At 46.0% G+C, this 57,671-nt stretch carries 42 protein-coding genes, 5 tRNA genes and 1 riboswitch (1 of these 48 running past the window's edge); of the genes, 16 read left to right on the top strand and 31 right to left on the bottom strand.

Translation table 11 applies throughout. The features are described 5' to 3' along the window. Together DXD02_RS09710 and DXD02_RS09705 are read left to right on the top strand one after the other, a co-directional pair. Positions 1-465: the 3' portion of a 4Fe-4S binding protein gene (locus tag DXD02_RS09710; RefSeq protein ID WP_117510203.1), read on the top strand. The gene continues 426 nt to the left of window position 1, outside the view; 465 of the gene's 891 nt are visible here — the last part of the coding sequence; the start codon falls outside the window, past its left edge; its stop codon occupies positions 463-465. A 30-nt stretch (positions 466-495) separates the two neighbouring features. Beyond that, positions 496-1,443, top strand: coding sequence for a TlpA disulfide reductase family protein (locus DXD02_RS09705; protein WP_117510204.1), 948 nt, complete (start codon positions 496-498; stop codon positions 1,441-1,443). Positions 1,444-1,949: 506 nt separating this feature from the next. Here the strand turns inward: DXD02_RS09705 and DXD02_RS09695 are convergent. From DXD02_RS09695 to DXD02_RS09680, 4 genes are read right to left on the bottom strand one after another with little or no spacing between them, the layout of a single operon-like run. Continuing rightward, a complete protein-coding gene (locus DXD02_RS09695; RefSeq protein WP_118666777.1) occupies positions 1,950-4,112 on the bottom strand; it encodes an ATP-binding protein in 2,163 nt (720 codons plus the stop codon). Continuing rightward, complete coding sequence (locus tag DXD02_RS09690) at positions 4,096-4,911, bottom strand: substrate-binding periplasmic protein (protein ID WP_118666776.1); 816 nt, start codon at positions 4,909-4,911, stop codon at positions 4,096-4,098. The genes DXD02_RS09695 and DXD02_RS09690 overlap by 17 nt, the downstream gene beginning before the upstream one ends. Positions 4,912-4,970: 59 nt before the next feature. Then, a complete protein-coding gene (locus tag DXD02_RS09685; RefSeq protein WP_243108243.1) occupies positions 4,971-7,265 on the bottom strand; it encodes an ATP-binding protein in 2,295 nt (764 codons plus the stop codon). A 2-nt stretch (positions 7,266-7,267) separates the two neighbouring features. Continuing rightward, positions 7,268-9,112 (bottom strand): ABC transporter substrate-binding protein, encoded by a 1,845-nt coding sequence (locus DXD02_RS09680; protein ID WP_118594529.1) that lies wholly within the window; start codon positions 9,110-9,112, stop codon positions 7,268-7,270. Positions 9,113-9,211: 99 nt separating this feature from the next. Further along, a riboswitch (cyclic di-GMP riboswitch) is annotated at positions 9,212-9,287 on the bottom strand. 446 nt (positions 9,288-9,733) lie between these two features. On the opposite strand from DXD02_RS09680, the gene DXD02_RS16385 reads away from it, so the two are divergent. Next, positions 9,734-9,940: a helix-turn-helix domain-containing protein gene (locus DXD02_RS16385; protein ID WP_117510210.1), complete on the top strand. Its 207-nt coding sequence runs from the start codon at positions 9,734-9,736 to the stop codon at positions 9,938-9,940. A gap of 23 nt (positions 9,941-9,963) precedes the next feature. Here the strand turns inward: DXD02_RS16385 and DXD02_RS09665 are convergent, their stop codons facing one another. The 5 genes from DXD02_RS09665 to DXD02_RS09645 all read right to left on the bottom strand — a co-directional run bounded on the left by DXD02_RS09665 (position 9,964) and on the right by DXD02_RS09645 (position 21,292). After that, positions 9,964-12,378: a glycoside hydrolase family 3 N-terminal domain-containing protein gene (locus tag DXD02_RS09665; protein WP_118666774.1), complete on the bottom strand. Its 2,415-nt coding sequence runs from the start codon at positions 12,376-12,378 to the stop codon at positions 9,964-9,966. Beyond that, positions 12,379-14,802, bottom strand: coding sequence for a glycoside hydrolase family 3 protein (locus DXD02_RS09660; RefSeq protein ID WP_118666802.1), 2,424 nt, complete (start codon positions 14,800-14,802; stop codon positions 12,379-12,381). It lies immediately after the preceding gene. Positions 14,803-14,851: 49 nt separating this feature from the next. Then, positions 14,852-17,200, bottom strand: a complete 2,349-nt coding sequence (locus tag DXD02_RS09655; protein WP_117802450.1) for a GH36-type glycosyl hydrolase domain-containing protein — start codon at positions 17,198-17,200, stop codon at positions 14,852-14,854. 115 nt (positions 17,201-17,315) lie between these two features. Further along, a complete protein-coding gene (locus tag DXD02_RS09650) occupies positions 17,316-18,749 on the bottom strand; it encodes an MFS transporter (RefSeq protein ID WP_243001893.1) in 1,434 nt (477 codons plus the stop codon). 92 nt (positions 18,750-18,841) lie between these two features. After that, positions 18,842-21,292, bottom strand: coding sequence for a beta-galactosidase (locus tag DXD02_RS09645; RefSeq protein WP_118666773.1), 2,451 nt, complete (start codon positions 21,290-21,292; stop codon positions 18,842-18,844). A gap of 220 nt (positions 21,293-21,512) precedes the next feature. On the opposite strand from DXD02_RS09645, the gene DXD02_RS09640 reads away from it, so the two are divergent. The 7 genes from DXD02_RS09640 to DXD02_RS16380 all read left to right on the top strand — a co-directional run bounded on the left by DXD02_RS09640 (position 21,513) and on the right by DXD02_RS16380 (position 28,842). Next, on the top strand, positions 21,513-22,712 hold the full coding sequence (locus DXD02_RS09640) for a helix-turn-helix domain-containing protein (RefSeq protein WP_118666772.1): 1,200 nt from the start codon (positions 21,513-21,515) through the stop codon (positions 22,710-22,712). Between the two features lie 446 nt (positions 22,713-23,158). Continuing rightward, positions 23,159-23,917 carry a formate/nitrite transporter family protein gene (locus tag DXD02_RS09630; protein WP_055228581.1) on the top strand — a complete coding sequence of 253 codons (759 nt, stop codon included), beginning with the start codon at positions 23,159-23,161 and terminating at the stop codon, positions 23,915-23,917. Continuing rightward, entirely contained in the window at positions 23,914-26,016 is a 2,103-nt protein-coding gene (locus DXD02_RS09625) for a DNA topoisomerase (protein WP_118666771.1), read from the top strand. The genes DXD02_RS09630 and DXD02_RS09625 overlap by 4 nt, the downstream gene beginning before the upstream one ends. A gap of 48 nt (positions 26,017-26,064) precedes the next feature. Next, entirely contained in the window at positions 26,065-26,730 is a 666-nt protein-coding gene (locus tag DXD02_RS09620) for an acyltransferase (RefSeq protein WP_055228579.1), read from the top strand. A gap of 225 nt (positions 26,731-26,955) precedes the next feature. Next, positions 26,956-27,648 carry an iron-sulfur cluster assembly scaffold protein gene (locus DXD02_RS09615; protein WP_022463018.1) on the top strand — a complete coding sequence of 231 codons (693 nt, stop codon included), beginning with the start codon at positions 26,956-26,958 and terminating at the stop codon, positions 27,646-27,648. Between the two features lie 25 nt (positions 27,649-27,673). Beyond that, entirely contained in the window at positions 27,674-28,684 is a 1,011-nt protein-coding gene (locus DXD02_RS09610) for a GGGtGRT protein (protein WP_022463017.1), read from the top strand. A 65-nt stretch (positions 28,685-28,749) separates the two neighbouring features. Next, complete coding sequence (locus DXD02_RS16380; protein ID WP_416388070.1) at positions 28,750-28,842, top strand: DUF6783 domain-containing protein; 93 nt, start codon at positions 28,750-28,752, stop codon at positions 28,840-28,842. A 66-nt stretch (positions 28,843-28,908) separates the two neighbouring features. Here the strand turns inward: DXD02_RS16380 and asd are convergent, their stop codons facing one another. The 7 genes from asd to DXD02_RS09575 form a co-directional block, all read right to left on the bottom strand. Next, positions 28,909-29,994, bottom strand: a complete 1,086-nt coding sequence (gene asd, locus DXD02_RS09605) for an aspartate-semialdehyde dehydrogenase (protein ID WP_022463016.1) — start codon at positions 29,992-29,994, stop codon at positions 28,909-28,911. A gap of 87 nt (positions 29,995-30,081) precedes the next feature. Further along, the gene (gene argH, locus DXD02_RS09600) at positions 30,082-31,461 is read right to left on the bottom strand and encodes an argininosuccinate lyase (protein WP_055228597.1); all 1,380 of its coding nucleotides are present in this window, start codon (positions 31,459-31,461) and stop codon (positions 30,082-30,084) included. Between the two features lie 192 nt (positions 31,462-31,653). Further along, positions 31,654-32,547, bottom strand: coding sequence for a recombinase family protein (locus DXD02_RS09595; protein ID WP_055228577.1), 894 nt, complete (start codon positions 32,545-32,547; stop codon positions 31,654-31,656). 71 nt (positions 32,548-32,618) lie between these two features. After that, on the bottom strand, positions 32,619-33,557 hold the full coding sequence (locus tag DXD02_RS09590; RefSeq protein WP_117510217.1) for a DNA/RNA non-specific endonuclease: 939 nt from the start codon (positions 33,555-33,557) through the stop codon (positions 32,619-32,621). Next, on the bottom strand, positions 33,554-33,850 hold the full coding sequence (locus DXD02_RS09585) for a hypothetical protein (RefSeq protein ID WP_022463012.1): 297 nt from the start codon (positions 33,848-33,850) through the stop codon (positions 33,554-33,556). The genes DXD02_RS09590 and DXD02_RS09585 overlap by 4 nt, the downstream gene beginning before the upstream one ends. Before the next feature lie 16 nt (positions 33,851-33,866). Next, on the bottom strand, positions 33,867-34,712 hold the full coding sequence (locus tag DXD02_RS09580) for an ABC transporter permease (RefSeq protein WP_022463011.1): 846 nt from the start codon (positions 34,710-34,712) through the stop codon (positions 33,867-33,869). Next, positions 34,705-35,475 (bottom strand): ABC transporter ATP-binding protein, encoded by a 771-nt coding sequence (locus tag DXD02_RS09575; protein WP_117761584.1) that lies wholly within the window; start codon positions 35,473-35,475, stop codon positions 34,705-34,707. Before DXD02_RS09575 ends, DXD02_RS09580 begins: the two co-directional genes overlap by 8 nt. 110 nt (positions 35,476-35,585) lie before the next feature. Between DXD02_RS09575 and DXD02_RS09570 the strand changes: the two genes are divergently transcribed. After that, entirely contained in the window at positions 35,586-36,233 is a 648-nt protein-coding gene (locus DXD02_RS09570) for an epoxyqueuosine reductase QueH (RefSeq protein ID WP_117761585.1), read from the top strand. Between the two features lie 192 nt (positions 36,234-36,425). On the opposite strand, the gene DXD02_RS09560 is transcribed toward DXD02_RS09570, so the two are convergent. Further along, a tRNA-Thr gene (locus DXD02_RS09560) sits at positions 36,426-36,498 on the bottom strand. A gap of 311 nt (positions 36,499-36,809) precedes the next feature. Here DXD02_RS09560 and DXD02_RS09555 point away from each other — a divergent pair. After that, positions 36,810-38,210, top strand: coding sequence for a citrate/2-methylcitrate synthase (locus DXD02_RS09555; RefSeq protein WP_118660491.1), 1,401 nt, complete (start codon positions 36,810-36,812; stop codon positions 38,208-38,210). 125 nt (positions 38,211-38,335) lie between these two features. On the opposite strand, the gene DXD02_RS09550 is transcribed toward DXD02_RS09555, so the two are convergent. From DXD02_RS09550 to DXD02_RS09540, 3 genes are all read right to left on the bottom strand, one after another. Further along, the gene (locus tag DXD02_RS09550) at positions 38,336-40,591 is read right to left on the bottom strand and encodes a DNA gyrase/topoisomerase IV subunit A (RefSeq protein ID WP_117761589.1); all 2,256 of its coding nucleotides are present in this window, start codon (positions 40,589-40,591) and stop codon (positions 38,336-38,338) included. Between the two features lie 18 nt (positions 40,592-40,609). Then, positions 40,610-42,535 carry a DNA gyrase/topoisomerase IV subunit B gene (locus DXD02_RS09545; protein WP_117805360.1) on the bottom strand — a complete coding sequence of 642 codons (1,926 nt, stop codon included), beginning with the start codon at positions 42,533-42,535 and terminating at the stop codon, positions 40,610-40,612. 121 nt (positions 42,536-42,656) lie between these two features. Then, complete coding sequence (locus DXD02_RS09540) at positions 42,657-43,319, bottom strand: HAD family hydrolase (protein ID WP_117805359.1); 663 nt, start codon at positions 43,317-43,319, stop codon at positions 42,657-42,659. A 206-nt stretch (positions 43,320-43,525) separates the two neighbouring features. Here DXD02_RS09540 and DXD02_RS09535 point away from each other — a divergent pair. The 4 genes from DXD02_RS09535 (at position 43,526) to DXD02_RS09520 (ending at position 43,970) form a co-directional block, all read left to right on the top strand. Next, positions 43,526-43,597, top strand: a tRNA-Glu gene (locus DXD02_RS09535). Between the two features lie 52 nt (positions 43,598-43,649). Next, positions 43,650-43,721 (top strand) — tRNA-Glu (locus DXD02_RS09530). 52 nt (positions 43,722-43,773) lie between these two features. Next, positions 43,774-43,845, top strand: a tRNA-Glu gene (locus tag DXD02_RS09525). A gap of 53 nt (positions 43,846-43,898) precedes the next feature. After that, positions 43,899-43,970, top strand: a tRNA-Glu gene (locus tag DXD02_RS09520). A 118-nt stretch (positions 43,971-44,088) separates the two neighbouring features. On the opposite strand, the gene pepT is transcribed toward DXD02_RS09520, so the two are convergent. The 11 genes from pepT to DXD02_RS09465 form a co-directional block, all read right to left on the bottom strand. Further along, on the bottom strand, positions 44,089-45,306 hold the full coding sequence (gene pepT, locus DXD02_RS09515; RefSeq protein WP_117510225.1) for a peptidase T: 1,218 nt from the start codon (positions 45,304-45,306) through the stop codon (positions 44,089-44,091). Between the two features lie 16 nt (positions 45,307-45,322). Next, on the bottom strand, positions 45,323-45,634 hold the full coding sequence (locus tag DXD02_RS09510) for a metal-sensing transcriptional repressor (RefSeq protein WP_022463104.1): 312 nt from the start codon (positions 45,632-45,634) through the stop codon (positions 45,323-45,325). Between the two features lie 79 nt (positions 45,635-45,713). Further along, positions 45,714-46,472 (bottom strand): arginase family protein, encoded by a 759-nt coding sequence (locus DXD02_RS09505; RefSeq protein ID WP_117510226.1) that lies wholly within the window; start codon positions 46,470-46,472, stop codon positions 45,714-45,716. Between the two features lie 17 nt (positions 46,473-46,489). Further along, on the bottom strand, positions 46,490-47,365 hold the full coding sequence (locus DXD02_RS09500) for an ABC transporter permease (protein ID WP_055217680.1): 876 nt from the start codon (positions 47,363-47,365) through the stop codon (positions 46,490-46,492). A 14-nt stretch (positions 47,366-47,379) separates the two neighbouring features. Continuing rightward, positions 47,380-48,345: an ABC transporter ATP-binding protein gene (locus tag DXD02_RS09495; protein WP_117510237.1), complete on the bottom strand. Its 966-nt coding sequence runs from the start codon at positions 48,343-48,345 to the stop codon at positions 47,380-47,382. Continuing rightward, positions 48,332-50,878 carry a hypothetical protein gene (locus tag DXD02_RS09490; protein WP_117510227.1) on the bottom strand — a complete coding sequence of 849 codons (2,547 nt, stop codon included), beginning with the start codon at positions 50,876-50,878 and terminating at the stop codon, positions 48,332-48,334. Before DXD02_RS09490 ends, DXD02_RS09495 begins: the two co-directional genes overlap by 14 nt. After that, on the bottom strand, positions 50,875-52,008 hold the full coding sequence (locus tag DXD02_RS09485; protein ID WP_055228565.1) for a sensor histidine kinase: 1,134 nt from the start codon (positions 52,006-52,008) through the stop codon (positions 50,875-50,877). The genes DXD02_RS09490 and DXD02_RS09485 overlap by 4 nt, the downstream gene beginning before the upstream one ends. Next, on the bottom strand, positions 51,998-52,696 hold the full coding sequence (locus DXD02_RS09480) for a response regulator transcription factor (RefSeq protein WP_022462401.1): 699 nt from the start codon (positions 52,694-52,696) through the stop codon (positions 51,998-52,000). Before DXD02_RS09480 ends, DXD02_RS09485 begins: the two co-directional genes overlap by 11 nt. A gap of 149 nt (positions 52,697-52,845) precedes the next feature. Continuing rightward, positions 52,846-54,174 (bottom strand): MATE family efflux transporter, encoded by a 1,329-nt coding sequence (locus DXD02_RS09475; protein WP_117510228.1) that lies wholly within the window; start codon positions 54,172-54,174, stop codon positions 52,846-52,848. 210 nt (positions 54,175-54,384) lie between these two features. Next, the gene (locus DXD02_RS09470; RefSeq protein ID WP_118666769.1) at positions 54,385-56,715 is read right to left on the bottom strand and encodes an ABC transporter permease; all 2,331 of its coding nucleotides are present in this window, start codon (positions 56,713-56,715) and stop codon (positions 54,385-54,387) included. 14 nt (positions 56,716-56,729) lie between these two features. Then, a complete protein-coding gene (locus DXD02_RS09465) occupies positions 56,730-57,428 on the bottom strand; it encodes an ABC transporter ATP-binding protein (RefSeq protein ID WP_055217670.1) in 699 nt (232 codons plus the stop codon). Between the last annotated feature and the right edge of the window lie 243 nt (positions 57,429-57,671).

Here is a 57,671-nt window from a genome sequence, read left to right as displayed (position 1 = left end):
CTACTTCCGGCATTTGTAACCAATTCACTTGGTATGGGAGATCCTTTCTTCTGCAAATACATTTGCCCACAAGGCGTACTTGAAGGCGCAATTCCACTGTCACTTGCCAACTCAGGAATCCGTGCCGCACTCGGACATTTATTTACATTTAAGTTCACAGTCCTTGCGCTTTTCATCATCCTGAGCATCTTGTTTTACCGTCCATTTTGTAAATGGATCTGCCCGCTGGGTGCTATTTACTCACTGTTTAACAAGGTATCTTTTCTTAAGATTCAGGTTGATCATGAGAAATGTGTTGGCTGCCAGAAATGTAGTCGTGTCTGTAAGATGGATGTCAATGTAGTAGACACACCAAACCATCCGGAGTGTATCCGATGCGGAGAATGTATGAAAGCCTGCCCGACTGATGCAATCTGCTATCATTACGGATTTTCAACTAAGAAACAGGCTGAAAATAAAAACTAATAAAACGTAATTTAAAGGAGATTTAAAATCATGAAAAACAAAACACTTAGAACAAACTCAATGAAATTAAAAAAGGTAATTGCTGCATCCCTTGCCATTTCTGTACTTTTTGCGTTTACAGGCTGCGGAAATTCCTCCTCAACAGACAATACAAACACAAAACAGGAATCTTCTTCCACAACAGAAACGGGCAGCGCAGACGAGCTGAACAAAAAACGGGATGACCTTTACCAGCAGGAAAACCAGCTTTTTGCTGATCACAAAGATGCATGGGACAAAGCCTTTGGTCTTATGAACAAGAACGCTGCCGGTGATGACAAGAGCGGAAACTATGCTGATACCCTCGCAAGCACAGTGGAATCTAACAAAGACTCTTTCTCTAAAGAAGAATATGAAACTCTGTGCAAAGACATCGAGACAATCCGCGGAATTGAAGAAGAAATTGCCAAGCTTGAGAAAGAGATTGCTGCATCCGATTCCTCTGACAGCTCTTCCTCCAAATCAAACGAATCCACAGCTGTATTCAAAGGTTTCAAAGGAAAAGATCTGGATGGAAACGATGTAGATGACAGTCTTTTCGCTAAAAATAAAGTTACAGTTGTAAATTTCTGGTTCAGTGGATGCAAGCCATGTGTCGGAGAGCTCTCTAAGCTGAATGAATTAAATGAGAAACTCAAAGAAATGGGTGGCGAAGTTGTTGGTATCAACATGGATACTTTAGACAACAATGAAGCCGGAATCAAAGAGGCAAAAGAAATCCTGAAAGCTCAGGGCGCTTCCTACAAGAACCTGACTTTCGATTCTAATTCAACAGTTGGAAACTATGCTGGAAAAGGAAACATCATGGCATTTCCTACAACCGTTCTTGTAGATAAAGACGGAAATATCGTTGGGGAACCTTTCATGGGTGGCATTGACGATCAGTCAAACTACGATCAGCTGATGAAGCAGATTCAGTCCGTACTGGACCAGAAATAATTACATAAATATCCTAGTTAGGGGGCAGTTACTGTTTGCAGTAACTGCTCCCTAACATTCAGCAGAATTTCACTGCACTGCTCGATGCTCCTGAAATCAGTTCTGACTTACTTCCGGCAAAACGGGAACCTGTTTCAGTCACAAGAGATAAATAAGATTTCACTGAACATCTCACTTATTCTCTTCCAAATCTTCCCAAGGTTTCAGACCCATTTCCTCCCAGGTGACACCATACGGTGCACCTCCGGAGGTGTAACCGGCAATAAAGAAAAATCTGTCATCTTGCAAGATTTCTTCTTTAGCCAGATTATCACTTGTTTCTTTTTTCCGTCTTGCTCGCCTCTGCTGCTTCTTTTGTATCGCAACAGCTGCTTTTTCTTCTGGAGTTTTCTTATGTTTGCCATAAGTGTTTCCAGTGTAATTCCATTCTGAATGTCTCTCAGGATACGTTCTTCATAACTCTTTTGACGCTTTTCTACAATTTTATAACTTTCTTATAATATCTTTTATTTCACCAATTTATGAATTACTTTTATCAGTAATTCCACATCAACTGGCTTAGCAACATGTTCATCCATCCCTGCTGCTTTTGCTTTTATTCTGTCCTCCGTGAACGCATTTGCTGTCATTGCAATGATCGGTACCTCCTTTGCATCCTCTCTGTCCAGAGACCTGATCATCTTTGTGGCTTCATAACCATTCATTACAGGCATCATAATGTCCATAAGAATGACATCAAATTCACCAGGTTCACTTTTTCTGAACAGCTCAACCGCTTCCTGCCCATTCCACGCTTTAATCACGTCCGCGCCCTCATTCTGAAGCATAAATTCAGCGATTTCCATATTCAGCTCATTATCTTCCGCCAGAAGAATATGCAATCCCTTTATAGATTTTTCGGATACCTCCTTCTGTTCTTCACGTTTATCCGCATCCGGATCTATTTTAAATGGAACCCGGATCACAAATGTCGTCCCTACGCCTTTTTCACTTTCAAAAGTAATGGTTCCACCCATTTTCTCGACCAGCTTCCTTGCAATGGCCATTCCCAGTCCGGTTCCGACAAACTTTGTGCGGCTTCCTGTATGTTCCTGTGCAAATGGTTCAAAAATATGTTTCTGGAACTCCTCAGTCATTCCGATTCCTGTATCCCGGCAGATAAATTCCATTGTCGTCATTCCTGGCTGTTCGGATGGGATTTCCATGCAGCTAAGATAAATATGTCCATTTTCTCTGTTATATTTCACTGCATTGGACAGGATATTCATCATCACACGTTTTACATACCCCGGACTTCCAATAAGATCACGGTGTATGATTTCTTTTTTCTCCCATACAATCCGGATATTCTGTTCTGCAGCAATCTGTTCAATTACAACAAGCACTTCCTCAGAGATTTTGCTCAGATTAAATGGACTCTCTTCCAGAACAACTTCACCCGACTCCAGCTTACTCATGTCCAGAACATCATTTACCAGTTCCAGCAACAGATTGGATGCCGCTTTAACCTTTGTTCTGTATTCCTTCTGCTTCTCCATATCATCTGCATAATGGTCTGCCATATTGATCAAACCGTAGATTCCATTAATCGGAGTCCTGATATCGTGGCTCATACGATGAAGGAACTCTGTTTTTGCCTCATTGGCGGCTTCTGCCTTTTTTGCTGCTGTCAGAAGTTCTGCTTTATATTTTTCATCTTTTTCAAATTCTTGTTTCCGGTGCGCCAGATTGGTTCTGTATGTCCAGAACCAGAATATGCCGAACATCAGAAAATAAAGAAAAATAACACCTATAACACTTAATGGAAGATTACGAAACACTTCCGTATCCGGAAGATATGCGTAGATATAATAATCACGCTGTTTCAGCATGATTCCATAACATCCAATTCCTTCCTTCCTAAAATGATAGATATGCTGACTGTCTGTATGCTTTTTCATTGCCTGAACAACTTCGTTGTCGGCTGTATTCTGTCCCAACAGGCTCTCATTATTGCTGGCAACAACGATTCCGTCGTCTGCAACGATAATCGTTCCATCTTTCTGGATACTATAACCATTTAAAAGCCCCTGTATCGTCAGCGTATAGTTTCTGGCAAATTCAGGAGATGTGTAATAATAGATTGCAACGATACCCGGTGCATCTTTTCTGGCGCAGGCTGCAATGTCAATAAAGGATCCATCTTCCCTGGTAAACCGTTCCGAATAGCTTCTTTCTTCATATCCGGCAAAATCCATGATAATTTCTTTTTGCAGATACTCCGTAATCTCATTAGCCAGAGACTCATCCGTGCTGTATTCACAGTCCGTCTTTCCTTCTGCATCCAGTACAATGATACCATCCACCCATAGAGTCTGCAGGTTTTCCTTCAGGAAATCCCGGCTTAGCTGACCGCCGTTTTCTATTTCCATATCGATATTCGTACTCATCTGTCTGGCACTTTCAATCGCACGGAGAAGACTTTTGGATTCCGAAGATTCATTATAATGGGTGTAGGTGGAACACTGCACTTTGACATAATTTACAATCTCTACCATTCTTTTCTCTGCTTCCGCTTTCTCCGCATGAAAGAAATAAAACAGAGAAACTACAGCCACACAGATTCCAATCAGACCACCGAATAGCTGGATTCGTTTTTCTTTTTTCTTTCTCTTAATATCCAAGATCATCCACCTCCAGATACTTCTGGGGATCATCCAGATATTTTTCAATAATTTTCAGGGATGTGCCATCCTGGCGCATTTCTTCCAGTGTCTGATCCATCTGCTCACAGATTCCCCTGTCATCCTCTTTTGCAAAAGCAACTCCTATCCCCACAACCATCAAAGGTTCTTCAAGGATGCGGAAGCTTGTATCATAATCCTTCATATACTGGACAATAGATTCCTCATGTGCGGCGACTGCATCTACATATCCTTTCCCAAGAAATGTATAGATCAGCTCCCTGTGTCCCAGACTGATCAGATTGCCCAGCTTGGGGATTCTCTGATCCGTCCGGTTCAGAAAGATGCCTTCCGGTTTGGTTGTGGACTGAACAGCCAAGTTCTTACCCTCCAGATCACTCAGTTTATAGATATCACTATTCTCATTTACAGCAACCACCTGACGGCTTGCTATATATGGTCCCGCCCAGCGGTAATCGTCAAGGCGTCCTTCCATGGAAAAGCAGCCCATGATACAGTCAATCTCTCCGCTCTCCACCAGTTCTTTTTTCTTCTCCCAGTTGATCTGGACAACCTCCACCTGATATCCCATTCTTTTGAAAGCTTCCGCAGCCAGTTCTACATCGATTCCCGTCGGTACACCATCCTCATTCAGATAATTGTATGGTGGATAGCTGTCGCTGCCGAGGGTAATAACAGGCTTTTCGGTTTTTTCTTTCGTGTTATCTGTGTTTTTACACCCTGCCAGGGTGACTGCTAAAATTCCCGCAAGCAGAATGCCTGCAATCATTCTTTTTCCTTTCATTTTCTGTCCATCCCTAACTATCCTTTTTGATTCTTCTATGTCCGGTTACTTTCCATTCGTCACTGTACAGTGACCTGTGGTTCGGTACCCCCCCCGCCTGATTTTATACTTCTTATCGTCTTTTCCAGCACCTTCATCTCAACCGGTTTTGAAACATGTGCATTCATGCCAGCCGCAAGGGAATGCTGAATGTCTTCTGAGAATGCATTGGCAGTCATGGCAATAATCGGAATCGTTTTTGCCAGTTTATGGGAACTTTTGCGGATTGCCTTCGTTGCCTCATAACCATTCATAACAGGCATCTGCACATCCATCAGGATCATGTCATAATCACCTGGAGCAGACTGCTCAAATGCTTTCAAAATCTCTTCGCCATTTTCACAGATGGTACATTCCGCACCTTCAATCTTTAACAGTTCCGTCAGGATCTCTGCGTTCAGCTCATTATCCTCTGCACACAGGAATCTCATTCCTTGAAGGATATTACCATCCTGCTCATCTGTTTCTTCTTGTGCCGCCAGAGCAACCGTTCTATCCTCTGCAATTTTCAGATCCAAGAGAACCTCAAAACAGCTTCCCTGTCCCAATTCACTCTCCACATCAATGGTACCTCCCATTGCCTCAACCAGATTCTTAGTAATCGCCATTCCAAGTCCTGTTCCCTGTATTTTATTTGTAAGGGAACTTTCCGCACGGGTAAACGCATCAAAAATTGTATCCTTGAAATCTGCCGACATTCCCATACCATTATCGCTAACTAAGAAACGGTACTTTGCATAGACAGATGACTTTGTCTCACATTCTTCTACAAAGAACTGAATTTTCCCACCTTCCTGGGTATACTTCACTGCATTGGAAAGCAGGTTGCTGAAAATCTGCATCAGGTGAACCTGATCCCCATTCACCCACTCATGCTGAATATTTTCTTTTATGATTGTAAGGGTCTGCTGCTTGTCATATATTTGAGTATGAAATATAGTGTTAAGTTCCTGTACAAGATCCAGAATAGAAAAGTCAGAATATTTGAAGACTGTTTTTCCCGCCTCAATCTTGCTCATATCCAGAACGTCATTGATAATTCCCAACAGATGCTGCGATGAAATATCTATTTTATCTGCATACTCTATAACTTTTACTTTATTACCTGCATCATGTCTGATCAAAGATGTGATACCAATGATTGCATTCATAGGAGTACGAATATCATGTGACATATTAGACAGGAAATCCGTTTTCGCCTTATTTGCATTTTCAGCTGTCTGTAAAGCCTCTGTTGCAACGTTCTTTGCCTTTTTCAGTTTTTGATTGACTACTTCCATTTCCTTCATTGTTTGTAAATGAAGTTCATTATTTCTTTTTTCATATTCTGCTTTTTGATCTGCAAGACTAAGTCTGGAAATACTGTAGAATAATCCGGCAAAAAGTAAAAGTATAAAACCTGCCATGAGTATTGTTGTAAACAACACCGTTTTCTGGTAATCCATCAGCACATTGTCCACAACTCCCTTGGCCACAATGCACACCAAAATGGTGTTGTTGCTTTCTATCGGGCAATACCCCAGATAATAGGGGTTCTGTTTTCCCAAAAGTGCAACTCCGAATTCTCTGTTATCAAACTTCTTTTTGAACAAATCAGCCTCTTCTTCTGTAATAGCCTGTTCCCCTTTTAAATGTTTTAACAAAGAATAATTACGCAGGTATTTATCTCCACTCTGGTTCGTATACGTAATATTTCCGTCATGATCCAGCATGAACAAATATGCTTTTCCATGATAACCTTTCAATTTTAACATGGAATCCAGTTTCGAATGATCATACACAGTTCCAATTGCCGTATAAGTTTCTCCATTGATCGTGTATTCCTGACATGGAATCGCAACCAGATAACCGTCTTTTTTCTTCTGATCATAATCAAAACGCACCAGTTTTCCAATATTGTATCCGTTCTTTAAGTCCAGCAGAAGTTTACTTGGCATATCAATCCGCATTTTTGTTCCACCTGCTGATATTGCCTGACCATTTTCCTGAAGGAATATAAGAGTACTTTCCGATTCTTTTTCCCATGCTTCAAAGAAATTTTTGTTCGTATCCGTTTCAAGAGACAGTTCCCTCTCATGAAGTAAGAATTCCTCAACCAACTGCAGCTGGCTGTAGTATCCACTCACCTGAAGATCATAGGTCTGCTGTATCTGTTCAACAACAGCTCCCATACTGCTTTTTCCATTTTCGCTGATATACTTATTAGACTTACTTATAAGATACTTGATACAAACTAAGCTTAAAAGAATCATAAGTAGTATAAGCAACAGCCTTGTTATTTTTTTTCTTTTGTTTACCTTTTGTTCTATCTCCACTTTTACTGTTCAACCTCTATATAGTCTTCCGGTGCTGACGGCTGCTGTCCATTTGACATTGCTTCGGTCCATGCACTTGATAATGTTGTATCTTTAAGCTGCTCAATCTCACATTTCAGATTTATTTTTTTCAAAACAGACATTGTGGTGTCTGTAAGAAGAATCGAGTATTCCTTTTCTTTGTCTATTTTCTTATCATTAACTGTTAAGTCCTTTAACGAAAATCCACTTTCCTCTTGATTGACGATCATTTTCATACCGGATGCAATTGGTAATTCGTATTTATTGGTTACGTAAAAATTCTCATCAGCATCAGCAAGATAATTTTCCACGAGTTCATAAACCTGTTTACCATTGATTTTTGCAACATATAATGGTGTATCTGAACTCTTCGCTGTCATCATGCCAACCCGGCTGCTGGTGCATTCTCCTTTGTACATAGAAGAAGTGAAATAATAATATGGTGCCAGAGCCAGCTGTGCATCATTTTCTTCTCTGATCGTAGTTAAAATGGAAGATGCTGCATCACGGCCATTTCTATCGTTCAGTGAAATGGAATATTCATTTTCAAAATTCACCGTTGCTTTTTCTTCTGGATCTTTACGATTCATTACACTGCGAAAAGTATCATAAGCCTGTATTTCATCCATTTCCCCTGACAGTAATCCGTGAACAGCCTCAAGACTTGCATCAAATGATTTTTGGGCGGAATATCGGATATAAACAGCATTATTATTAATTTCCTCTTCCAGTCCAGGCACATCCTGCATCATGGTTGGAACATCTGTATTCAATGAAATAACACCGCTTCCATCCGCAATCAGCTTTTGCCCCTCTTCTGAAATCATACAATCCAGCACATCCAGCGCAGTATCCAGTTTCTCCCGGTCTTTTTCCAGGTTTTTGTTAAATGCAATGTTTAAGGACGGAGTCATGTACACATAGGATTCATCCGATGTCTGTGAAAAGTAAGGAATACGGATCAGCTCCGCATCCATCTGTTTCTGCAGCTGCTGCATAACCGTCGGATGTCCATGAAACATTGCTGATTTTCCTTCGACAAACATCTGGGTTCCTGTATTGATATCAATATTGATATCTTCTTTACCAAAATGCGAGTCCTTAAGAAACTGACTGGTTTCTGAAAAAATACGTTTCCATAATACATCATCAAACTTTACTTCATCCGCTGCAGTCTCTGCACCGTTTCGCCATTCAATACCATCCAGGCTTGTAAACTCACCGATTGCTGCAGCCTGGATGATTTCATTATTAGACCAGTCTTCACCAAGATCCATGGAATACGGTTTTATGCCATTATCATAAAACTGCTGACATGCCTGTACATATTCCTCATAATTTTCTGGAATCTTTACGCCATACTGATCAAACAGTGTTTTGTTGGCAATGATCGTCTGCGGAATACCACAGATTGGCAGCCACTGGATTTCATCCTCCGCATTCTTATAATATTGCACCGCATAAGAATAATACTTGGAAACAACATCATAAGAAGCAAAATCCATAAGATAAGGCTGTAAGTCCTGTGCATCTGTTCCAGAAAATCGACGTACTGTTATAATATCCGGTAATTCATCATGTTCTTTAAAATAACTGTATAAATCGGTATCATTGTTACCTATAATAAATTCAATATCCTGATCTGGAAACTGTTCATGGATATAGGGTGCAATATTTTTCATCAAACGATTTTCCCACAGATAAACGGTAAGATGATCATCATTTATAGATACTTCTTTCTTTGACTGTCCACATCCAGACAAGACAGCAGATGCTACAAGTACACCTGACACCACTGCTATCAGACAACGTTTTGCCTTTTTCATACTTTTATTTTCCTCATTCTTTCCTGATAAAATCATTATTGTTACGTCTATGAAATAACACCGTAAAAAAGCACCGTCAGACAGACAGTGCACCTCATTTTATGCAACTGGCTGCCATTTTAAAGGCCCTGTAGCTTTGCGTCCCAGACTTTCATCTGGTTTGCCAATTTCCTTATTATAGCTTTAATCTTATGCAAAAAACTGATTTTATTATACTTTAGTGTTCTACTATACACAAGAAAAAAATTAACATTTTAACGTTCAAAAACAAAAAAAGAACAGCCGATACATATACTCGAACTGTTCTCCTACTTCCGAAGTCCACGCAACATTGACATTACTGTTTCCTGCTTATTTGTACTCAGATCGTTCCATATCCCTAGAACTTCTTTCTGTTTTTCTGTCAGATTCTCTGAATTATCTTCCTGAAAAAACTGCGATAATGTCACGCCCAAAGCTGCACATATTTTTTCAAGTGTGATCAGCGACGGCAGGTTTTCCTGCTCTGGTTCATATGGTACTTACAATTCCACGTTGTATGTGATAAACTATTATTGTCCATTTGGACTACCTTTACAATCCTTTTTACAACAAATATACTTATTATATCGAAAAAATAATATGAAAATATCTGCAGAAATTATTAAGATATTGCCAAAACATAGAAAACAAATCACGGAGATAACAGAAACCACACTTCCCATCGGACAGATCGCCCTGCAGACCGGCTTCAGCCAGCAGTCCTATTTCGGAAAATGTTTCCGTGAAAAAATGAACTGCTCCCCACGGGAATACCGCAAGAATAGAACCGAATGCCGCTTTGTATAAAATGGCATCCGGTTCTGTTCTTTTTATTTCGCTGCGGCACTTGCCCAAAACGCTCTGTTTCTTCCCGCAACCCATTTATTTTCTTTCACACAGTAGCTTCCTCTTAAACGAATATCTTCTGAAGAACTTCCGACCTCTACTGCATATCGTCCTTTTTCCACTTTCCAGTGCATATCAATGTCCAGAAAAGCCATTTGATCCGTTTTCACCTCAAAGCATACCGTTTTCTTTTCGCCCTTTCGCAGGTGAATGCGCTTAAAACCTGCCAGTTCTTTTACTGGTCTTGTCAGGCTGGCATATTCATCTCGTAAATAAAGCTGGACGACCTCATCTCCTTCACAGCTTCCCGTGTTCTCAACAGCGCAGGAGATCTGAACCGTATCTGCTGCCTTTTCATTTCCCATCGAGATATGTAAATCCGAATATGTAAATGTTGTATACGACAGTCCGTATCCAAAATAATATCTCGGTCTGTGCGGCATATTCACATAATTGGCAAAACCGATACTGCCGCTCTGATCCCAGGAGGAACCATATGGATGATTGTAATAAACCGGAAGCTGTCCCACTCCATAAGCAACGGTAACCGGAAGTTTTCCTCCCGGATTATATATTCCGGTTAAAATATCAACTACTGCTTCTGCTCCTGTTTCCGATGGACTCCATGCTTCCAGAATAGCATCTAAATATTCCTCTGCAGCATCACTGGAAATCGGTCTTCCATCAAAGTGAACGCCAACCAATGGTTTTCCAAGCTGCGCAGCCTTGCGAATAAATGCATCCTGACATTTTGGAAGGTTAATATCAGTACTGTCAATTCCTTCTCCCATTGATGCCATGGAACACGTTCCGTGCTTACCGCCAAGCGTCAGTATCACAATGTCTACCTGCTTTGCTGCCTGCAGCGCTTCTTCAAAATGACTTTCGTCGTTTCCTGCAATCGGATAGCCATATGCATATAAAATCTCACTTTCCGGAAAGCGGATTTGGAATTCTTCATACAGATTTCTGCATTGCGGTTTCTGTCTTTTCAGGATCTGATCAAACTGCTCTGTCTCATCAGATTGAATATTGGTTCCCGGAACCGTAATAATCTCATCTGCATCTGCCTGTACAACTCCGCTTACACCTGCAATAGAATTGGCAATCGCATAGGTAGACTCCATCATGCACATATGTGTGTATCCACCAAACATTTTTCTGGCATACCCGGCATGCGGTCCGATCACCGCGATTTTTTTCCCTTTTGCCGCAATCGGCAATACGCCGTCATTTTTCAGCAGTACCATGGATTCTCTGGCCGACCGCAGGGAAGTGTTCCTGTCTGCTTCCTGCATTACAAGAGCATGAAGCTCTTTTCCTTCCAGCGCATAGGGATTTTCAAATAAGCCCATTCTGAATTTTCCCTCCAGAACCCGCAAAACCGCTGTATCCAAAATATGGATATCCAGTTTTCCACTTGAAAACATCTCTTTTAATTTCTCATTATAGCCAGTACAGGACGGCATCTCGATATCCATTCCCGCATGAAGACACATCGCACCGGCTTCTTCAAATGTTTCTCCAATATGATGTACACTATGCGCATTTCCCACTGCACCGTAATCGCTGATGCACATGCCGTCAAATCCCATTTTTTCCCGAAGCAGTTTCGTAAGCATGTTATGAGAAGCAGATACATCTTCTCCATTCACAGAGCAATAACAAGGCATAATACCTTTCAGATCTGACTCTGTGATTGCTGCCTGGAAAGGTTTTGCAAACACTTCTTCTAAAAGTCGCGTCGGCGTTTCGCTGTGTGTTCCATGAATTCCACCCTGCGAATTATGAAAAGCCACAAAATGTTTTGCCACACTTTCTGCTTTTCTTGAAGCAACTGTATTCTTTTGTATTCCTTTCGTATACGCTGCCCCCATCGCACTTACAAGGGAAGCATCTTCTCCATAACTTTCTCCAAAACGGCCCATACGCGGATCTCTTGCCACATCCAGAACCGGTGCCAGTATATGGGTAATACCACAGGCCGTTTCCTGTCTGCTCACAATTTCTGCAATCTGTTCTTCCAGCTTGGGATCAAAGCTTGCTCCCCTGCCAATCCCAGACGGAAAACTGGTGGAGTCCTGAATGAAGGCCCCGCACAATCCTTCCATATGAAAGATTGCCGGTATTTGATGGGCACTGTTTTCCATCACAATCTTCTGCACTTTTCTCTGCCATGCAGCCACTTCATCAAGTGTCTCCATCCTGCGCATTTCCAGCGTGCTTACTTCTCCCATTCCGTATTTTGTCTCCTGCTGAATTTTTTCAAAGTTATAGGCATCCTGATCAAAAGGAAAAACACAGTTAATCTGTGCCATCTTTTCGTCAAGGCTCATTTCTTTGAGCAGAAGAGAGGCTCTTTCTTTGGCACCCAGTGTATGATCCCTATATGATTTCATTTAAATACGCTCCCCTTTCTCAAATAACTTCAGAACATGTAACAATCTTGCAACACTCCTTTCCAGATCTTTTCTGGTAATCCGTCTCTCCTGATAGGCCTGCAAAATCTGCCGGATCACCGGCGGGCCACCCGGCATCACGATATCATTTCCCGCTGCCACAGCATCGCCGCCATCTGCGACAATATCCATATCGCCCCAGTCAGTAACGACAACACCATCAAAGTTCCATTCTTCCCGTAAAATATGCGTACACAAATCTCGATTTCCAGCTGCAAGAACCCCATTAATTTTATTAAACGATGTCATAATAAAAGATACTCCGGCATCTCGAACCAACATTTCAAAAGGTTTCAGATAAAGTTCCCGCAATGCACGTTCCGTAAGGATGGAATCTACCGCATCGTACCGCTTCTTCGCACTTCCTCTTCGATACGTTTCCTGTTCATTCACGGCAAAATGTTTGGGGCAGACGCGGACAGGATGATTTTCCTGAACGCCCTTTGTAATCTGGACCGCACAGATTCCGGTCAGATAAGGATCCTCCGAAAAATATTCAAAATTTCGCCCGCAAAGCGGATTCCGGTGCAGATTGACTGCTGGTGCCAGCCATACGTCAACCGCTTTCTTTTCGCACTCTGCGCCAACCGCATTTCCAAACGCTTCCCACAGTTCTTTATTGAATGCGCAGGAAATCAGCATAGCCGTTGGCCAGGCCCCCGTTCCCACACCTGCCGGTCCATCTTTATAAAAAATGGAATGAATACCTTTTTCTGGCATAGCCGGGGAGACATATCCTTTTGCTCCGACTGGATGATCGTTTTTGGTCAGTGGATTTCCCTGACCATCCAATATGGTTTCCGGCTGTTCCTGTTTGCTGAACGCTGCAAATGGAATTCCAGGTCCATACCCCACACACAATGCAGCCAGCTGTTCGATACTGAAATTTTTTACTTGTTCCATTTCATCCCGTAAAAGATCATATCTTTCCTGCTCTTTTAAACCATCGGTCTCTTCTTTTTTCTTTTCATGCATTCGGACCTTTTTTCGTCCTTCTCTTGCAGATAGTACCTGCAAATGCTCTACATTGCAGTTTTGTACGCAAAGACGATTCACACATTTTTTAATTACGTAATCTTCTCTTATCTGGATTTTTCCTGCAAAAATTGTCTCACGGGATGAATTTCCGATAAAAAACTGATATTTTCCCTTTTCCAGGATATATGATGCAGATGTCTCAACATATCCTGCCAGATCCTGCATGGATATTCGAATCGAAATATTCTGTTTCTCCCCCGGAGCAAGAAGTCTCGTTTTTGCAAAGCCTTTTAATTCTTTTTCCGGTTTTTCCGACTCTGTACCAGAACAGGACAAATAAAGCTGTATCGTTTCTTTTCCTGCATAATTTCCGGAATTTGTTACCTCCGTAATAAATTCCACCTCTTCTTTTTCCTGTTTCATCTCTTTCGGAAGAATCGTAAACGATGTGTAAGACATTCCATATCCAAAGGGGTACAATACCTGTTTCCGAAAAGTATCAAAATAGCGATACCCCAGATAAATGTCTTCCTGATACACCGTTACCGGGCTTTTCGTATATCCTGTACTTCCATTTGCCTTTGCATCCAGTCCATAATTTTCGTAAGTTAAAATTTCATCTTCCTGTTCTTTATTCCAGGTGAAATTTTCTGCTGTCGGGTAGTCTTTGAAAGACTCTGCCATGGAAAAACTTAATTTGCCAGATGGATTCACAGCCCCCGTCAGAATATCAGCTAATGCTCCGCAGCCTTCTTCGCCCGGAATTCCCAGAAACACCACGGCCTTAATTGCGGAATAGGCGTTCACCCACTGCATATCGATCATTCCATTAATATTCAGTACAACGATCACATGTGGAAAAACACAGCACACCTGTTCCAGCAGTTCTTTTTCGGATTCGGTAAGTTCATAATCACCTTTGATGTGCCTGTCACATTCTTCCCCACCAGCATTCCTTCCCAGCACAAAAACAGCGGTATCGGTAAACTCCCTGGCTTTCTGCATCAGCTGCTCCGGAATGTGATACTCTGTCCACATCGGCTGATATTTTCCAAAGATCTCATACATAAAACCACAGTTCATATTTTCTACATTTGTGATATCAATACCGTCAATCACAAACTTTTCCGATTCGTTTTTTTGATGGCTGGTATAAAATTGTTTTAACCCTGCTTCTGCACAGATTCCTCTTTTTTCACATTCACATAAGAGATTCTTGTTTGCAAGGGATTTGGATGCTCCCGAACCGTTTCCCGAAAAAATGGTTTCTATCTGTGCCCGTCCCAAAAAAGCCACCTTTTTTTCTTTTAATGGCAAGATCTGCTCTTCATTTTTCAAAAGAACAATTGATTCTTCCACAAGTTCCTGAAAAATACTTTTTTTCATCTCTTTTCCTTTCTTTCTGCTGATGTCTTCATAAACAAGCCTCTTTTGTCTATTTACGCAATATAACATGGACTTCATGCATTTTTCCATCCTTGAAATCAGGCAGCACAAACCCATCTGCTTTGTCGGACATATCGCAAACTGCTCCGTCTGTCTTAATTTCAAGCACTCCTTTTTCCAGATGATCTGGATTTTCGATGATTACATGATAATCAGCACCTCGAAAATGTCTGGTCACTTCTGCCTTTTCCCATTCTTTCGGCAGACACGGATCGATCCGCAGTCCATCGTAATCCCGTTTGATTCCGAGAATTCCTTCGTACAATCCCATCATGCACCACGCAGAAGTTCCCGTTGTCCAGGACTGGTAGGATCTTCCATAATATCCGGGATTAGTAGAATAACAGTTTGTAAAAACATATGGTTCTGCTCCGGATTGCATGGATGGATTTTTATCACTGTCCGGCATAATTTTTTTCAGTGTTTCGAATGCTTTGCTTCCTCTCCCCACCTTGCAGTCCATCAGAATTTTAAACCCTGTAGCATGACAGTATACACCACCATTTTCAAACAATCCTGGCAGCATGCCGGACATTCTCCCTACATTGGGCGAATACTTCTGATACGGCGGAAGATTTAACGGAAATCCAAAATCATGCTCCATGGAATCCACTGCTTTTAATATCGTAGGTAATTTCTCTGCATCTGCAACATCTCCTAAAACAGCCCATGTCTGCGCGTTCAGATAAATTTTGCTTCCTTCGCTGTTTTTGGAACCAATATTCTCCACATCACTTAACGCCCGCATGTACCACGCTCCATCCCATGCATATGCATTAATGCTGTTTCGTAAGATACGATATTCCTCTGCTATTTTTCCGGCATATACCTGATCGCCTTTTTTCTTCAGTAATGCTTCTAATTCCTTCAATGCCAGGCAGAACTGATGGGAAAGCATTACGGATTCCGCATATTCATCCGTTGTAACATTGAGTGCATCATTCCAGTCCGCAAAATAAATCCGTACCAGTCCATGCTTTCCTTTATCCTGCAGCAATCGATTCACAGCCGCTTTCACATGATCCAGAACAGCCGCCTTCCCTCCATCCTGCCATTCAATCTCCAGATCCAGGATAGAAAAGTCTCCCGTTTCTTTTATCAGCTGGCAGACAGCCCATATGATCCAGAACGGCTGATCGGAATACCGGGTATCATCATAAGGATACCACGTAAGAACTCCATGACCATCCCGAAACTGATGGCGAAGACATTCCAGAATCTCTTTTTTTGCTGTTTCCTGCCGATAGTTTAACAGGCCAACTGCAATCTGAAGATTATCGCGGACTCCTTTTTTCCCGACAATGCAAAAATCCACCTGTTTTTTCACCCAGTTATTCATCATGTGATTGATTTTTTCATCCGGCGTTTCCACGGTCAGCGAACGATATTTTTCCAGATAATGCGTTTCTGCTTTTTCAAGTTCCTTTTCCACAACTGCAGAATTGGAAAACTTTTCCGATACCGCCCTTGCCTCTTCAAGTGATTCACTGATTCCAAATACAAACTGTAATTCTTTTTCTTCTCCTGGCTGTAGCACAATTTTATGCTGCAGCACACCGCCCAGAATAAAAAGGGCCGCTTTGGAATTTGTACAGTCTTTTCCCTTTACGACAATGTCCGGTCTCTGGAAGAGCGCGCTTGCTGATGCATCCAGCCTTGTTATGGTACTGGTTGTCCCGCAAAATGCTTCCAGATTTCCATCATATGCGTATGCCGGCTCTGATGCTGCCAGAAATGCGTTGTATCTTTTGTGCGGTGCGAAAGGATGTGCGGATCTGCAATATACACCCTTTAACTTTTCATCATAATCTGTTTCCATACAACGATACATTTCATAATATCGCGGATAAGAAAAGCCCTCCAGATAAAAGCTGACTGCTGAAAATATGCTGAGATGGCGCTGTCTTTCCCCTGTATTTTTTATTTTCAAAGTCCACACTTCCTGGTATCCGTCTTCCGGTACAAACAGCCGCCAGGAACTTGCAATATTCTGATAAGAAGACTGGATTCTGGAAGATCCAATGCTGTGTACGCACTGATAATTTTCTACTTCCGTATTTAATGGACCTTCGCCGATATTCCAGCATTCTTTGCTTTTCTCGTCTCTTAGATAGATATATCTTGCATCGTCCTGATTCATCATACACATATCTGCTTTTTCACTGAGGTAATAGCTGCGCCCATGTCCTGTCTGGGAAATCTGCGCACAGTAATGATTTTCATTCCACAGATAATTATACCAGTATCTTGGTGTTCTGGTTTCTGTTATAATGCAGGAATTTCCATCTTCTGAAAATGTATAAGGTTTCTTTTTTTCATTGCATAATGTATCGCTCATTTTCAATTCTCCTTATTTTTAACCTACAGAGCCTGCCACTGGCAGTTTCTGTAAATTGAATGACAACTGCAAAGTCGGTACAGTCTTTCCTGTACCGACCTTGTAGTTTCTCCGTTTATTTTTTCTCTTTTCTCGCAAGTACTTCTTCCCGCATCTTTGGTAATTTTTCTTCCAGATCAAATCTGGTAAAAATCAGGAACATAGCCAGGTTTGCAACCAGCGGAAGATAGTTGGAAAATCCATAAATCGAATATCGCATGGAAGCAGTTGCACTTTCCAGAGATGCCTGATATCCGCCAATGGCAAGAAATGCGGATAAGATAACAGATCCAAGGCCGCTTCCCACTTTACTTCCAAATCCTATGGCTCCGCCCGACATTGCAACTAATTTCTTTCCATATTTCCATTCGTTATAATCTACCGTCATTGCTGTTAATACGCCGTACAGACACATCAGTGGAATCTGGATAAAGCTCGCCACAAGGCTGGTTGCTGCATAAACCATAAAGTTTTCCGGAATAAAGCAGCGGATCAGGGATGGAATGGCAGCTCCCATTAACCCAAGCTGAATTGTTTTTGTAACACCCAGCTTCGAAATGATCGGCTTGGAAACCACAAATCCGATTACCGTTGCCAGCATACCTGCCGCTCCTATGACTGCAACAAGATTATCGTTGCCAAAAATCCATTTTGCATAGTATGTACCCGAGGCTGCTGCCACTGCAGCGGTAATATTGGTAATCAAATTGAACAGAAGGACGATCACCCAGTATTTATTCTGCAATAACATTTTTATAGCATCTTTAAATGGAACTGCTTCCTCTTCTTCTGTTTCTGCCGGTGCTGTTTCTGATGCGTTTTCCGATTCGCTTTCATAATCCGAAGCAAATTTTGCTTTTCTTCCATTGTTGTAGCAGATCAGGAAAAGTAATAAAACGCCAAGTGCAAGCGCAACACCATATTTGATCCATGCACTCTGTGTACCACCCAGCATATTGGTTACCGGAATTGTGATAATAGCAATGATTGTTCCGGCACCGTAGTTTCCGACTGCACGGAACAGCCCCATATTGCTTCGCTCACTCTGGCTGTGGGTACGCACAATCATAACCGCTGAAAACGGTGTGGCAATCATAGTATAAATAACTGCTGTTAAAAGAAGATTGGTAACCAGTACATAAATCAATGCCGCTGTCTGTCCTGCCTGAATCGGGACCGTAAACATCATAATGATGATGACTGCTGCAGGAATCGCCATTTTCAGCATCCAGGAGTAATATTTCTTATTCCCACCTTTGGAGTGGTCAATCATATTTCCCACCAGAACGTCCGTCAGTGCATCTATAATCTTAGCGATCATCATCGCAATTCCGACTCCGCCTACCGCCATGCCGACTTTATCTGTATAAAAGTAAGTAAGCTGGCCAACCAGATTGGCCATCACGCCTAATGCTAACTGACCTCCCATATCAGCCATATAATCTGTTTTTCTCATAACTCTTCTTGCCCCGTCTGCATCATAGAGGACTTTTTGTTTCTTTTTTCCCATATCTTTTTCTCCCATCGTTTTTTACAGCCGCTGTTTTATACTTGTATTCTATCAAGTATTTTGTTTCTTTTATTACATATAGCAATTTAATATTATATATTTGGGCATTCTTTTTTTATTTTTAAATTATATTGAACACTTGGAAGATTGCCTGACAAAAGAAAACATACTCCTTTTTCTGTCTCTTTTCCTTCTATTCTTCCAATTTCATTTCCCGTCGGATCTAATGCTGTAAGAACGGCCTCCTTAGCTTTTACGTAGATTCTTCCTTCCAGCGTTTCGGCATATAATTTTCCCTGAAAGTGTACTGCTGTAAACGGAAAGCCCATCATCTGTGCACCTTCCTGATACGTTGTCTTGTCCATTCCCGTTGTTCCCATCGCAGTGATCACAAATTCCTCTGCCTGCTCCAGTTTTTCCTTTCCCACTGGAAGAAGTGCCAGCGTAATCCGCTCATTTTCTGACTGGATCTCAATTTTTTCAGACAGCCGCAGACTTTCTGCTGGGCTTCCACTGAAATATCCGCAATACGGTGTATGAATTGCGAACCGGGCATGTGCCGGATCAAACACCAGCTCTTTTGTATCAGAAATCAGTTTTCCATCTACCAGACCACATTCCTCCGAAAGTATCTTCCATTCTTTCATTGCCCGGTCAAGAATTGCAGCAAATTCACGATAATCTCCTGTGCCTGCGATTTTCTGAATTTCATCAAAGACAAGTGCCTGTGCTCCCAGATACACGCCTTCTCGTATCTCTTCTGCATTCTTTGCTGCCTGTTTCAGCCTGTTGTGGTCTTTATATTTCCGCCATGCGTCACGATACGGTGACCATGCATAATACACACCGTGTTCTGCCTCCGAGAGATCTGCCCCATTCAAAAATCCTGCGTTCACTGCAACAGCCGCGTCTCCCTGATAGGTATCCCCTCCGTCCAGGAATACATTTCGCATACATGTGATGTAAGGTAAAAAAGTAGTTGGCATTGCGTGCATTTTCGGCAGTGTTTTCAAATCGTTCTGTGTATATACGACATCTACACGGTTTTTAGCCGCCGATACCAGCCCTTTGAGAAATACAGATGCCATAAATCCCCACTGACAGATAACCGCCGGATCATTATATACATCAAAAACACTCCAGATTTCATCGTCCGGCTGATCGTCCGCCTTTTCCGACGTATGATAATTGTATAAAATCAGTCCGTCCCAGTCGTTCAAGCATGCATAGGCAACCGTGTGCACATATGCTGTCGAATGGAAAGGATGTTCCCCATATTCGTTCCACTCACTGAGCATGAAAGGTTTTCCTTTTACAATGGCAACGGAAGCAAGATTTAAAAGTGTTGTTGCCATAGAACCAACTCCTGTCTGCATGGTCAGCGGGTTCGTTGACACATATTCGGCCGGCCCTGCAACCAGATAGGTATTTGCCTCCTGGATCGGAAGCAGCGGGTGATTAAAATAGCTGTTATTTTCCATAAAATCCCCGTCGGTATGGCCATATACATCCGCTGCACCGGCAACCAGATTGCTTGTCACGATCGGAACTTTTACTCCAAGGGAATGAAGATAATCTTTCATATCCTGATAAAAATTACGATTCATCGTAATGCCAAATTCCATAAAATCAGCATAGCGGGCCGGACTTTCATTTTCTTCCCATTTTCCCAAAGGGTCGCATTCCGGCTGATAGAAATTACCTGCGGCTCCCTGCACAGTTCCTTTCTCCGGATCTTCTTCCTCGCCAAGCGCACATTTTCCTTCAAACGTCCATGCTTCTTTCAGACGCTCTCTTGTTCCATATTTCATCAAGAGGAAGCTGTTAAAACGATTTTGTACCTCATCCCGATATGGCTGCATCTCTTCCCGCTGATCTGTGTCCATCGTTCCTTTAATCGCAGAATCTTCATTATTGATCTGAACCGTGATCACCGCCGGATCGTCAATCAGTGCAAGACCTGTATAAGGATTCACATGACAGAGAATCTTTCTGGCATATTCTTTTTGCAGCTCTATCATCCGTTTATTGTACATGGGAAAACGTTTGATGCAGCATCCCGCATTCCCCGGGTAATCCAGTCCATCTCCTTCTACAAAATCTCTTGCAACGATAAGATCAATGTGAAGGTAAATACCCCGCTCTTTCAATTTTGCGACAAAATAGTCAAATCGATCCAGACCTTCCAGGTGAAATTCTCTCCCGTTTCCTTTTTCATAATCTAAAAGTGGAGCTTCTTTACAGCTGGACCAGCTGCGCGGTTCCTCGCCGATTGGGGCATCTGCTGCATGGAGCCGAATCACATTCACGCCCAGGCTCGCAAAACGTTCCGCCAGTTTCTCTGCGGTTTCATGATCCGGGGTATTTGATCTTGCAGCCACATTAAACCCAAGAAATTTTGCCCTTACACCATCTTCAAAATAAAAATGGCCATTCCTTGTCGTTACAAATCCATGTTTTCCAGCTGGTGCATCCAAAAGATAAGAATAATCGAGAACACCTTTATTTGGATTCGTTTTATTAATTTTAATCGGTTGTCTCATACGTATGATCCGCCTTTCCTTTTTTCTAATCGCACTTTATCAAAAATGAAAGAAAAGATATTACATAAAAACATACAAAATTATATGTTTTCGTATTGTTATTTTTCTTTTTCCATTTTATACTTTAAATTTGGAAGTGAAGGAATCGTGAATTGCTTTGCAGAAACTTTCAAACGAAAATTTGATCCACTGCATCCCACAGATACCAGGAGAATATCATATGAATTATGTTACTTTTTGTAAAAATTACTATGCCGTTACAGGAATTCCTACGAATCTAATTACTGAAGCAGGAGCTATTTACTCTGCTTTATCAGAACAGCTCCACATCTCAACAGAGAGCCCTTATCCGCTTTATCCATCCGATTATAATCCCGAATTTCGTTTTGCATCTCCCGACATTGTATATGGCTCTGTCCAAATTGAAGCTACTGGTGAATATATCATCTTAGGCCCGGTTTTTTCCGTTCCTGTGACAGATGAGCTCGTCCGCAGTTATATGCATGACTCTGCCATGCCCCTGAAGTACAAGGAAGTAATCGCTGAGGCTCTCGCCTCCATTCCCCGGTTATCACATATCCAATTTTGTCAGCATCTTGTTTTCCTGCATCAATGTGTGAACCACAAGGAAATCAGTGTGTTGAAATTATTGGGACAGCGTGCACCCCAGCAATTGCGGCAGAGCCAGCAGCATTTGAAATCCATTACAGAAAATATGGAAAATAAAAAGATGCATAACACTTACCAGTTTGAATGCGAACTTTTTCAGTTTGTTCAAAACGGAAATGTAAATGCTTTGCAGAATTTTTTGAAGAATAATACATTACAATTAGAAGAAGGCAGACTTGCAAAAACCCCGATTCGCCATGCCAAAAATCTTTTTATCGTGACAGCAATCAAAACCGCTGTTCTTGGTGCCATTCCGGGAGGAGTAGATATTGAAAAAACATATCAGCTTCTGGATCTTTATATTCAGGAATGCGAGGCACTGCAGTCACTGGAAAAAATCCAGGCACTGCAATACTCCATGATTCTGGATTTTTGTCAGCAGGCAGGTGAAACCAAAATCCCTGCTGGAATCTCAAGAGAAGTTTATACCTGTATGAATTTTATCCGTACACATACAAACGAATCCATCTCTGTGAATGATGTCGCGGATTCCATTCAGAAAAGTACTTCCTACACGATGAAAAAATTCAAAACTGAGCTCGGCTTTACCATAGGTGCTTTCATTACAAGATGTAAATTAGAAGAAGCTAAAATGCTTTTAACCTACAGTACAAAAAGTCTGGCTGAAATCAGCAGTTATCTCTGCTTTTCCAGCCAGCCTCATTTTCAGAGTTTATTCAAAAAACAGTATCATATGACTCCTTTAGAATACCGGAAAAAATCCGGTGTAATGGATACTATACGGCTTTAGTTTATCCTTTCCAGAGGCCCATTACAAAAACCTCACCTGCCGTTTTATCTTTTGTATGAAAACAGCAGATGAGGTTTTTGCTAAGAATGAACATCAGTGCAGATGATAAACCAGTTTCACAAACGCCGGATCATCATGGTTTACAATTTCACTGTGTCCGAGATCTTTGTAAAACAGAACATAAAAAAAACTTTCAATCCTTGTTTCAATCCCTCTGAGTTCATCATACAATCTGTCGTTTTACCCCTTATTTTCTGACATTTCTGTGGAAATATACTTTTTTCTTCCTCCTTCATTGCGAATCTTTCCGGGAAATGCTATAATAGCCAAAGTTGAAAGCGCGAAATCCGAAGCATTTGCAAGCTGCTTCGGAAAAAAAGACCATCCCCCGGACAAAAAGAGAGGGGATATGTCCATCCTACGGGACATAAGAAAGGAGTTATTCTATGCCTTATGATGACGTACAAAAATTTTCAGAGGCAGCCGTAAACAAAGCAAGGCTGCTGAAAGAACACCCGGGGAAATACTTTCTCCGTGCAGTCATGGCCGGTTTCTTTATCGTGGTTGCCATGATTTTCTCCAACGTGGTAGGCAATACGTTCCAGAGTACAGATCCTGCCTGGGGAAAACTGCTTGGCGGTATTGTGTTTGCCATTGCGGTTCTGCTGATCGTTTTTATCGGTGCAGAGCTTTTCACCGGAAACAATCTTGTTATGGCATTTGGGGCCTATGACAAAAAAGTCTCCTGGGCACAGGTTGGAAAAGTATGGCTGGTAAGCTACATCGGAAACTTTGTCGGATGCCTGATTCTCTCCGTAATTTTCGTACTGGCAGGTGCTTCCGGTACTGCCGATTATTACGCAGGATTTATTGGAAATAAACTTTCCATTCCTGCCGGAGAAATGTTTTTCCGTGCCATTCTCTGCAACTTCTTCGTCTGCCTTGCCGTTGCCTGCGGCATGAAATGCAAAAATGAAGTTGCCAAATTTTTCATGATTATACTTTGCATCACCGGATTCGTTGTTGCCGGTTTTGAACACTGCGTTGCCAATATGGCCACCTTTGTTACCGCTGCACTTCTGGTCCCAGGCGGCATTTCTCTGACTGCCGCATTGAAAAGCATGGTCATTGTAACTATAGGAAACGCAATAGGAGGCGGTGTGCTCCTTGCCTGGCCGCTTCGAATGATGAGTGCAGATAAATGACAAAATCTTTATACATTGCGGAAAAACCGAGCGTTGCTCAGGAGTTCGCAAAAGCGTTAAAACAGAATATGCAGCGCAGGGATGGATACTTAGAGTCGGATCAGTCCGTCGTAACCTGGTGCGTCGGTCACCTGGTTACGATGAGCTATCCGGAAAAATATGATCCTGCGTTAAAAAGGTGGAGTCTCGAGACCCTGCCTTTTTTGCCTGAAAACTTCAAATATGAAATTATCCCGGAAGTAAAAAAGCAGTTCACCATTGTGAGTAACCTGCTCCACCGGGAGGATATTGAAACCATTTATGTCTGTACCGACTCCGGGCGTGAGGGAGAATACATCTATCGTCTCGTCGCGCAGATGGCCGGTATCAAAGACAAGAAACAGAAGCGTGTCTGGATCGACTCGCAGACAGAAGAAGAAATCCTGCGCGGTATCCGCGAAGCGAAGGACGAAAGTGAATACGACAATCTTTCGGCATCCGCTTATCTCCGCGCCAAAGAAGATTACCTGATGGGCATTAACTTTTCCCGTCTTCTCTCGCTCAAATACGGAAGCGCTGTCGCATCGTATCTCGGCACTAAATATCAGTCTATTTCCGTCGGCCGTGTTATGACATGTGTGCTCGGCATGGTCGTACGCCGGGAGCGCGAAATCCGTAGCTTTGTGAAAACACCATTCTACCGTGTCATCGCCGGTCTTTCCTTAAATGGACGCAATTTTGAGGGGGAATGGCGCGCCGTAAAAGGCAGTCGCTACTTCAACTCTCCGCTTCTCTATAAGGAGAACGGCTTCCAGAAAAAAGAGGACGCACAGAAACTGATTGAGGAATTAAGCATGCAGAATCCTCTGATCCCGCATGTCCTGAAAATGGAGCGAAAAAAGGAAAATAAAAATGCGCCACTGCTTTACAACCTTGCGGAGCTGCAAAACGACTGTGCCCGCTTTTTCAAAATCAGTCCGGATGAAACGCTGAAAGTTGTTCAGGAGCTTTACGAGAAAAAGCTGGTTACCTATCCGCGAACCGATGCCCGTGTGCTTTCTTCTGCCGTTGCCAGGGAAATCAGCAAAAACCTGCGCGGCCTGCAGCAGTACGGTATCTGCAGCGGCCTTGCAAATGAAATTTTGCAGGGTGAAAGCTGGAAAAAGATTGGTTCCACCCGCTATACAAACGATAAACAGATTACCGATCACTATGCGATCATTCCGACCGGACAGGGCCTTAACAATCTGCGGAACCTCTCGGAACTCTCCGCAAAAGTTTATGAGACAATTGTCCGCCGTTTTCTCGGTATCTTCTATCCGCCGGCAGTCTATCAGAAAGTTGCTCTTGTCACCGAAATCGGCGGCGAGCAGTTTTTCTCCAACTTCCGCGTTCTCGTGCAGGAGGGCTATTTAAAAGCCATGCAGTATTCTTTCTTCCGTAAGAAAGAGGAGGACGACGAGGGCAGAAAGGAGGACGAGACGACTTGCGATCCCTCTTTTCTTGCAGCGCTGTCCCAGCTGCAGAAAGGCAGCGAGCTGAATCTTCTCGGCCTTTCTATCAAGGAAGGAGAAACCTCTCCGCCAAAACGCTACACCTCCGGTTCGATGATCCTTGCAATGGAAAATGCCGGACAGCTCATTGAAGACGAGGAGCTGCGCGAACAGATTAAGGGAAGCGGCATCGGAACGAGTGCGACGCGTGCTGAGATTCTGAAAAAGCTTGTCTTTATCAAATATCTTGCTCTGAACAAAAAGACGCAGGTTATCACCCCGACACAGCTTGGCGAAATGATCTACGACGTCGTACACCAGTCGATCCGCCCGCTTCTGAATCCGGAGCTGACGGCAAGCTGGGAAAAGGGACTTACCTATGTAGCGGAAGGCTCCATTACCTCCGAGGAATATATGGGAAAACTGGAAAACTTTGTGACACGCCACACGGTAAATGTGAAGCAGCTGCGGAATCAGTTCCAGCTAAAGAGCAGCTTTGATGCGTCCGCGCCGTATTACAGAAAAGCCTCTTCCACGCGCTCCCGTACCGGGAAACGTACCGCTGCAGAAGACTCCTCTGCAAAGTCCTATTCCACCGCCAGAAAAAAAGGCGCACAGAACTCCTGAAATGTGGTAAGATAAACAGGAACTAAAACAAGAAAGGATGAATCACGCATGAAAGATGCAACCATTTCTGAACTTTATGATTTAACCCAGACCATTGCCGCAAAAATCTTTGAAGGCAAAACGTATCCATGGGAAGTGCTTCCGCTCATTAAAGATTTTATTCTTGAACTCGGCGAAACACTCGATCCGGCAGAATACGAAAAACGCGGCGAAAATGTCTGGATCGCAAAAGATGCCGTGATCGCACCGACCGCTTCCATTAACGGCCCATGCATCATTGGAAAAGGCGCTGAGATCCGTCAGTGTGCCTTTATCCGCGGAAACGCCATCGTCGGCGAAGGCGCTGTCGTTGGAAACTCCACCGAACTGAAAAATGTCATTCTCTTTAATAAAGTACAGGTTCCGCATTACAACTATGTCGGCGACTCTGTTCTTGGATACAAAGCCCATATGGGTGCCGGTTCCATTACTTCCAATGTAAAATCCGATAAGAAGCTCGTTGTTGTCAAAGGCGCAGATGAACAGATCGAAACCGGACTGAAAAAATTCGGTGCGATGCTCGGCGATGAAGTTGAGGTCGGCTGTAACAGCGTATTGAACCCGGGAACGGTTGTCGGAAGAAATTCCAACATTTATCCACTCTCCTGTGTTCGCGGTGTGATCCCGTCAGGTCATATTTTTAAGAATGCGAAAGAAATTGTCAAAAAAATCTGATAATTAAAAAAAATTCTCTTTTATCGAGAGAAAACCAAACCGATTGATTTAAAAGACCGCCGGAAATTTTATCGTTTTCCGGTGGTCTTTGCAATTTTTTATCAAAATATGCTGGACGAATGACCAATTTTGTGAGACAATAACCATAGGTCTGTGAACAGGCTGGAAACAGTCCGTTCGAAAGACAAAAGCTCAAATAAGTACATATTTGAAAGGAGTTTAACAATGACTTATTCACACGAAGTAGAAATGATGTGTCCGGTTGCCCAGGGCGTGCATCACGGTGCAGCTCCGATTCCGGAGGAAGCAAAATGGGTAAAAGCAAAAGAAATCAAAGACATTTCCGGATTCACTCACGGTATTGGCTGGTGCGCACCGCAGCAGGGTACCTGCAAACTGACTCTGAACGTAAAAGAGGGCGTTATCCAGGAAGCTCTCGTTGAGACCATCGGATGTTCAGGAATGACTCATTCTGCAGCTATGGCATCTGAGATTCTGCCAGGACTTACCATCCTTGAGGCACTGAATACTGACCTTGTGTGTGATGCTATCAATACTGCTATGAGAGAGCTCTTCCTGCAGATCGTTTACGGAAGAAGCCAGAGTGCATTCTCCGAGGACGGACTGGTTGTAGGCGCAGGCCTGGAAGACCTTGGTAAAGGACTTCGTTCCCAGGTTGGTACCATGTACGGAACTCTTGCAAAAGGACCTCGTTACCTGGAGATGACCGACGGTTATGTAACAGGTATCGCTCTGGATGCAGATGATGAGATTATCGGTTACAAATTCATCAACTTCGGAAAGATGATGGACTTCATCAAAGCCGGCGATGATGCAAACACAGCTTTCGAAAAAGCAAGCGGACAGTACGGACGTGTTGCTGATGCTGTTAAGATCGTTGACCCGAGAAAAGAGTAATCAGATAATTTAGGAGGATAGGAAAATGGCTTTATTTGAATCATATGAAAGAAGAGAGAAACAGATTCTGGCTAAGCTTGCTGAGTACGGAATCAACTCCATCGAAGAAGCTGCAGAAGTTACAAAAGCTGCTGGCCTTGATGTATACAAAATGATCGAAGGCATTCAGCCAATCTGCTTCGAGAATGCAAAATGGGCTTACACTGTAGGCGCAGCAATCGCAATCAAAAAAGGATGCCGCAAAGCTTCTGAAGCTGCTGCAGCAATCGGTGAGGGACTTCAGTCCTTCTGTATCCCGGGTTCTGTAGCAGATCAGCGTAAAGTTGGTCTTGGCCATGGTAACCTTGGTAAAATGCTTCTGGAAGAGGATACCGAGTGCTTCGCATTCCTGGCTGGACATGAGTCCTTCGCAGCTGCTGAGGGTGCTATCGGTATCGCTGAAAAAGCAAACAAAGTACGTCAGAAACCTCTGCGTGTTATCCTGAACGGTCTTGGAAAAGACGCTGCTCAGATCATCGCTCGTATCAACGGCTTTACTTATGTAGAGACTGAGTATGACTACTACACCGGAGAACTGAAAGAAGTATTCAGAAAAGCATACTCCGATGGACCGCGTGCGAAAGTTAACTGCTACGGCGCTAACGACGTTCGTGAAGGCGTTGCTATCATGTGGAAAGAGAACGTTGACGTTTCCATCACCGGAAACTCCACCAACCCGACTCGTTTCCAGCATCCAGTTGCAGGTACCTACAAAAAAGAGCGTATCGAAGCTGGTAAAAAATACTTCTCCGTTGCTTCCGGCGGTGGTACAGGACGTACTCTTCACCCGGACAACATGGCAGCAGGTCCTGCTTCCTACGGTATGACCGATACAATGGGACGTATGCATTCTGACGCTCAGTTTGCAGGTTCTTCTTCTGTACCGGCTCACGTAGAGATGATGGGTCTGATCGGCGCAGGAAACAACCCGATGGTTGGTATGACTGTTGCTGTTGCTGTAGCTGTTGAAGAGGCAGCAAAAGCTGGCAAATTCTAAAGTTATCCAATACTTGCGTAAATAGAATTATTTGAGCATAAAAGAAGCGCCGCGGGATTTTCCGTATGGCGCTTCTTTTTTGCTGCTTTCGATACCCTGCAAAATTGGGCGTGCAGATTGCAGGAACGATGTTTCAAACACATGCTATGTTATTTTGATCCATGCACAAAAAACGCCTCTGAATCCAAAACGTTTCAGAGGCGTTTTTTATATCATTCTAAGCATTATTTTGCAGCGATAAACTTCTTTGCAACCAGTGTCTCTGCACAAAGTACTGCTCCGCCTGCTGCGCCGCGGACCGTGTTGTGGGACAGACCTACGAATTTCCAGTCGTAGATGGAATCCTCTCTTAAACGGCCTACGTTGATTCCCATACCGTTCTCGTAGTTGACATCCAGTGTTACCTGCGGACGGTTATCTTCTGTCATGTAACGGATGAACTGTTTCGGTGCGCTTGGCAGATTCAGCTCCTGCGGAAGGCCTTTGAAGTTCTCCAGTTTTTCGATCAGCTGCTCTTTCGTCGGTTTCTTGCGGAATTTTACGAAAACAGCTGCGGTGTGTCCGTTTAATACCGGAACACGGATACACTGACAGGTGATCTTCGGCTCAGTTGCTTTTACGATCACGCCGTTTTCAATTTTACCCCAGATACGAAGCGGCTCCTGCTCGCTCTTCTCTTCTTCTCCGCCGATGAACGGGATGATGTTGCCTTCCATCTCCGGCCAGTCTTTGAAGGTTTTTCCTGCTCCGGAAATTGCCTGATATGTGGTTGCAACAACCTCATACGGCTCAAACTCTTTCCATGCAGTTAAAACCGGCGCATAACTCTGGATGGAGCAGTTCGGTTTTACCGCAATAAATCCTCTCTTGGTGCCCAGACGTTTTTTCTGGAACTCGATGACATCGAAATGTTCCGGGTTGATTTCCGGCACTACCATCGGCACATCCGGTGTCCAGCGGTGTGCGCTGTTGTTGGAAACAACCGGTGTCTCGGTCTTTGCATATGCTTCTTCAATCGCTTTGATCTCATCTTTCGACATATCAACAGCGGAAAATACAAAATCTACGGTAGATGCCACATGCTCTACATCATTTACATTCATCACAACGAGCTTTTTCACTGCTTCCGGCATTGGAGTATCCATTTTCCAGCGTCCGCCGACTGCTTCCTCATATGTTTTTCCGGCACTTCTCGGACTTGCTGCCAGGGTCACAACTTCAAACCACGGATGGTTCTCCAGCAGAGAAATAAATCTCTGTCCTACCATACCGGTTGCTCCTAAAATTCCTACTCTCAATTTCTGCTCCATTGGTTTCATCTCCTTGTTCTTCTGTGGCGTACATTTGTGCGTCTCATGTCATACTATACCAATTTTTTCAAAATTGCAACTGTTTTTTCAATTTTCCTGTAAATATTTTTTATTCTGCTCGATGACAGCCTGCATCGCATCTGCTCCCGGCGCGCCGATCGTATTGCGTCGCTCCACGCAGTTTTTCATGCTGATCGCATCGTAAATGTCATCTTCGAAGACCGGGCTGATCGCTTTGTACTCTTCGAGTTTCATATCATCAAGTGAGATTCCTTTGTCAATGCAGTACAGAACGAGACGGCCGACAATGCCATGTGCATCGCGGAACGGAACGCCTTTTCCAACAAGGTAATCAGCTGCGTCCGTTGCATTCGTGAAACCGTTCTTTGCACTGTTCTCCATGCGGTCTTTTTTGAAGTGCATGGTAGAAAGCATGCCATTGAACAGAGCCAGGCATCCTTTTACGGTGTCGATGGCATCGAAGGTCAGCTCTTTATCCTCCTGCATATCTTTGTTGTACGCCAGCGGGATTCCCTTCATAGTGGTGAGCATTGACATCAGAGCTGCGTAAACGCGGCCTGTTTTTCCTCGAACAAGCTCTGCGATATCCGGATTCTTTTTCTGCGGCATGATACTGCTTCCGGTGCTGTATGCGTCGTCGATGTCCACAAACTGATACTCATTGGTATTCCAGATGATGATCTCCTCGGAGAAGCGGGAAAGATGCATCATAATCGTAGAAAGAGCACTGAGGAGCTCAATGACATAGTCACGGTCGGATACGGAATCCATGCTGTTTAAGGTCGGGCCGTCAAAGCCGAGCAGCTCTGCTGTGTAAGCGCGGTCCAACGGATACGTCGTTCCAGCCAGCGCACCGGAACCGAGCGGACAGTAATTCATTCTCTTGTAGATGTCTGCAAGGCGGCCTCTGTCGCGGCGGAACATTTCAAAATATGCGCCCATGTGATGTGCCAGTGTGATCGGCTGTGCTTTCTGCAGATGGGTGAATCCCGGCATATAGGTGTGAATGTTCTCTTCCATGATTTTTTCGAGTGTTACCAGCACCTCTTTGACGAGTGCATCAATCTCGGTGATCTCATCGCGGACATAAAGTTTCATATCGAGGGCTACCTGGTCATTGCGGCTTCTTCCGGTGTGCAGCTTCTTTCCGGCGTCTCCGATGCGGTCGATCAGGTTTGCCTCCACGAAGCTGTGGATATCCTCATATTCGCTGGTGATTTCCAGTTTTCCGCTCTCTACATCGGCAAGAATCCCCTCCAGTCCTGCAAGAATCTGGTCTCTCTCCTCTTCTGTCAGAATGCCCTGTTTTGCCAGCATCTTTACATGTGCCATGCTGCCTTTGATGTCCTGTTTATAGAATTTCTGATCAAAGCTGATGGATGCATTAAAATTATACACTAACTTGTCGGTCTCTTTTGTGAACCGTCCGCCCCATAACTGTGCCATTTTCATTCCTCTTTTCCTGTAAGTTTTTAAATTATCATGCATTATTATACAAGCATCCAACCTTCCTTTGCAAGTCAAATCACCTACTTTCCCGAATTTCGGCGTTTTGTGTAGTTTTTTTCCAGCCAGCCCAAGATGCCGTACAATCCTGCCGCAACGAGGCAGAGGATCAGGATGGACAGGATTACCCAGTCAAGTCTGAACAGATTTGCCCACCTTTTTGCGGCAGAGACGCTCGTCAGCCGCCCGATTTGCCGCTATCCAGAGCTCTTCAGAGACGATAGCAGGAATTTTCCCCGCATAGACGTACTGCCCGCCCGGCGGTGTAGGGAGCGTTTTTCCGGTGTTAAAATCGTAATGCTTCTTGTTCATGACTACGGTGCCTTTATTCATGGGATTCCGCACCATGCGGATAATGTCTGTTCCAGAGAATGGTTTTCCGGCGCGGCTGCGGACGCCCTCCGCTGCCAGAACCGCCGCAATTTTCCGTCCGCCGAGACCGTCTGCACAGAGTTCGTACATACGGCGCTTCACTGCGGCCTCCTCCGGGATGATCTCAATCGCTCCGTCTGCCGTCCGCCGGTAACCATAACTTTTTGAGGTCAGCACCGGCTTTCCATTATTCTGCTGCCGTTTCTGGTGCGCCAGATTCATCTTCTTGCTCAGCTCCCGGCTGTACTCCTCCGCCAGAATCGCCTTAATGCCGGTCAGAAGCGCGTCTTCCGGCGAATAGAATGTGTTCTCCAGATAAAAATACAGCCGCTTTCCGGCGCAGTTTAAGCGGTCTGCGAACAGATACCAGTCCCGCGTGTTCCGCATCAGGCGGTCCTGCGACTTGATTACGACGACATCAAACCGGTTCTGCTCGAGATCCTCATACAGGCGGTTATATTCCCATCTGCCCTTCCGGCTCGTACCGGAGCGGCTCTCCACGTAGGCATCCACAAGCCTCCATCCTCTTGCCCGGATTGCCTCTTCCGCCTCCGCCGCCTGTCTTACCAGCGCATCCTTCTGATTTTCCTCCTCGGTGCTGCACCTTGCATAATAAACCGCACGCAGCTTCTCCTCTTCCATCTCCTGTCTCACTTTCCAGATGCTTCTCTTTACTATATAGAAAAAAGGACCGGAAAGTTCCGACCCTCTTTTTGTAATTTCTTTTACGGATTGCACCGTCCGCACGGCTCATAGCCTTCGGCGATCAGGTCCTCGCGCGGTCCCTGATATGTCGCCTTGTTTTCATCCTTAATCGAGCTGACGCTGGAGCATGACGGCAGGTGGAATTTCATGCTGGATGTGTTCATGACATATTCCTGCTGATCCGTCATCGTTCCGCTGCTTTCGCTTAACGTGCTGTCTCCCGTTGCATAATTAATTGAGATGCCCGGCTGATTGTTGTATGCGAAGATATGGAAGGAAATGCCCTCGCCGTCATCTTCCATGGAAAGTGCCTCCATCTCCACACCGTCCGCTACAAGGTTGTCCCCGGTAAAAATTGGTGTAACGCGGTACAGCACATGGTTTCCGGTCTCTTTGACGTAGTCGGCAACCATGTTTTCAAACGGCAGCATGCCCTCGACATTCAGATAACGTGTTCCAGTGATCAGATTCTTCTCGTTTGCATTCTCACCGGTCAGCTGGTATCCGATCAGATGGCAGCGGTTGTACAGATATTTACCTTCCACCTGATCGTATTTTACCGTATGCCAGCCCGTCGGCTTTACCTGGCCGATCGCGCCGCGCTTCTCCGTCGGCATCAGATCCTGGCCGATATTCGCCTCTGCCACGCCGCACCGTCCCAGGCTGTCCAGATCGCTGTAATGCTCGTACGACTCGGTCGTCTTTTCCTCATCGGTAAAATCCGGCTCATTTCCGTTTAAAACGACATACGGTTCACCGGAAAACTCCGGAACATCAAGAACTGAAACGGCCGTCGGTGCCTGATCGGTAATCTGGGATTCCGTCATCGTATAAGCGGCCGTAACCTCCGAACCGGAATCTGCTCTCTCCGTCGAGAGAAGATCCTGCGCCTCACAGCCGGTCAGTGTCAGAGCAAGAAGCGCCGCCAGCAGCAGAAGCTGTTTTCTTAGTTTTTTCATTTCTCATATACCTCTTTCGTTATTTTCTCATGGGAATAGCCTGCAAACTCCTCCTCGGACACTTTATTCCATTTGGAAAGATCCAGGTCGAATTTCCGGTCAGACGGATAATGCCGGTTCCACCAGAAAACGATGATTTTCTCTATCTTCGCTTCCACAGCCTGCAGTCCCGTATTCTCCACAAAGCAGTATTCTCCTTCGCCTGCCTGCTCCAGAAAATCTGCCGCCGCCTGAAGTGTTACCTTCCCACTCTCCTTCTGCTCCGCGAACAGCTTTTCCGAAGCCGGATTCATCCAGAGCGTTTTCCCCTCACACAGTTCGCAGATTTTTTCCGTTACCACGCGGTCCCGCGAAACGCGTCGTCCGCCAAACTGCATTCCTCTTCGTTCTTCCAGACATACGATTCCAATCATCTGTCATCCTCCCTTCTCTTGCGTGTGCATATCTGAACACCTGACTGCCGTAGATAATCAGATAGCCAAGCCCCTCTCTTGCCCCGATAAACTCTCCGATTACAACACCGACGAGGCACAGGCCGATGTTGACCTTCCACACGGCGAGCAGCCCCGGAAACGACCACGGCAGCACGACGCGGAACAGCATATCCTTCTTCGTTCCGCCGAGTGTTGCAATCAGGCGGAGCATATCCGGCTCCACACTCTGAAAGCTGCTGTAAATGCTGATCACCGAGCCGAATATCGCAACGGAAATGCCGGCCGTGATGATCGTTTTCACGTTTGCCCCCATCCACACAATGAGAAGCGGGGCGAGCGCCGATTTCGGCAGGCTGTTCAGGACTACCAGGTACGGCTCCATCACCGCAGAAAAGCGCGGAAAGAGCCACAAAAGCACAGCGAACGCCATGCCAAGTGCCGAGACGAGCAGAAAGCTGATTCCCGTCTCATACACCGTGATCCCGATATGGCGCAGAAGGTTCTGCTCCGTCAGCAGGGTCACGAACGTTTTTCCCACCCGCACAGGGCTGGAAAAGATAAACGGATCGATCCATCTCAGATCCGCCGCCACCTCCCATAATACCAGAAAACTGACGAGAAGCAAAGCCCGAAACACCCGCACCTGCTCCCGTTCTCTTTTTTTCTGCCGGAGATACGCCCTCTGAAAGCTACTCTCCGGCGTTTTTGCCTGCTCACGCATTTTCATTCAGCTCCTTCCAGATGGCATTGAAATACGTTTTAAATTCCGGCGCACTGCGCGCTTTCATCGGCGTGCGCTCCTCCATCGCAAACCGGATCGGAATCTTTTTTTTCACATATGCCGGCCGTGCCGCCAGAACAATCACACGGTCCGCCATGCTGATGGCCTCCGAAATATCGTGTGTCACGAGAATTGCTGTCTTTCCCTCTTTTTTGATGATCTTTCCGATATCATCACAGACGTTCAGCCTCGTCTGGTAGTCGAGAGCGGAGAACGGCTCGTCAAGCAGCAGAAGATCCGGCTCCATCGCCAGTGTACGGATCAGTGCCGCCCTCTGCCGCATACCGCCGGAAAGTTCGGACGGACGGGCATTGGAAAAGGATTTCAGGCCGTATGTCTCCATCATCTCCCCGACTTTTTCTTTCCGCTCGGGTGTCAGCGTGCGCGAAATCTCAAGGCCCAGCAGAACGTTGCTGTAGATGGTCCGCCATTCAAACAGGTGGTCTCTCTGCAGCATATAGCCGATATGGAGATCCGCCTCCGTGATCGGCCGTCCGCGGCTCAGCAGAGTTCCCGCCTCCGGCTTTAAAAGACCGGAAATCAAGTTCAGGATCGTGCTCTTTCCGCAGCCGCTCGGTCCGACAAGCGCAACAAATTCCCCCGGGGTTACCGAAAAAGTCAGATCGCACAGCGCCGGTGTTTCTCCTTTCATGGTGTGATAGGACAGTGATATATGCTCTAATGACAGGATTTGATCATCCATTTTTTTGCATCCTCCTCTATCTATAAGATATCATATGCAGCTTGCATCCCAGCCGCGCTGAGGCTATAATAGAAAGGATTGAAAGATACCAGGAGGTTTGAAGATACATTATGGCCAATAAAAGAAATTACCAGAAGGAGCTGGATGCGAAGATTGCAGGACTTCACGGTGAAGTTCCGACCTTGCTGCTGCACAGCTGCTGTGCGCCGTGCAGCAGTTACGTGCTGGAATATCTGTCGCAGTATTTTTCCATTACGCTCTTTTACTATAATCCCAACATCTATCCGCCGACGGAGTACGAGCACCGCGTGGAGGAACAGCAGCGTCTGATCCACTCTCTTCCCGCGGTGCATCCGATTTCCTTCTGCCCCGGCCCGTACGATTCTGACCGGTTCTATAAACTGACACGTGGGATGGAAAATGTGCCGGAGGGCGGCGAGCGCTGTTTTGTCTGCTATGAAATGCGGCTCCGCGAAGCGGCCGAAATGGCAAAGCAGCTCAAACTCGACTATTTTACAACAACCCTCTCCATCAGCCCGCTGAAAAACGCGGAAAAGCTGAATGAAATCGGAGAACGGCTTGCCGCCGAATACGGGATCCCATATCTCAATTCAGATTTCAAGAAACGGGGCGGCTACCAGCGTTCCATCGAACTTTCCCACGAATACGGCCTCTACCGCCAGGACTACTGCGGCTGCGTCTTTTCCCGCCGGGAACGCGACGCACGGGTGGCAGCACAGGAAAATGGCAACAGCTGATGTGCTCTTTGAAGTGCCCGGCCAAAAGCTCCGTCAGGATATGCTGTACGAACTGATCTTCCTGAAACTTATAACAGCAAACGCCCTTTGCAGCAGATCTTTTTCCTGTAAAGGGCGTTCGTATTTCTGTCATATTTCTCATGATACCAGAAAACCCGCAGAACCTTACGTCCTGCGGGTTTCTAAAGAATAAGCCGAAAATCAGATTCGAACTGACGACCCCTTCATTACGAGTGAAGTGCTCTACCGGCTGAGCTATTTCGGCCTGTGAAATTCATTTTCTGAATGACACAATCATTATTATACCGTATTTTTTTGAAATTGCAAGCATTTTTTTGAAATTTATGAATCTTTTTCTAAAATTTGTTCCGCCCCACTGATTTCCCGCCGTTTCCATCCCTGTTGTTTTCACCTCCCTGGCGCAAATTTTATGCATAAACTTTGTCCTTACTTTCAAAAATTAAGGAAAACCATCCCTTTTCCTTATAAAAATTAATGTATTTTGAAAGAAAAGCATTGACAACCGCCAAAAAAGTAAGTATAGTTTTTAACTAAAGGAAGAAAGGGGCTGTTGTCATGACCATGCAATACGATAATCTGGAAGACAAGCTCAGTCAGCTTGTAGAGTATACGAAAGATTCCGGAAAGATTGATTTATCTTTATACACTGAGTACGATGTAAAACGGGGACTGCGTGATTCCACTGGTAAAGGTGTTCTCACCGGCCTGACCGAAATTTCCGATGTTATCGGCTTCGATATTGATGAGCGCACCGGCGAAAAAGTTCCGACCGATGGCCGTCTCTATTTTCAGGGCTATAACGTCGCAGATCTGATCAAAGGTATGGAAGGACGACGCTTCGGTTTTGAAGAGATTACCTATCTTCTTCTGTTCGGTTCTCTTCCGACAGAACCGCAGTTAAATGATTTCAACGAAATTTTAAGTATCTACCGCGAGCTGCCGGACACTTTTGTCCGCGACGTTGTCATGAAGGCAACCAGCAAAAACATGATGAATACTCTGCAGCGCTGTGTGCTGACCCTGTATTCCTACGACGAAAAGCCGGATGACATTTCCATTCCGAACGTCCTCCGCCAGGCTTTGAGTCTGATCGCCAAAATGCCGCTGATCGCCGTTTACGGCTACCATGCATACCGCCACTACCACGAAAACCAGAACCTGATCATCCGAAATCCGAAACCGGAGCTGTCGATGGCTGAAAACATTCTGCAGATGCTTCACCCGGATGGAGATTACACTGCTCTGGAGGCAAAGGTTCTCGATGTTGCGTTAATTCTTCACGCAGACCACGGCGGCGGAAATAACTCAACATTTACGACACACGTTGTCTCCTCCTCCGGAACCGATACCTACTCTGCTGTTGCGGCTTCTTTAAGTTCCTTAAAAGGACCGCGCCACGGCGGTGCCAACTTGAAGGTTATGGAGATGTTTGAAAATATTGAAGAGAATGTTACAAACTGGGAAGACGAAAACGAACTGCGCACCTACCTGACCAAAATGCTTGATCGTGAAGCATTCGATGGAACTGGTCTTGTCTATGGTATGGGCCATGCTGTTTATACCCTGTCCGATCCACGTTGTGTGATTCTGAAAGAATATGCAAAGAAGCTTTCCGCTGAGAAGCACCGCGAGAAAGAATTTGCTCTCTATGAGTCTGTAGAACGCATTGCCGGCGAGTGTATCGCCCAAAAGCGCCGTCTGCTCAAACCAGTCTGTGCAAATGTTGATTTCTACAGCGGTTTCGTCTACGCAATGCTTGGCCTTCCAAAAGAGCTCTACACCCCGATCTTTGCTATCTCCCGTATCTCCGGCTGGTCCGCACACCGGATCGAAGAGCTTGTCAACGAAGGAAAGATCATCCGTCCGGCTTATAAATATGTCGGTCATCATCGTCCGTACGTTGCCATTGAAAGAAGAACCCCAAGAAAGACTTCCCACAGTTTTTCAAATAACTAAAAAATTATGCGAAAAGGACACCTGCCCGTACCGTTCTGGTATCGGGCAGGTGTCCTTTTATTGCCAAGTGATCTCTCGAAAAACCCGCGGAGCGTGCTTCTCATGGTTATAAACAAAACTCTGCGTTATACCCGGATCTTTGTTCCCTTGGTGTCTCGTTTTGCCAGCTTAATCTTCGCTGTCAGAGAAATCTCTTTGTCGTGATACGTGATCGTGTAATCCATCCGGCTTGCCAGCAGATACGCATGCTCTACCGCGTCGTCCTCTGCCATACGGATACCACGCACACCAACGGCTGCTTTTTTCTTCTCCGGCACTTCACTCGTAAGGAAGCGCAGGAAGACACCGTTTTTCGTCTGCAGAACCACATACTCCTGCTCCTGGCAGACCTCGGCAAGAATCAGACGGTCCTCCTCGGATGAAAGCTTCGTCGCCGCGATCGTTCGTTTTACGACATCAAACTCGGATCCATCGACAAGTTTTACCATACCGGCCGCGCTGACGAACAGCAGCTTATTGTTCTTGATATTTTCCAGTGCATCGACGTAAATCATCTGCTCCTTCTGGCTGCTGTAATTTCCAAGGTTGTCGATCGGCGTTCCCTTGTCACGGAATCTTCCATACGGGATGTCCATTACTTTGATGCTGTGCATCATGCCAAGATCCGTAAAGACGCAGATCTTATCGGTGTTTTTGCACTGGAACACATATTTGTTCTCGTTGTGCACAGCCTCTTTGTTCCGCTCGTAAGCAGACGTATCGATCGTCTTCGCATAACCGAAGCGGTCCATCAGGAAGACAACATCCATCTCCTCGACCTTCGGCTCCTCAAGAACAATCGCCTCAGCATTTTCAATCGCCGTTTTCCGCTTGTGGCCGTACTCTTTTTTTATCTGCGTCAGATCTTCCATAATAACTTCCGACATCGAGTCGTAATGATTTAAGATATCCTCGTACTTTGTAATCTTCGCCACAGTCGCCTCATGATCTTTTAAGAGTGCTTCCACTTCCAGTCCGATCAGTTTCTGCAGACGCATCTCCAGAATCGCCGTTGCCTGGCGTTCCGTAAAGCAGAGCTGTGCTGCCATACGCTCACTTGACTTTGATTTGAAGCGGATACCATCGGTCACTCCCATAATCAGACACTCTTTGACCTGCTTCTGTGTCTTGCTTCCGCGCAGGATCTCAATGATCAGATCGATCACATCGCATGCCTTGATCAGACCTTCCTGCACCTCGCGGCGCTCCATCTCTTTGCGGAGAAGGTTCTGGTATTTGCGGGTTGCCACTTCAAACTGGAAATCAACGTGATGCTCGATCACCTGTTTAAGGCTTAACGTCTCCGGTCTTCCATCTGCCACGGCGAGCATGTTGACACCGAACGTATCTTCCAAACGTGTTTTCTTGTACAGCAGATTCGTGATCCGCTCCACATCCGCGCCTTTTTTCAGTTCGAGCACGATGCGTGTTCCTTCTTTCGAGGACTGGTTGGAAATGTCGACGATTTCCGGCGCTTTCTTGCTCTCCACAAGCCCCGCCACATCGTTCAGGAACTTTCCGATGTTCGCACCGATCATCGGGTACGGAATTTCGGTGATCACAAGATACTGCTTTCCGTTTCTGCCTTTCTCCACTTCCACTTTTCCGCGGATTTTAATCTTTCCGACACCTTTTTCGTAGATCGACAGCAGGTCATCCTGATTGACGACAATACCGCCGGTCGGGAAATCCGGTCCTTTGATGTATTTCATCAGACCTTTGACGGTGATGTCGTTGTTTTTCATGTAGGCCTTGACCGCATCCACAATCTCACACAGGTTGTGCGGCGGAATGCTTGTTGCCATACCGACAGCGATACCGTCTGCGCCATTCAACAGAAGGTTCGGCACGCGCACCGGCAGAACAGACGGCTCTTTTTCCGTCTCGTCGAAGTTCGGTACGAAATCGACAACGTCTTTGTCGAGATCCTTTAAATAGACCTCCTGTGTAATTTTCTGCAGTCTCGCCTCGGTATATCGCATTGCAGCGGCACCGTCACCCTCAATCGACCCGAAGTTTCCGTGACCGTCCACAAGCGGCTGCCCTTTTTTGAAATCCTGTGCCATTACGACAAGAGCATCGTAAATGGAACTGTCGCCGTGCGGATGGTATTTACCCATCGTATCGCCGACGATACGCGCGCACTTTCGGAACGGCTTGTCGTACTGGATGCCGAGCTCATACATGTCATACAGAGTACGGCGCTGTACCGGCTTTAAACCGTCCCGCACGTCCGGAAGCGCTCGGGAAATGATGACGCTCATCGCATAATCAATATAAGATTTCTGCATGACCTCAGAATATTCGGTCCGTATAATCTGATCTTCTGATTTTTCTTTCATCTTCCTTTGTCCTTCCTGTTAAATATCCAGCTCTGCATCGGTTGCATGCTCATAAATAAATGCTTTCCGCGGCGGAACCTCGGTTCCCATCAGTACTTCCGTCACATCGGAGGCCATACGGGCATCCTCGATCTCCACACGCTTCAAAAGTCTCGTCTCCGGATTCAGTGTCGTCTCCCAGAGCTGCTCCGGGTCCATCTCGCCAAGACCTTTGTAGCGCTGCAGCGTAAATTTTTCTTTGTGTGTCTTTCTGTATTTTTCCAGTGCTTTGTCGTCGTACAGATACTCTTCTTTTCCGCGGGACGGCATTGCCTTGTAAAGAGGCGGCATCGCGATATAGACATGTCCCTCGTAGATCAGCTCCGGCATGAAACGGTAGAACAGTGTCAGCAGCAGCGTTGAAATATGCGCACCGTCGACATCGGCATCTGCCATGATGATAATTTTATCGTAACGGAGCTTTGTGATATCGAAGTCGTTGCCGTAACCCTCGGAAAAGCCGCAGCCGAATGCATTGATCATGGATTTGATCTCGGCATTTGCCAGAACTTTATCAATAGAAGCCTTCTCTACGTTCAGAATCTTACCGCGGATCGGCAGAATCGCCTGGAAATTACGGTCACGCGCCGTCTTTGCGGAACCGCCCGCAGAATCTCCCTCGACGATAAAGATCTCGCACAGCGACGGATCCTTTTTCTCGCAGTTTGCCAGTTTGCCGTTCGTATCAAACGAATATTTCTGCTTGGTCAGCATATTTGTCTTGGCTTTTTCTTCGCTTCTGCGGATTTTGGCAGATCGCTCAGCGCAGGCAAGAACATTTTTCAGCACTTCGAGATTGCGGTCGAAATACAGCGGAATCTCCTCGCCTGTTACTTTTCCGGCGGCCTTTGCCGCATCCGGGTTGTCCAGCTTCGTTTTTGTCTGGCCCTCGAACCGCGGATCCGGGTGCTTGATCGAAATAACAGCGGTCATACCGTTTCGGATATCCGATCCCGTAAAGTTATTGTCTTTTTCTTTTAAGACACCGATCTCTCTGGCATAGCTGTTCATAATCGTCGTAAAGGTCGATTTGAAACCGGAAATATGGGTACCGCCCTCAGCGTTGTAGATATTATTACAGAAGCCGAGCACGTTTTCCTGGAATTCGTTGATATACTGGAACGCACATTCTACGGTAATGCCCTCAGATTCCCCTTTGAAATAAATCGGATCGTGGATTGCCTCTTTGTTCTTATTCAGATCGCGCACAAAACCAACAATGCCGTCCGGCTCGTGATACGTCAGGTGCTCCTCTTTTCCATCGCGCAGATCGGAAAAATAAATGGTAAGCGCCGGGTTCAGATATGCAGTCTCATGGAGACGGCTTTTGACCTCTGTTGCGGAAAAACGTGTTTTCTCAAAGATTTCCGGATCCGGCAGGAAGTTGATGCGGGTTCCGCTGTTCTTCGTTTTTCCGATCTTCGGCAGCAGCCCATCCTCATCGAGTTCCTGTACGGCAACACCTCGTTCGTAGCGGTCGTGATAAACCCAGCCGCCGAGGCTGACCTGTACGTCAAGATAGGTGGAAAGCGCATTGACAACCGAAGAACCGACACCGTGCAGACCGCCGCTTGTCTTGTACGCATTGTTGTCGAATTTACCGCCGGCGTGCAGGGTTGTAAAAACGAGACGCTCCGCCGGAACGCCTTTTTCATGCATGCCGACCGGAATTCCGCGGCCGTTGTCGGTCACGGTCGCCGAGCCGTCTGCTTCAAGTGTTACGTGAATGGTGTCGCAGTAGCCCGCAAGATGCTCGTCCACCGCATTGTCTACAATTTCATAAATCAGATGATTCAGGCCTTTCCGCGAGGTACTTCCGATATACATACCAGGGCGCTTACGCACTGCTTCGAGACCTTCCAGCACGGAAATACTGCTGGCATCATACGTTTCTTTTTTTGGCATAACTGTTCTATCCTCACTTATGTGTTACTGTCTTTTTCTCTTAAAAATACTTCTGTCTGTCCCCTTTTGGGGCACAGTATTTTATTATATCATTTTTCTTCCCGGAATAGCAAGATTTTCTTTAGAAGAAAGAATCTCCTCCGTTCATCAGCTCCTTAAAAGAAGTCACGTAGCGGTCTGCTTCCTGCTCCATCTTTGCGCGGTTTCCTTCCCCGCTTCTGTCATACACGCCCACAGCCGCAAATCCGCCCATTTTGGCGCCGCGGATTCCCGCTAGGATATCTTCATATACCACACACGTTTCCGGCGGAAGAGACAGCTTTTCAGCCGCTTTCTCGTAGATATCCGGAAAGCCCTTGCCGCGCTTTACTTCCGAGACGGTGACAAATGCTTTAAAACACTCATAAATCCCATTTCTCTTTAAGGCCGGCTCATACAGCTCCGGGCTCGATGAGGTAGCAACCGCCATGCGGATTCCTTTTTCTTTTAAATAGCGGAGATATTCTGCTGCCCCGTCTTTTAACTCCACTTCATACGTATAGGCGTCGACCGCCATCTGATGCCACTCCTGAATCAGCTCTTCCGGCGTTTCCGGAAAGCCGAACCGTCTGATCGTGTAGCGGGCAGCCTCCAGAAAGCCGAGCGGTGTAATCGCCTCCTGATAATCCGGCGGAACCTCAAGTCCTCTCTTCTTTAAAAATGCAACATCGATGTCATCCCAGACCCACATCGAGTCGAGCAGTGTTCCGTCCAGATCAAAAATGGCTCCTTTGTACTGTTTCATTTGTCTTCTCCTTCTCTATTCTAATCTTTTTTCTTTCTTTTTAGAACGTATTTCTGTTTTTCTTAGAACATTTGTTTGTTTTATCATACCATAACTGGCAAAAAATGCAAGTAAAATGCGAATTTCGCTACTTTTTGAAATTTTTTAAATTTTTTTCAAAAAAACACTTGCATTTTCTCCAGACATCGTGTATTATAAGCGAGTACGGTTCGTTGGTCAAGAGGCTAAGACGTCGCCCTCTCACGGCGAAAACAGGGGTTCGATTCCCCTACGAACTGCTGAAGGTTCGCAGGATGCCTTCTCTCTTAAAAATTCTGTTTTAAGCGACATGGTTCGTTGGTCAAGAGGCTAAGACGTCGCCCTCTCACGGCGAAAACAGGGGTTCGATTCCCCTACGAACTGCTGAAGGTTTTGCAGAATCCCTTCTCTTTAAAAATTCTGTTCTATATCATACGGTTCGTTGGTCAAGAGGCTAAGACGTCGCCCTCTCACGGCGAAAACAGGGGTTCGATTCCCCTACGAACTGTTGAAGGTTTCACAGAGTTCCTTCTCTTTTAAAAATTCTGTTCTATATCATATGGTTCGTTGGTCAAGAGGCTAAGACGTCGCCCTCTCACGGCGAAAACAGGGGTTCGATTCCCCTACGAACTGTTTTGAAGCGGAGCCTGTGCGGCTCCGTTTTTTGTTGCTTTGCATCCTGTCTATTTGAAAAAGCCCGGCAGCTTTCCTGTCGGACTTTTTATTTTATCATTCTCTATTCTTTTCAGCTTCACTCTGCGTAAATCTTAACCAGCTCTTTCAGCATTGCCACCGCCAGTTCCATTCCCTCGACGGTAATGTGCTCATACGGTCCATGATACGCATATCCACCGGTTCCAAGGTTCGGGCACGGCAGACCCATGAAGCTTAAGCGCGCACCGTCTGTACCGCCGCGGATCGGAAGAATGATTGGCTCCATGCCGGCTCTTCTGGCTGCCTCTTCTGCATTTTCAATCAGATGGTAGCAGGGACGAATCTTCTCGGACATATTGCGGTACTGCTCTTTGATCTCCAGCTTTACGGTTCCTGCCCCGTATTTTTCATTCATCTCTTTTTCAATCCGGCGCAGATTCTCTTCTTTTGCTGCAAACTTCTCTGCATCGTGATCACGGATGATATATTCCGACTCGGCATGTGCTACATCACCGCTCATTCCGGTCAGGTGATAGAAGCCTTCGTATCCGTCTGTGTTTCTCGGAGACTCTGCTTCCGGCAGGAGAGACTGAATCTCGCTCGCTACAGCAATCGCATTAATCATCGTATCTTTCGCACTGCCCGGGTGAACATTAAATCCGGTCACGGTAAATTTTGCACCGGCTGCATTAAAGTTTTCGAACTCGATCTCTCCCTCTGCCCCACCGTCTACGGTATAAGCAAATTCTGCATCGAATCCCGGAACATCGAAGAAGTCAGCACCTTCTCCAATCTCTTCATCCGGTGTAAAGGCGATGGAAATCTGCCCATGTGGAAATTCTCCGGCAAGAAGCGCTTCTGCCAGCGTCATAATCTCTGCTACTCCTGCCTTATCATCTGCACCGAGTACCGTCGTTCCATCGCTTGTAATCAGCGTTTTACCGGCCAGGGATGCAAGATGCGGAAATACCGCAGTCTCCAGCGTTCTGCCGCTTTCAGACAGTTTCAGATCCTTTCCGTCATAATTTTCATGAACCACCGGGTTTACAGCATGGTCCGCAAAATCCGATACGGTATCCATATGGGCGATAAAACCCAGCTTTGTTTTGCTCTCATATCCCTTCGTTGCAGGAATCTTTCCATATACATAGCATTTTTCATCTATGCGGACATCCGACACGCCAAGCTTCTTCATTTCTTTTACCAGCTGCTCCGCCAGGACTCTCTGGCACGCGGAAGACGGATGTGTTCCGCTTCTTTCATCGCTCGGTGTCGGCACTTTAACATAATTCAGTAATCTTTCATATGCTTTCATTTTCTTCTTCTCCTTCTTATTTCATCAGCTTCTGGATGGTTTTGCAGAGCTCATCCACGGCGCCTTCTTTTCCCTGCCGGATATCCTCCACAACGCAGGATTTGATGTGGCTGGAAAGCAGTACCTTGTTGAAGCTGTTTAATGCAGACTGGATCGCGGATACCTGGGTCAGGATATCGACGCAGTAGCGGTCGCTCTCCACCATTTCCCGTATTCCGCGCACCTGGCCTTCAATTCTCGAAAGACGGTGGATCAGATCTTTGTATTCTTTTTCGTCCCGCACTTTTTTCCGGTCGCATTCACTGCAGTGTGTACAACATTCACCCATGAGGTTTCCTCCTTGTGTTCCGTCACTCTATATACCCCGTCTGGGTATGAATTTATGATACTCTTTTGCCCAGGCTTTGTCAATCTTCGATTTTTGCCGCAAGCGCGCCGTACAGCTTCTGGTTTACCAGACTTGCCGCGCTGCACTCCGCCTCCGGCGCGTTCGCCGACGGCTCTCCGCAGAGATCGACCGCGAGCACCTTTCTCCCCGCAAGACAGTCCTTTGCAAGGGACAGCAGCTCATCCACACGCACATTTCCCTGATCCCAGTTCGTATCAAGCTCCTCCTTTGACAGAATGTCCTTATCGACCGACAGATATACCGGAAATGTTCCCGCATGGGATGCAAAAACCTCTTTGATCTTCGCCGCTCCGCTTCCGTCGTCGAGCTCTTCCTGTGTCACAAACCAGACATGCTCCATCGCTTCCGTTTCCCGCACCAACGCCTCCGGCGGGCCGATTACACAGATTCCTTTGATGTTTTGATACGCCCCGGCAGCATCCCGGATCCAGGAACCGCAGGAGAGCACCGGAAGAAGCGCCGGCGGCTGCATATCGGTATGGTGGTCGAATACGGCTAAAAACAAATCTTCTTTTTCCAGTCCCAGCAGCAATTTGCTCATATAGTGATAATTGCCAGAATCCAGAAGGCGGATCCGCGGCAGCTCTTTCGTTTCTTTTTTTCGGCCAAGTTCCGCTTCCAGAAACTGCTCCGTCTCCGGATCGAGATAACCGTCAGTTCCCCGGAGCTCTCTCAGATCCCAGATCTTTCCCGCCTGCTCCCAGGCATATCCTTCGGACTCATAAATTCCGGAAAGGCTAAAACAAAATGGTTTCATCTTCTCTTTTACTCCTGTTATTTATTTAATGGATTCAGCTTTCTTCCCGCCGTCACAAGAAGAACGGCTGATATCAGAAGCTGCAGAACGGCACTCGCCTCCGGCAGATAATGGATCAGCGGATTCTGTCCGTAATTTCCAAGCAGATAGCAGAGCTGTTCCATCTCTCTTCCATTCCCAAGCTGGCGGCTGATGATCCCCGCAAACGAGGTAAACGGATTGAAAAGAAGAAGGTAAATTACACCTCCTACATCGATCTGCTGATAAGCTGCCGTCATCTCCTGCTGCAGCAGTCCTGCGTAGTAGGCAAGCCCCGTGCAGGCGCATATTCCTACGACCAGAAAAACGACAATGACATAGGAAAGAACGGTCGCCAGTGTGGTCCGCTTAAAAACAACCGAACAGAAAATGCCGATACTGCCGACAAAAATTCCGGTCAGAAGAAGTCCTCCCGCCATCAGAAGCAGTCCGCCAAGGCCGATACCGCCGAACACCACAACAAGGGACAGCACCGGCAGTGCCGAAACCGTCAGTATCAGAACAACGCCAAGCGATGCCTCCAGCTTTCCCGTAATGATTCTCCACGGGTTCAGGTTCGTCGTCAGCAGCACATCCAGCGTTTTTTTCTCACGCTCCAGCGAAATGCTTCCTCCCGCAACCGCCGGAACCGAAAGGACAACGAGAATAAACAGAAGATACGTCATCAGAATATAGCAGTTCATCGGAACGCTGTAGCTGACCGGTGCCAGATAGCCAAGCTGGCTGCTCTCCCCGAAATAGCAGACAAACGCAACCACGGCAAGCAGCAGATTGCAGACAAAAATAATCCAGGAAATCCGCGATGACCGCGAGTTCCGCTTCATTTCTTTTTCAAATACAGGATTTAACCGCACGTTTCGTTCCCTCCTTATCCGATCGTGTTTCCGAACGTTTCTGTGTTTCGGCTCTTCTGTTCCGTTTCCCCGGTCAGATGAAAGAACAGGGACTCCAGGCTGTTGTGTTCCCGTGCAAATGAAACCACAAGGATTCCGGCATCCACCAGTTTCTGCAGCAGATACGCCTCCTCCTCCCGGCTTCCCGAAAACCAGGCCGCAATCTTGTTTTCATCCACAGAAAGGCGGCTGACCTGCGGATCCTGCCGCAATAGTTCCAGCGCCTTTGGCACCTGGTTCAGCACAGTGATGCGCAGCGGATTGGAGCTGTCGATCGCAAGCATAATGTTTTCCAGCTTTCCCTGCTGTACCATGACACCTCCGTTGATGACACCGATGCTGGTGCACAGATCTGCTAATTCCGAAAGAATATGGGAGCTGATCAGAATCGTATAATCCTCCCGCGCCAATCGCTGCAGGAGAAGCTGAAAATCCTTTCTTGAACGCGGATCCAGACCGGAATTCGGTTCGTCCAGCACCAGAAGCTTCGGTTTATGGATCATCGCGCGCGCCAGACAGAGCCGCTGCTGTATGCCCCTTGAGAGCGAATCCACCATCTGCTCCTCTTTTCCCGATAGTTCGACCATCTCCAGCACTTCCCGCGCACGGACAGTTCCTGCCCGCCCGTAAATTCCATACGATGCGGCAAAAAATTCCAGATACTCTATCACGCTTAAGTTTTCATAGACGCCAAAGAAATCAGGCACAAAGCCGATCAGGCTTTTCTGCTTCAGAATATTTTTTGTCGTCCGCACGCCGTCCAGCCACAGATCGCCGCCGTCGCTCTTTAAAAGCCCTGAAATAATGCGCAGCGTCGTTGTTTTTCCCGCACCATTCGGTCCGACAAAGCCGTAAATATCGCCTTTTTTTACTTCCATATCAAGACCGTTCAGGGCATATGTTTTTCCGTATTTTTTGGTCAGTTTCTCAATTTTCAGTATCGGCATTTGGCTCCTCCGTTAACAGATTCTCCAGATATTGCTCCGGTGGGATCTCTTTCGCCTTTACGATCAGATTCGGTGCCTCATAGTATCCATAATTTTCATGATACTCTTCTCCCTTTTCCTCTTCGGAAAGACGGTACCGCACACGGATCTGGTTGTCCGCATTCACATACTGCGCCTCCAGTGCCGGATCACTCGCAAAATCGATCTCCCAGTCGGAAATTTTATCATACGTTCCCGTCTGAAAATTGTACAGATCAATGATTCCATTGAAATTCCGGATCTTGGTCCCATCCTCCGTGCGGGCTTTCTCGAAAGCAAGCGAAAGAATGGTTCCCCGTTTTCCTCCCCCGCCGGTTTCTGCCGCCTGGATCTTATCTTCTAACGCCGTCATCGCATACGGCCAGAATGCAGGATCATAGATTCCCTCGGAATCCGGCTGCATCACGCCTTTAGCATACATTCCATACAGACACCAGATGTTGTTGTTTTCAAAGACACCGTTCAGATAATACGTTACTTCTGTTTCCTCTTCCGAGATTCCGCCGGAATTCGGTCCCATTTCAAAGCTTACCGTGTTTCCGCCGTCCCATCCGCTGTACTCCTGCGCATACGGACAGTACACAACGCCGGCCTCTTTCATGTCCACAAACACTTCCTGATAGTAATACGAGATTCCATACGCTTCGTATCCGCTGTCAAGCTGGAACGTATCGTCATTGCCTGCCAGCTTTCCAAAGAAAAGGCAGTTGTCACTCCGGTTCGGCATGTGATTATAGATGACGCCGTCCAGATAATTTTTCTCTATCTCCGGCAGATCTTCTGCCGCACTCCAATTTCCGAAATCCCGCACGCTGTCCGCTTCTATTCCATCCAGCGTGATCGTCTCCCCGTTTTTGATGTCTCCAATGAGGGCACAGTAACCTGGAACGGCGATCACACAGCTCTCCAGATCATAGCCTGTCTTATTTTCCACGGTTCCGCTGATCTTCTGATCCCAGAAATGAAACGTGCCTTTCAGTCCTTCGCCTTCGTCCAGCGTTTCCATCCGCTGCATGCCGAACTCATTCAGGGCAAATGCAGCCTGATTGGAAATTTCTGCCCTGTTTTTCTGTTCTCCGAAACTGATCTCCGTCTTTTCATATTCCGCATCCTCCGTTTCCGGCTGTGCCGTGCTGTTGGACATATAGTCCATACGGTTGTACGTCACCAGATCGTAGGACGGATCCAGATACAGCTCATAGGAAGCATTGTACGGCGCCTGTGCACAGAAATTAATGTAATCTTTCTGGTATGTATCGTACTGCCAGATTTCTCTTACATACGTCAGCACCGGGGCCTTGAGCCTCGTGCTCTGGCCAAACAGACTGATCAGCATAACAAAGACGGCCGAGCAGGCACAGATCGCCCCCCAGAGATACTGACGTTTTCCTGTTTTTTTCAAAAAGAAATACAATCCCGGCCCTGCCAGAACCAGATAGACCAGAATCAGGCCGCCGTACAGCACCGTATTCGGACGGTTCCGGATCCTAGTGTTTTCCAGAAGATCGGAAATCGTATAGTATTTCTGATAATTCGTATTTCGTTTTGCCAGAAGGCGGCTGGTGGTCTCTTCGTCCAGAATATTTTTCAGAAAATCTACCGGCGCTTCTTTAAACGCACTGCGCTGGCTTTCCGCAAATGTCTCGTTTCCCGAAAAGGTAATCAGAAGGCCTCCCTCTGCCTGCCAGAGATCAATTTCTTTCTGGAGTGTCTCATCCAGTTCTTCTTTTGACTGCTCCAGAAGGATCAGCACATCCGGCGAATACGACTCCGCAAGCCCGACAAGCTCCTCTGCCCGGACAGATGCAGCTTCCACCTCATAAATCCCGTCGTTCAGCGTAACTCCATTCAGCTGCTGCCCGTAATTAGTTTCTTCTTCCACAACGCAGACTTCCACCTTGGACTGGAAGAAGCCTTCACTCGAAATCGTTTCTTCCCGACTGTACACCGTGTCCCTCTGGCTGTTCTCCAGGCACAGGACACAAAAAGACGTATTTTCCACCAGAAGCCCTGCCGAAAAAGTCTTTGTAACGGTTCCGTTCGCCGGAATATAGATTGGAAAACGGTACGTAAAAAGGCTGTTTCTTCCGTCGCCCGACCGCTTGACCCCCAAAAACAGTTTTGAGAGAATGCCTTCTCCACTGTTTCTGCGGTAAATCGATTCCGCGGCGTTTTTTATCTGAAAAACAAAGTATCCTTCAAATTCAACAGCGCTCTCATTTGTGATTGTCACACGAATCGGTACGTGATTCCCATCCTGATAGTTTCCTTCGAATCCATAAGAAAAATCAATCTGGTATTCCCCTGCGTAGCTGTTGGCAAGAAACTGCTTTTCTTTCCCGCCGCTTCTTCCGCCATCCGACGGCGTGTTCTGATAAAGTTCTGTCCGCGTTGTCATCGCAGACACCCTCTGAACTCCCGCCAGAAGCAGAATCAGCAGCAAAATACCGGACAGACAGCAGATTTTGCTTCTTCTTTTCCTGTTCATCGCTTTTCGTCCTCTTTCTTCCCCTTTGGCATTCCGACCGGCAGTTCCACCTCAAAGACGGTTCCCTGCAGATCACTTTTTACCCGCACCTGTCCATGATGCAGTTCCGCAATCTGCTGTACAATCGCAAGTCCAAGTCCCGTCCCGCCGGTATCGCGGCTCCTCGACTGCTCTGTCCGGTAAAATTTCTGGAAAATATGATCCAGTTCCTGTTTTGGAATGATCCGTCCGTAGTTAATGACACGCGTGACCACATATTCGCCCTCTTTTTCCATTGAGACGCGGATCTGTTTTCCTTCTTTTCCGTATTTGACAGCATTGTTCAGCAGATTTCCAAAGAGCCGTGCCAGCAGCTCACCGTCCGCCTCGAGAAAAATCGCATGTTCCGCATGCAGAAATTCCACCTGAAGCTCATTTTTCACAAAAGACGGCGTCATCTCGTCGAGCATCTGCTCCATCAGCTGCACCAGATCAAGTTTTCCGAGATGCAGCTGCATCTCTTTGTGCTCCAGCTTGACGAATCCAAACAGCTCGTTCGTGAGCTGCTCCAGACGGAGTGCTTTCTGATAGGCAATATCGATATAATGATTTCTCGTCTCCTCATCCAGATCCGTCCGCGTGCGCACCCAGCCGAGATAGCCGATAATCGAAGTCAGCGGCGTACGGAGGTCATGTGCCACGGATGAGACAAGATCGTTTTTCGTATGCTCCGCGATCCGTTCCCGTTCCATAATTTCCTTGATATTCTGCTGCATCGTATTTAAGTTCTCCGCCATCACAGAAAACTCGTCATTTCCCTTTACCTCGATCGGATGATCAAAATCCCCTGCTGATATCTCCTTTACCTTTTCCAGAATCTTCCCAATGTATCGGATGGTTTCGCGCATCAGGAAATAAAAGGTCAGGCAGAACGAAAGCAGCGCAGCCGCCGTCAGAATCATCGTCCGCACCGATGGGCGGAGGCCTCCCGGTCCGATCCAGGCGCTCCGGTAACCGATGTTCATCAGTCCATTGCCGAAAAAGGTCAGAATCCCGTCGGTAAGCGTCACTACAAGCACCGTGACAAGTGCACTTACAATCAGATCAAAGACCATCCTCTGGCTGAAGTTTTTTATAAAATCAGGCTTCAATTTTGTATCCCACTCCCCAGACTGTTGTAATAATCTTATCTTCTCTTGTGTCGTCTTTCATTTTTCCGCGCAGACGGCGGATATGTACCATAACCGTGTTGTTCGCCTCATAGAATTTTTCATGCCAGACGCGCTCGAAAATTTCGTCTGTACCGAACACGCGGCCCGGGTTGGAGGCCAGCAGATACAGAATATCAAATTCAATCGGTGTCAACTTGATGCTTTCTCCGTAGCAGACAACCTGATGGGTTACCTTGTTGATTTCCAGATGCTTTAAGGAAATCACTTCCTGGCGCTCGTGCGGCTTCGACGGATTCAGTTCGCGGTAGCGGCGGAGCTGGGATTTTACACGCGCCATCAGCTCCAGCGGATTGAACGGTTTTGCCACGTAATCGTCTGCTCCCGTTGACAGACCGACGATCTTGTCGATATCCTGCGTTTTGGCACTTACCATGATGATCGGAATGTTGTTCGTCTCCCGGATGCGGCGGCACATCGCAATACCGTCCATATCCGGCATCATCACATCGAGCAGCACCAGGTCGATTTTTTTCTCCTCCAGAATGCGGAGTCCCTCTTTTGCACTGTACGCTTTTAATACCTGAAATCCATCGCTGATCAGATAAATTTCCAGCAGATCCGCGATTTCTTTTTCATCATCCACAACTAAAATATTTGTTTCTTCCACGTCGTTTCCATCCTCTCTGTTTTTAACTACCGTAATGGTACCATGAATATTCAAAAAAATCTTTACTTAATTCTTACGTCTGTATTATCTATTATAAAAAGAAAAGCCTCCTTCCACAAGAGGCCGCTTTTCTTTTCTTCTTATATTTTTTATCTTCGTACTGCGCGGCGGTATACCACAAGAGAAACCGCTGCGGAAATGACCTCTGTGATCCAGAAGGCATGCCATACGAAAACGCCGCCTCCCAGATGGGACAGCAGGTAAGCTGCCGGGAGAATGACAATGACATTTCGGCAGAGGGAAATGATCAGGGAAGATCCGCCTTTTCCGAGTCCCTCCAGCGCACCGGAGGATGTGATGGAAACTGCCGAAATCAAAAAGCCCACGCTGATGCGTGTCAGCGCCTGTCCGCCAAGACGGATGGTCTCCGGATTGCTGCTGAACAGTCCGATCAGCTGTTCCGGAATGGCAAGGCAGATGCCGGTTCCAATAAGCATGATCACCGCACACATAATCAGGGTAATCTCATAAATCTTCCGCACACGCTTATGCTCGCCTGCGCCGTAGTTGAAGCCGATAATCGGGCGCATGCCCTGTACAATGCCGTTTGCTGTCAGATAGATGAACGTCTGCAGCTTGTAGTAAATGCCGAGCACGACAACGTAGCTCTGGGAATACACGGCCAGGATTCCATTCAGTGCGGAAATCAGAAGAGACGGCAGCGCCAGGTTCAGGATCGCCGGGACGCCGATCGCGTACAGTCTTCCGACCAGATTTTTTCCTTCTTTTAAATATTCCGGACGGATTTTGACCGAAATCGGGCGGATCTTGTAAATGATCCAGTAAATCACGACCGGTGTCACCTGACCGATGCCGGTTGCAAGTGCCGCACCCTCAATTCCAAGACGCGGGAACGGTCCGATTCCGAAAATAATGAGCGGATCCAGAATGATGTTGACAATACAGCCGACCATCATACCGGTCATCGTCACTTTCATCCGGCCGACTGCCTGAAAAACCTTTTCAAAGTAAAGGTTTGCCATGATTGCTATGGTAAACAGAAAGATAATCCGTGAATACCGGACACCAAGATCGATGACAGTTTCGGAAGAAGAAAACATCCGCAGGAAACGCTCGATGACCAGAAGGCTTCCGATCGTTAAAATAACCGCATGCAGCATGGTAAGGGCAAGGCCCTGTGTTGCAGCACAGCCGGCTGCCTTTTTGTCACCCGCTCCCAGATAATACGAAATCACCGCATTCAGTCCGATTCCAAAACCGATGGCAACGGCATTTACAAAATTCTGTACCGGATAAACCAGGGAGAGCGCCGTCATGGCATCTTCGCTGATCTGTGCGACAAAGAAGCTGTCCACAATGTTATATAAGGAATTGACCAGCATCGAGATTACCATTGGAAGCGCCATCGAAACCAGCAGTGGAAATACTGGCTTTTCTTTCATAAAGTTTTCGTTCATTATTACCTCCATTTGTGATCTTTTCTGTTGGTGGGCTTACGTGCAGGCACGGACTTTGCTCCATTGCCACAAAAAAAGCCACGCAATTATCTGCTTTCGATAATTGCGTGGCGAAAAGAACTTTATTACAAGTTGAAAAATCCACACCAAGTTTGAGAGCAATATACCACACTTTGCCCGGGCTTGTCAAGATTTCTCCTGTAACTTTTTTTATTCTACATTTTTCAGTGCCTCGTCCATCGGAATCTTTTGGATGTGGCGGAACTGCAGCACAGCGATAACAGCATACGCCGCAAGGCCCATCAGATACATTTTTCCGTAAATTGCCGGATCAATATAGTATGTCAGCCAGCCGCTGTACTCGGAAAGCATAATGACATAAATCTGGCGGATCAGCGCGGAGGCAATGATCAGGCTGACACCGATTGAGACGATCACAACCCAGGTTGTCGCCGTCAAATACAGACTCAAAATTTCCCTGTTCTCGTAGCCGAGAATCTTTACCATCGAAATCGAAGTCGTATTCTTCTCGATGATCAGCTTCGTCAGCAGATAAATCAGCAGCATGAACAGTACAATCGAGAAAACATTGATCAGCTGGAACATTTCTCCCATCGACACATTGAGCTGCCGTGAAATCTTTGTCATATCATCTTCCGTAATTTTCGTCGCGATATACGATTCCTCCAGGTCCGTGATCGGCTCGTTGGAGAAATAGCCGTTAAAGTAGTCCTCTGGATGATCGAATTCCTCGCAGAAGACATCCATCGGCAGAAATACCGCAAGGGCTCCCGGGTAGGCATAAATGCTTTTTACTTCAAAGCTGTACGTTTTGTCCTCATACGGCTCTTTCAGTTCCAGTGTATCGCCGACTTTCATTCCATATTTTTCGGCATAACCGTCGGAAATCGTCACGCCGTCCTCAAACAGTTCAGCGGAAACATATTTGCTGTCTTTCTGAATTCCATATACCGAAATGCTCTCGCCCTCCCGGTTTTTCGGAATATTTTTCAGCGATGTAAGAGCAAACGTTTCCACGCCTTCCGTATTTGTCTTCAGCGATGGCGTCAGAAGTTTCTGCACAATTCCCATCAGCGTGTACTCATCATCCTCATCGATCGGATCCGGGACATTTAAAATATACTGGTAATCTGCCAGCATATTTTCCACCGCCTCCGTCTGGTAATGTGACAGCAGCGGTTTCATCATCATACCGAACAGCAACAGAATATTGGCAAATACGATACCGAGAAACAGGGTAAAGTAACTCGATTTGTTCTGCAGCAGGATCCGCAGACGAAACCGCGAGAAGAACCGGAAGTTCGGAAGACGCACCGCATGGCTTTTTCCTTTCTTTGCAAAATCGTGGCGCAGAAAACGCAGCGGTGACAGACGCAGACGGCCGGAAATCAGCACCGCGTTGATCACAAACATCAGAATTGCCGGAATTACGGTCGTGAGCAGAAATGCATTGGCATTCCACCGCGTCTGATATGTCGGCAGACTGTAGCTTCCATAATACATACCGGCGCAGATATCTTTAAACACGGTGTATCCCAGAATATTTCCAATCACCGCCGACAAAATCGTAATCAGTACCGGCAGGGACAGATAATGCAGCAGAAGTTCCCGTCTCGTATAGCCGGATGCGCGCAGCGTTCCGATCACCGACGCTTCTTTTACAATCGTATTGTTTGTCGTAACTGCAAAAATAAACGCCATGATGGCAATCAGGATGTACAGCAGTACCTCCACCATCACCTTGTCACCGCCCATATCGTCGCCGGTAAATTTGATTGCCTGATTGCCGTAGCGCGGCAGATAACCCGTCAGCGAGGAATGAGCCGCCAGAACCTCGACGAAATCATCGGACCATTCTTTTTCCTCGTTTTCATCTTTCGGTTCCGTATCATATTTCCAGGAATAGCAGTATTTGATATGGTCATCGGTAATGGCATCATACCCTTCTTCGGTCATGATTCCCACACCGAATTTAACCGCATCGAACATCATGTCACTCGAATTGCTGAACAGCGCACTGTAATCCGAAAGTGCCACAAGACCGGTAACCGTCAGTTCTTTTTTATCAACCGAGATCACATCACCGACCTGCAGGTCATTATTGTCCGCATACATACGGTCAATTGCAATTTCATCCTTCTGCTGCGGCATTTCGCCTTTCATCAGGCAGACCAGATTGACCTCTGTTCTGTTTTTAAAAAGACGGATCGTGCTCTCTGGTTCCGAATCCAGATCCGTGTCGGCATCTTCGTCTTTATAGAAATTCTCGTAAATCGTTACCTTCTCTTTTTCCAGCCGTGTTCTCTGGTTGTCGGTGAGCTTCTGTTCTGTTGTAAAATTTCCGTTTTCCACGTTGTATTTTTCAAAGCTTTCATCGTAAGCATACAGCATGCTCTCATCCACAACGAGAAAACCGGACACAAAGCCAATCGTCGCCGTCATAAACAGAAAAATAACGAGATATTTTCCAATATCGTTCTTCAGTTCCCGCAGCAGGCGTTTTCGTAATGGATTTTTCATACTTCCACCCCGCTTTACCAGTCCAGATCGCCGGCGGCGATTTTGGTCTCATTGACGTAGTTTTTACGGATCTGGCCGTCGCGCAGACGAATCACGCGGTCCGCCATGTTTTTGATCGCATCATTGTGTGTTACCATGATGACGGTGTTGCCGTACTTCTGATTGACGTCCTCGATCAGCTTCAAAATTTCTTTTGAAGTATGGTAATCGAGTGCACCTGTCGGCTCATCACAGAGCAGAATGCTTGGATTTTTGATGATAGCTCTTCCGATTGAAGTACGCTGCTGCTGACCGCCAGAGAGCTGGTTCGGCAGCTTGTCGCGGTGGTCATAGAGCCCCAGTGTCTTTAACAGATCGTTGATGTCGAGCGGATGATCGCTTAAGTATGCGCCAACTTCCATATTTTCTTTCACCGTCAGGTTTGGAATCAGATTGTACATCTGGAAAACGTATCCTAAATGTTTTCGTCTATACCGTGTCAGCGTTTTTTCATTCATATCCTCAATTTTTTCGCCTTCAATCACGATCGAACCGCTGTCCGCCTCGTCGATTCCGCCGATAATATTCAACAGTGTCGATTTACCGGAACCAGATGGACCGAGGAGAACACAGATTTCACCTTTTTCCACAGAAAACTGAATTCCCTTTAAGACCTCCACACGGCTTTCACCGGTTCCAAAACTCTTCTTCAGGTTATTAATCTCAAGAAACATAACTTTCCTCCCTGCATCTTTTTTCCTGAGTGTGTAAGAGTCTGTTTTGTGTTAGACTCTTCTAACCCCATAATACTGCTTTTTCTGTGAAATGAAAAGCGCTGTTAATGAGTATTTTTTCTCATTAGCAGCGCTCTTTCTTTTATTTTTTAACAGTAAAAAACCATCGGATCTCTCCGATGGTTTTTCCGATATACCTTCAAAACCGCATACACTACACATCTATCATTCCATCTTGTGAAC

This window comes from Blautia sp. TF10-30 (assembly GCF_003481245.1).
Classification (GTDB): Bacteria; Bacillota; Clostridia; order Lachnospirales; family Lachnospiraceae; genus Fusicatenibacter; species Fusicatenibacter saccharivorans.
The sequence above is the reverse complement of the archived record's forward strand: the minus strand, read 5'-3'. Positions and strand labels throughout refer to the sequence as shown.

What these genes read in the sequence shown, in the direction of transcription:
- DXD02_RS09545 (WP_117805360.1), bottom strand. Translation starts at nt 42,535, where the DNA reads ATGCCAAAAAAAGAAACGTATGATGCCAGCAGTATTTCCGTGCTGGAA.
- DXD02_RS09705 (WP_117510204.1), top strand. Translation starts at nt 496, where the DNA reads ATGAAAAACAAAACACTTAGAACAAACTCAATGAAATTAAAAAAGGTA.
- argH (WP_055228597.1), bottom strand. Translation starts at nt 31,461, where the DNA reads ATGGCACAGTTATGGGGCGGACGGTTCACAAAAGAGACCGACAAGTTA.
- DXD02_RS09555 (WP_118660491.1), top strand. Translation starts at nt 36,810, where the DNA reads ATGACCATGCAATACGATAATCTGGAAGACAAGCTCAGTCAGCTTGTA.
- DXD02_RS16380 (WP_416388070.1), top strand. Translation starts at nt 28,750, where the DNA reads ATGGCGCTTCTTTTTTGCTGCTTTCGATACCCTGCAAAATTGGGCGTG.
- DXD02_RS09630 (WP_055228581.1), top strand. Translation starts at nt 23,159, where the DNA reads ATGCCTTATGATGACGTACAAAAATTTTCAGAGGCAGCCGTAAACAAA.
- DXD02_RS16385 (WP_117510210.1), top strand. Translation starts at nt 9,734, where the DNA reads ATGAAAATATCTGCAGAAATTATTAAGATATTGCCAAAACATAGAAAA.
- DXD02_RS09625 (WP_118666771.1), top strand. Translation starts at nt 23,914, where the DNA reads ATGACAAAATCTTTATACATTGCGGAAAAACCGAGCGTTGCTCAGGAG.
- DXD02_RS09690 (WP_118666776.1), bottom strand. Translation starts at nt 4,911, where the DNA reads ATGAAAGGAAAAAGAATGATTGCAGGCATTCTGCTTGCGGGAATTTTA.
- DXD02_RS09585 (WP_022463012.1), bottom strand. Translation starts at nt 33,850, where the DNA reads ATGAATCCGGCTTCGGAAAAGCTGTTCGCGGAGCAGAAGGAGAGTGGG.
- DXD02_RS09615 (WP_022463018.1), top strand. Translation starts at nt 26,956, where the DNA reads ATGACTTATTCACACGAAGTAGAAATGATGTGTCCGGTTGCCCAGGGC.
- DXD02_RS09580 (WP_022463011.1), bottom strand. Translation starts at nt 34,712, where the DNA reads ATGCGTGAGCAGGCAAAAACGCCGGAGAGTAGCTTTCAGAGGGCGTAT.
- DXD02_RS09590 (WP_117510217.1), bottom strand. Translation starts at nt 33,557, where the DNA reads ATGAAAAAACTAAGAAAACAGCTTCTGCTGCTGGCGGCGCTTCTTGCT.
- DXD02_RS09470 (WP_118666769.1), bottom strand. Translation starts at nt 56,715, where the DNA reads ATGAAAAATCCATTACGAAAACGCCTGCTGCGGGAACTGAAGAACGAT.
- DXD02_RS09550 (WP_117761589.1), bottom strand. Translation starts at nt 40,591, where the DNA reads ATGAAAGAAAAATCAGAAGATCAGATTATACGGACCGAATATTCTGAG.
- DXD02_RS09645 (WP_118666773.1), bottom strand. Translation starts at nt 21,292, where the DNA reads ATGAGACAACCGATTAAAATTAATAAAACGAATCCAAATAAAGGTGTT.
- DXD02_RS09610 (WP_022463017.1), top strand. Translation starts at nt 27,674, where the DNA reads ATGGCTTTATTTGAATCATATGAAAGAAGAGAGAAACAGATTCTGGCT.
- DXD02_RS09640 (WP_118666772.1), top strand. Translation starts at nt 21,513, where the DNA reads ATGAATTATGTTACTTTTTGTAAAAATTACTATGCCGTTACAGGAATT.
- DXD02_RS09665 (WP_118666774.1), bottom strand. Translation starts at nt 12,378, where the DNA reads ATGAAATCATATAGGGATCATACACTGGGTGCCAAAGAAAGAGCCTCT.
- DXD02_RS09660 (WP_118666802.1), bottom strand. Translation starts at nt 14,802, where the DNA reads ATGAAAAAAAGTATTTTTCAGGAACTTGTGGAAGAATCAATTGTTCTT.
- DXD02_RS09680 (WP_118594529.1), bottom strand. Translation starts at nt 9,112, where the DNA reads ATGAAAAAGGCAAAACGTTGTCTGATAGCAGTGGTGTCAGGTGTACTT.
- DXD02_RS09505 (WP_117510226.1), bottom strand. Translation starts at nt 46,472, where the DNA reads ATGAAACCATTTTGTTTTAGCCTTTCCGGAATTTATGAGTCCGAAGGA.
- DXD02_RS09465 (WP_055217670.1), bottom strand. Translation starts at nt 57,428, where the DNA reads ATGTTTCTTGAGATTAATAACCTGAAGAAGAGTTTTGGAACCGGTGAA.
- DXD02_RS09490 (WP_117510227.1), bottom strand. Translation starts at nt 50,878, where the DNA reads ATGAACAGGAAAAGAAGAAGCAAAATCTGCTGTCTGTCCGGTATTTTG.
- asd (WP_022463016.1), bottom strand. Translation starts at nt 29,994, where the DNA reads ATGGAGCAGAAATTGAGAGTAGGAATTTTAGGAGCAACCGGTATGGTA.
- DXD02_RS09570 (WP_117761585.1), top strand. Translation starts at nt 35,586, where the DNA reads ATGGCCAATAAAAGAAATTACCAGAAGGAGCTGGATGCGAAGATTGCA.
- DXD02_RS09695 (WP_118666777.1), bottom strand. Translation starts at nt 4,112, where the DNA reads ATGATCTTGGATATTAAGAGAAAGAAAAAAGAAAAACGAATCCAGCTA.
- DXD02_RS09540 (WP_117805359.1), bottom strand. Translation starts at nt 43,319, where the DNA reads ATGAAACAGTACAAAGGAGCCATTTTTGATCTGGACGGAACACTGCTC.
- DXD02_RS09475 (WP_117510228.1), bottom strand. Translation starts at nt 54,174, where the DNA reads ATGAACGAAAACTTTATGAAAGAAAAGCCAGTATTTCCACTGCTGGTT.
- DXD02_RS09655 (WP_117802450.1), bottom strand. Translation starts at nt 17,200, where the DNA reads ATGAGCGATACATTATGCAATGAAAAAAAGAAACCTTATACATTTTCA.
- DXD02_RS09510 (WP_022463104.1), bottom strand. Translation starts at nt 45,634, where the DNA reads ATGGGTGAATGTTGTACACACTGCAGTGAATGCGACCGGAAAAAAGTG.
- DXD02_RS09575 (WP_117761584.1), bottom strand. Translation starts at nt 35,475, where the DNA reads ATGGATGATCAAATCCTGTCATTAGAGCATATATCACTGTCCTATCAC.
- DXD02_RS09650 (WP_243001893.1), bottom strand. Translation starts at nt 18,749, where the DNA reads ATGGGAAAAAAGAAACAAAAAGTCCTCTATGATGCAGACGGGGCAAGA.
- pepT (WP_117510225.1), bottom strand. Translation starts at nt 45,306, where the DNA reads ATGAAAGCATATGAAAGATTACTGAATTATGTTAAAGTGCCGACACCG.
- DXD02_RS09620 (WP_055228579.1), top strand. Translation starts at nt 26,065, where the DNA reads ATGAAAGATGCAACCATTTCTGAACTTTATGATTTAACCCAGACCATT.